We start from the raw sequence: 56,367 nt of genomic DNA, 5'->3' as shown, positions 1-56,367 counted from the left end.
ATGGACACCGTCGCCGCCTACCACTTCGGCTGGATCGACGCCCAGGGCCACCCGGCCGACGGCGACGGCGGCAAGGCCGTCCGCCCCGCCCTCGCCCTGCTCTCCGCCGAAGCCGCGGGCGCCGCGCCGGAGGTCGGCATCCCCGGCGCCGTCGCCGTCGAGCTCGTGCACAACTTCTCGCTGCTCCACGACGACCTGATGGACGGCGACGAGCAGCGCCGCCACCGCGACACCGTGTGGAAGGTGCACGGACCCGCCCAGGCGATCCTGGTCGGCGACGCCCTCTTCGCCCTCGCCAACGAGGTCCTGCTGGAGCTCGGCACCGTCGAGGCCGGCCGCGCCACCCGCCGGCTGACCACCGCCAGCCGCAAGCTCATCGACGGCCAGGCCCAGGACATCTCCTACGAGCACCGTGAGCGCGTCAGCGTCGAGGAGTGCCTGGAGATGGAGGGCAACAAGACCGGCGCCCTGCTCGCCTGCGCGGTCTCCATCGGCGCCGTCCTCGGCGGCGCGGACGACCGTACGGCCGACAAGCTGGAGGAGTACGGCTACCACCTCGGCCTCGCCTTCCAGGCCGTCGACGACCTGCTCGGCATCTGGGGCGACCCGGAGTCCACCGGCAAGCAGACCTGGAGCGACCTGCGCCAGCGCAAGAAGTCTTTGCCGGTGGTCGCCGCCCTCGCCGCCGGCGGGCCCGCCTCCGAGCAGCTCGCCGAACTGCTCGCCGCCGACGCCAAGAGCAGCGACTTCGAGAACTTCTCCGAGGAGGAGTTCGCGGCCCGCGCGGCACTCATCGAGGAGGCCGGCGGCCGCCAGTGGACCGCGGACGAGGCGCGCCGCCAGCACGCCGTCGCGATCCGGGCCCTGGACGACGTCGACATGCCGCAGCGGGTGCGCGAACAGCTCGTCGACCTCGCCGACTTCGTCGTCGTACGCAAGAGGTGACCGCCACCCGACAGCGGATATGAATCGCGAGTCGCCGGCCGGCGCCGCCGCCTGAGGGGGGCGCGCACCGGCCGACGGCAGACCCCAGCACAGCACAGGACACTGTTCTAAGGGGAAGCCATGACAGCGACGACCGACGGCAGCGCGGAGAGCGCCGGCGCCGGCAGCGAATCCACCCCGGGCGCCCCGCCGCCCGGCCCCGCCGGGGCGGCCGCCCCGGGGGCCGAGTACGGGCTCGCGGGCCCGCCCGACCCGGCTCCCGCAGCCGCGACGGCGGCCGGCGGCGCACCCGCCGTCCCCGTGGCGGTCACGGAGCGGATCGCCGCCCCACCCGAGCCGGTCCGGCGACCGGGCCCGCCGCACTCCTACCGGCAGCCGGGCGCGCCCGGCACCGGGCGCACCGCGGCGGACCTGCCCGAACCGCCGGCCGGCAGCCCGCGCGAGGTGTACGAGGCCGCCGCGCGCGCGACCCGGCACCTCCTGGACCGCCAGGACCCCGCCGGCTGGTGGAAGGGCGATCTGGAGACCAACGTCACCATGGACGCCGAGGACCTCCTGCTGCGGCAGTTCCTCGGCATCCGGGACGAGGCCACCACGTACGCCGCCGCCCTCTTCATCCGCGGCGAGCAGCGCACGGACGGCACCTGGGCCACCTTCCACGGCGGACCGCCCGAACTCTCCGCGACCATCGAGGCCTACGTCGCGCTGCGCCTGGCCGGGGACCCGCCGGACGCCCCGCACATGAGCCGCGCCTCGGCCTGGATCCGGGCGAACGGCGGAATCGCCGCCGCCCGCGTCTTCACCCGGATCTGGCTCGCCCTCTTCGGCTGGTGGAGCTGGGACCACCTGCCCGAACTCCCGCCCGAGCTGGTGTTCCTGCCCCCCTGGGTGCCCCTGAACATCTACGACTTCGGCTGCTGGGCCCGCCAGACGATCGTCCCGCTCACCGTGGTCTCCGCGCTGCGCCCGGTCCGCCCGGCCCCCTTCACCCTCGACGAGCTGCACACCGACGCGCGCACCCCCTGCCCCCCACCCCGCCTGGCGCCGCTGGCCAGTTGGGACGGCGTCTTCCAGCGCATGGACAAGGCCCTGCACGTCTACCGGCGGTTCGCCCCCCGGCGGCTGCGCAAGGCGGCCATGGACACCGCCGCCCGCTGGATCGTCGAACGCCAGGAGAACGACGGCTGCTGGGGCGGGATCCAGCCGCCCGCCGTGTACTCCCTCATCGCGCTGCACCTGCTCGGCTACGACCTCGGCCACCCGGTGATGCGCGCGGGGCTGGAATCGCTGGACCGGTTCGCGGTGCGGCGCGAGGACGGCGCCCGGATGATCGAGGCCTGCCAGTCCCCGGTGTGGGACACCTGCCTCGCCGCGATCGCACTCGCCGACGCAGGCCTGCGACCCGACCATCCGGCCCTGGTCAAGGCCGCGGACTGGATGCTCGGCGAGGAGATCACCCGGACCGGGGACTGGGCGGTGCGCCGGCCCGGCCTGGCCCCCGGGGGCTGGGCGTTCGAGTTCCACAACGACACCTACCCCGACATCGACGACACCGCCGAAGTCGTCCTCGCCCTGCGCCGGATCAAGCACCCGGACCCGGTCCGCGTCGACGCCGCCATCGCCCGCGGGGTGTCCTGGAACCTCGGCATGCAGTCCAAGGACGGCGCGTGGGGCGCCTTCGACGCCGACAACACCAGCCCCTTCCCGAACAGGCTGCCCTTCTGCGACTTCGGCGAAGTCATCGACCCGCCGTCGGCCGACGTCACCGCCCACGTGGTGGAGATGCTCGCCTTCGAGGGCCGGGCGGGCGACGCCCGCACCCGGCGCGGCATCGCCTGGCTGCTCGACGCACAGGAGCCGGACGGCAGCTGGTTCGGCCGCTGGGGCACCAACTACGTCTACGGCACCGGCTCGGTGGTGCCCGCCCTCACCGCGGCCGGCATCGCGCCGGCACACCCCGCGGTCCGGCGGGCCGTGCGCTGGCTGGAATCCGTACAGAACGACGACGGCGGCTGGGGGGAGGACCAGCGCTCCTACCAGGACCGTTCGTGGGCCGGGAAGGGCGCCTCCACCCCCTCGCAGACCGCGTGGGCGCTCATGGCGCTGCTGTCGGCCGGGGAACGCGACGGCGAGGCCGTCGCACGGGGCGTCGCCCACCTGGTACGGACCCAGCGCGAGGACGGCTCCTGGGACGAGCCGTACTTCACCGGCACCGGCTTCCCCTGGGACTTCTCCATCAACTACCACCTGTACCGGCAGGTGTTCCCGCTGACGGCGCTCGGCCGCTACCTGTACGGGGAACCGTCCGCCCCGGCAGGCTCACCCGCCGGGGGCCACTGATGTCCGCCGCCGAGGGCGACCGGGCGGACGGGGGCGGGCCGCTGCTGGTCGCGTGCGCCCTGCGCATCGAGCAGGTGGCGCTGCGCAGCGCGGGGCGCGGCCCGGTACGCGGTACGCCCCACGCGCAGGCCGGGGCGTACACCCTCCTGCGCACCGGGATGGGCCCGCGCGCGGCCGAACGGGCCGTCCGCCGGGCCCTGGAGGCGCCCGGGACGGAGCGGGCCGCCGTCCTCGCCACCGGCTTCTGCGCCGGTCTCGTCCCCGGCATGAACCCGGGCGATCTCGTCGTCGCGCAGGAGGCCCGCGACCCGCGGGGGACCGTCCCCTGCACCGGGACCGCGCTGCTCGCCGAGGCGCTGGCCCGGGCCGCCCCCGGCCGGACCGTGCACACCGGCCCGCTGACCGGGTCCGACCACGTCGTCCGCGGCCAGGAGCGCGCGCACCTGCGCGCCACGGGCGCCGTCGCCGTCGACATGGAGTCCGCCGCGACCCTCTGGGCCGCGGTCCGGGGCGGGGGCCGCCCCGTTGCGGCCGTCCGGGTGATCGTGGACGCCCCGGAGCACGAGCTCGTCCGAATCGGCACGGTGCGCGGGGGAATATCGGCCTTCCGTGTCCTGCGTGCCGTACTGCCCGCGTTTTACGAATGGCACCGTTCTTCGCTGCTCCCCAGGAGGTGAGCCAGATGGCCATGCCGCTGCGCCAGACCATCAGGGTCGGGACCTATCTGCTCGAACAGAAGCTCCGCAAGCGCGAGAAGTTCCCGCTGATCGTCGAGCTGGAGCCGCTCTACGCGTGCAACCTGGCCTGCGAGGGGTGCGGGAAGATCCAGCACCCGGCAGGAGTGCTCAAGCAGCGCATGCCGGTGGCCCAGGCGGTCGGGGCCGTACTGGAGTCCGGCGCGCCCATGGTGTCCATCGCGGGCGGGGAGCCCTTGATGCACCCGCAGATCCACGAGATCGTGCGGCAATTGGTGGCACGGCGGAAGTACGTCTTCCTCTGCACCAACGCGCTGCTCCTGCGCAAGAAGATCGAGAAGTTCACGCCCTCGCCGTACTTCGCCTTCGCCGTGCACATCGACGGCCTGCGCGAGCGCCACGACGAGTCGGTGGCGAAGGAAGGCGTCTTCGACGAGGCGGTCGAGGCCATCAAGGAAGCCAAGCGGCGTGGATTCCGGGTGACCACGAACTCCACCTTCTTCAACACCGACACACCGCAGACGATCATCGAGGTCCTCAACTTCCTCAATGACGACCTCCAGGTGGACGAAATGATGATCTCGCCCGCCTACGCCTACGAAAAGGCACCGGACCAGGAGCACTTCCTGGGCGTCGACCAGACCCGCGAACTCTTCAGGAAGGCGTTCGCGGGCGGCAACCGGCGGCGCTGGCGGCTCAACCACTCCCCGCTCTTCCTGGACTTCCTGGAAGGGAAGGCCGATTTCCCCTGCACGGCCTGGGCCATTCCGAATTACTCCCTCTTCGGCTGGCAGCGCCCCTGCTATCTGATGAGCGACGGCTACGTCCCGACGTACCGGGAACTCGTGGAAGAGACCGACTGGAGCAAGTACGGCCGCGGAAAGGACCCGCGCTGCGCGAACTGCATGGCGCACTGCGGTTACGAGCCCACCGCCGTCCTCGCCACCATGGGGTCCCTCAAGGAATCCCTGCGGGCCGCCCGGGAGACGGTCGGAGGCAACCGGGACAGGTCGGCATGAGCCCGGCGGAAGGGGAGCGGGGCGGCGGTTTCGACCTCGGCGCGCTCCTGGCCGCACGCGGCGCGGAGCGGTACGAGCTGCACTCCCGCCACCTCAACCACCAACTGCCCCGGATGCTGCGCACCATCGGCTTCGACAAGGTCTACGAGCGGGCCGAGGGAGCGCACTTCTGGGACGCCGAGGGCAACGACTACCTCGACATGCTCGCCGGCTTCGGGGTGATGGGCCTGGGCCGCCACCACCCCGTCGTCCGGCAGGCCCTGCACGACGTGCTGGACGCCCAGCTCGCCGACCTCACCCGCTTCGACTGCCAGCCGCTGCCCGGGCTGCTGGCCGAGCGGCTCCTGTCGTACAGCCCCCATCTGGACCGCGTCTTCTTCGGCAACAGCGGAACCGAGGCGGTGGAGACGGCCCTGAAGTTCGCCCGGTACGCCACCGGGCGGCCCAGGATCCTCTACTGCGACCACGCTTTCCACGGGCTGACCGCCGGCTCGCTCTCGGTGAACGGCGAGGGCGGCTTCCGGGACGGCTTCGCCCCGCTCCTGCCCGACACCCAGGTCGCGCTGGGCGACCTGGCCGCCCTGGAGCGGGAGCTGAAGCGCGGCGACGTCGCCGCCTTCGTCGTCGAGCCGATCCAGGGCAAGGGGGTCCTCGCGGCGCCGCCCGGATTCCTGCTCGCCGCGCAGGAGCTGCTGCACCGGCGGGGGGCGCTGCTGATCGCGGACGAGGTGCAGACCGGGCTGGGGCGTACCGGCGACTTCTACGCGTACCAGCACGAGCCGGGCGTGGAGCCGGACCTGGTGTGCGTGGCCAAGGCGCTGTCGGGCGGCTACGTGCCGGTCGGGGCGACCCTGGGCAAGGACTGGATCTTCAAGAAGGTCTACTCGTCCATGGACCGGGTCCTCGTGCACTCCGCGAGCTTCGGGTCCAACGCGCAGGCGATGGCGGCCGGGCTGGCGGTGCTGTCCGTCATGGAGGACGAGCACCTCGTGGCCCGCGCCCGGGCGACCGGCGACCTGCTGCGCGGGCGCCTCGCGGCGCTGGTGGACGAGTACGAGCTGCTGCACGAGGTGCGCGGACGCGGCCTGATGATCGGCATCGAGTTCGGGCGGCCCTCGTCGCTGGGGCTGCGCAGCCGCTGGGCCATGCTGCAGGCGGCCCGCAAGGGCCTCTTCGCGCAGATGGTCGTGGTGCCGCTGCTGCAGAAGCACCGGATCCTCACCCAGGTCTCCGGGGACCACCTGGAGGTGATCAAACTGATTCCGCCGCTGGTCCTGGACGAGCAGGACGTCGACCGGTTCGTCGGCGCCTTCCGCGAGGTCATGGACGAGGCGCACGGCGGGTCCGGTCTGATGTGGGACTTCGGCCGGACGCTGGTGAAGCAGGCGGTCGCCGCGCGCTGACGCCCTGCGTGCCCGGTCCGGGTCCCAGGTCCCGGCCCGGGCCCCGGGTCCCCGCAGGCCCCGGGTCCCAGGGCCCCGGTCCGGGTCCCCGGTCCGGTCCCGGGATCAGACCAACAGTCGGTCCCGGAGCCGGTCGAGGGTCTCGTGCTGCAGCCCGAGACCCTCCGCCAGGTAGTGGTCGACCCCGCCCCAGACCTCGTCGATGGTGTCGAAGGCGGCGGTCAGGTACTCGGCGCGGGCGTCGAAGAGCGGCGCGAGCAGCTCCATCACCTCGGGTGAGCGGGCCTCGGCCGACGCGGAGCTGCGGTGCACCCGGTAGCGGCGGTGGGGGGCGTTGGACTCCAGGTAGTCCGTGACGATCGCCTCGCGCTCGACGCCGAGCGCGAGCAGGGTGACGGCGACGGAGAGGCCGGCCCGGTCCTTGCCGGCCGCGCAGTGCAGGAGGGCGGGGACGCTGTCCTCGGCGAGGGCGTGGACGACCCGGCTGTGCTCGGCGGTACGGGTCCGGATGATCCCGCGGTAGGAGTTCGCCATCCGGGCCGCGGCCTTGCCGTCGCCCAGGATGGAGCGGAGCTGGTCGAGGTCGCCGTCGCGGACCAGCCGCCAGAACTCCCGGCCGTCCGCCGGGTCCGAGAGCGGGATGTTGACGTTCCGCACGCCGGGCAGTTCGACGTCCGGTCCCTCCAGGGCGTGGTCGGCGCCGTTGCGGAAGTCGAAGATGGTGTGGAGGCCGAGCGAAGTGAGGAACTCTGCATCGGTTTCGGTGGCATGCGCGAGATGTCCGCTTCGGAACAGTCGTCCCGTTGTGACCCTTCGCCCATCAGAAGTCGGCAATCCGCCCACATCGCGGAAATTGCGCACTCCGGTCAGCTCCGGCTCCTGTATCTGCTGGGTCACGGGAACTCCTCGCCTTCTCTTGGGGCGTCTGTCCGAATTGAGCTGTTTGGCGCCAACTTGCCATATCCGGAGGCGAGATCGGGCACCGCCCCGTGAGCCAGATCATACGGTGACCGTGAGTGCCTGATCGCCGGAGCCGAATGGCCCGGTGGGCGCGGCTGTTGGCGGAGCGGAATGGACGGAGGGTGACCGAAATTCCGGCGGTCCCTCATACCTGTGAATGCGTCAGGGAATTCACGGCTTGTTCGGCCCGCCCGCAAGGGATTACCTTCGCGATCGATCCGGGTGGATCGCCGAATCCTGCCGCCGCCCGGAAACCGCAACCGAACCATTTCGCGCGGCAGGAGCGGGGGAACCAGGTAAGCCGCTGTGCCGGAGATCCTTTCTCCGAAACGGCTCGGGGTGAAGTCGTTCATGTCCCGTACATGCGCGGCCGGACATCTCCAGTCCGAACCCGACAGCTCACCTCGCAGGCGCCGGAGAGGAATGCGTCATGCCTGCAAAGGGTAAGCACCGCCGTCCCAAGTCCCTTTCCATTTCCCGCGGATTCGCGGTCGCAGGCACCGGTGGCGCGGCCCTCGCCCTGCCGCTGATCGGCGCGGCCGGCGCCCACGCGGCCGGCGCCCCGGCGGCGGCCCCCGCCGTCACACCCGCGGTGGCCCCGCAGGTCCCCACCGCCCCCCAGGCCGCCCCCGCGGCAGCCGTGGAGGCCGCGCCGAGCCTCTACACGGTCGTCCCGGGCGACTGCCTCTCCGAGATCGCCGCCGCGCACGACCTGCCCGGCGGCTGGCAGCGGCTGTACGAGCGCAACCGCGAGGCGGTCGGCAGCAACCCGTCGCTGATCCACCCCGGCCTGAAGCTGGCCCTCGGCGGCCGCGGCCAGGCCGCCCCGGTCACCGTCCCCGCCCCGCGCACCGCTCCCGAGGGCGCTTCGAAGGCTGCCCCGAAGGCCGAGTCGAAGCGGGCCGGGCAGCCCGCCGCCCCGCAGGCGCAGCGGGACTCCGCCCCCGAGACCCAGGCCGCCCCCGCCGAGGCGCCCGCCGCACAGCCGGCGGCCTCCGGATTCGTGGCCCCGGTCAGCGGCAGCGTCTCCACCCAGTACAAGGTCGCGGGCGCCATGTGGTCCTCCGGCTACCACACCGGCGTCGACTTCATCGCCCCCATGGGCACCACCGTCAAGGCCGTCGGCGCGGGCACCGTGGTCTCCGCCGGCTGGAGCGGCTCGTACGGCAACGAGATCGTCATCCGGCACGCGGACGGCAAGTACTCGCAGTACGCCCACCTGTCCCAGCTCTCCGTCTCCTCCGGCCAGAGCGTCACCGCCGGCCAGGGCATCGGCCTCTCCGGCTCCACCGGCAATTCGACCGGCCCGCACCTGCACTTCGAGATCCGCACGAGCCCGTCCTACGGCTCGGACATGGACCCGATCGCCTACCTCCGCTCGAAGGGCGCCAGCCTCTGACGGCAGCCGCCGAGGACCGCGGACACGCGTGGGGCCGGGACCCGAGGGGGGTCCCGGCCCCACGTGTACTTATTCCTTACCTCTCGCGTGGTATAGATCACGGCCCGTCAACCCCTCATTACGTTGGCGTAGGTTGGTTACGGGAGTGAAGGATGGGTTCTCGTGGCAGCGACGACGACGAAACTCAAGACCATCGGCTCGTACGCGGCGATCGGGGACAGCTTCACAGAGGGCGTGGGGGACCCGGGGCCCGGGGACACGTTTCTCGGCTGGGCGGACCGGCTCGCCGTGCTCCTGGCCGATCAGCGCGAAGAGCACGACTTCCGGTATGCGAATCTCGCGGTGCGCGGGAAGCTCCTCGACCAGATCGTGGCGGACCAGGTGCCGAGAGCCAAGGCCCTCGCCCCGGACCTGGTCACCTTCTGCGCGGGCGGCAACGACATCATCCGGCCCGGCAGCGACCCGGACGACGTGGCGGAACGGTTCGAGGCGGCCGTCGCCGACCTCACCGGAGCCGTCGGCCATGTCATGATCACCACCGGCTTCGACACCCGCGGGGTGCCCGTCCTCAAGCACATCCGGGGCAAGGTCGCGACGTACAGCGCGCACGTGCGGGCCATCGCCGACCGCTACGACTGCCCCGTGCTCGACCTCTGGTCGCTGAAGTCCGTACAGGACCGGCGCGCCTGGGACGCCGACCGGCTGCACCTCTCGCCCGAGGGCCACACCCGCGTCGCACTGCGCGCCGCACAGGTGCTCGGCATGGAGGTGCCCGCCGACCCCGACCAGCCGTGGCCGCAGCTGCGCCCGCGCGGCTCGGTGGACGTGACCCGCGACAACATCCAGTGGGCCCGCGAATACCTGGTGCCCTGGATCGGCCGCCGACTGCGCGGCGAGTCCTCCGGCGACCACGTCGAGGCGAAGCGCCCGGACCTGCTCCCGCTGTAGCCGCGGGGCGACGGGGCGAAGGCGCGAGAGCAGGCGGGAGGGGCAGGCGGGAGGGGCGGGCGGAAGGGGCGGGCGGAATCCTTCGGGGCCGGTGTGCGTTGGGATGGTCGTAGCGCTACGACCGCACCGACCCCATCCTCCCTGGAGGCGCTTTGACCGGCTCCCGTCCCCTCCGTCCGCGGCTGCGCGCCATGCGGCCCGAAGCCTTCGGCGCGGACCCGTCCGGCGCCAGGCTGGAGCGGATCCGCCGCTCGCCGAACTTCGCCGACGGCGTCTTCCAGAACCCGGTCGGGGCCCGGAACAGGCCCTCGGGGTCGATGACGGAGTTCGCGAAGGTCTACTTCCACCGCGAGCAGCGGCTCCGCCGCAGCCCGGGGGCGGCCATCCCGGTGCACCCGACCACCCTCGCTGACCTGGCGAAGCCGCCCACGAGCGGCCTGCGCCTGACCTGGATGGGTCACTCCAGCGTGCTCGCCGAGATCGACGGGCACCGGGTGCTGTTCGACCCGGTGTGGGGCGAGCGCTGCTCCCCCTTCCCCTTCGCCGGCCCCAAGCGGCTGCACCCGGTGCCGGTCCCGCTGGCCGCGCTCGGCGAGGTGGACGTCGTGGTCATCTCGCACGACCACTACGACCACCTCGACCTGCCGACGATCAAGGCACTGGCCGGTACGGACACCCTTTTCGCCGTCCCGCTCGGAGTCGGCGCGCACCTGGAGCGGTGGGGCGTGTCGGCCGACCGGCTGCGCGAACTCGACTGGAACGAGACCACCCGGATCGCCGGGCTGTCCCTCACGGCGACCCCCGCCCGGCACTTCTGCGGCCGCGGCCTGCGCAACCAGCAGCACACCCTGTGGGCCTCCTGGGTGGTCGCGGGCGACGAGCACCGGATCTACCACAGCGGCGACACCGGCTACTTCCCCGGCTTCGCGGAGATCGGCGCCGCGCACGGCCCCTTCGACGCCACGATGATCCAGATCGGGGCCTATTCGGAGTACTGGCCGGACATCCACATGACCCCCGAGGAGGGCATGCGCGCCCACCTCGACCTCCAGGGCGGCACCCCGCACGGCACGATGCTGCCCATCCACTGGGGCACCTTCAACCTGGCCCTGCACCCGTGGGACGAGCCGGGCGAGGGCACCCTGGCCGCCGCGGAGGGGGCCGGAGCGGCCGTCGCGCTGCCGATCCCGGGCCAGCCGTTCGAGCCCGGCGCCGAGGGCGCACCCGCCGAGCCGTGGTGGCGGCCGTTCGTCGCCGGGGCTGCGACGGCCGGCGGACCGGTGGACGGGCCTGCGGCCGTGCCGCCGCACGAGGCCGGCGCAGCGGCGGCGACAGCGGCCCGCGTGGCGTCGTCGGCGGTGAGCGGGCAGGAGAAGCCGGAGTCCGTCGGCTCGTAGCCGGCGCGCGCACGACCGGCGGGGGCGGTCGCCCGCCGCACGCCGTTCGCCCCCGCCGCCCGTCCCGTCCCCTCCCGGGCGCGCGGAGGGGCGCCGCCGGGCGGTGACAGCGGCCTGACCGGCGCATTTCGGGCTGCTGTGCGAGCGCTCCACCGGGAGCGGGAAGCACCCCCGCGAAGTTCTCCAACTGGCAGTCCGCGGCGGGATGGTGGGGTCTAGCGTGGGTATCCGGTGATCAACACCGGGCCCCGGGAACGCTGGGGGCCGGGCCCCACGTACCGAGGACGCCGATGTCCGGACTCCGCGCCGCCCGCCACGCCCCGTCGAGACACGCCGTCACGGGGCCCGCCCGGCAGATACGACCCCAGCTGGTACGCGCCGCGCTCCTGCCCACGCTCGCCGCCGCGCTCAGCGGCGCCGCCGCAGTGATCTTCACCCTCCAGCTCGGCGGCGGAGCCGGCGACCGCGACGCCCGCCTCTGGCCGGTCCTCACCGGCTGCGCCCTGCTCACGGTCGGCGCCCTCGCCGCCGCCCTGCTCGGGGCCCAGCGTGCCGCGAAGGCCGTACGCGACCGGTGCGAGGCGCTGCGCCGCTCCAGCGTGCGCGGCCGCCAGGAGCTGCGGACGGCCGCCGACCGCCTGGAGCGGGGCGAAGCTCCGCCCCGGCCGGTCCGGGGCGGGCCGAACGCCGCCCCCACCGGGGGCGACCCGGCCGGCGTGGACGAGTTCTGGCTGCTCTCCCAGGAGCTGCGCGGCGCCCGCGAACAGGCCCACACGACCCTGCTGCGGCTGGCCGGGCCGGCCGCCCCGACCGACAGCGAGCGCAAGGTCGAGGTCTTCGTCAACCTCGCCCGCCGGCTCCAGTCCCTCGTCCACCGCGAGATCGCGCTGCTCGACGAGCTGGAGGACACGGTCGAGGACCCGGACCTGCTGAGGGAGCTCTTCCACGTCGACCACCTCGCCACCCGGATCCGCCGCCACGCCGAGAACCTCGCGGTGCTGGGCGGCGCGGCCTCGCGCCGCCAGTGGACCCGGCCGATCGACCTGAGCGAGGTGCTCCGCTCCTCGGTCGCGGAGGTCGAGCAGTACACCCGGGTCAAGGTCGTGCCGCCGGCGGGCGGCAGCGTACGCGGACACGCCGTCGCCGACGTGGTGCACCTGCTGGCCGAACTCGTCGAGAACGCCACGGTGTTCTCCGCCCCCGACACCGATGTGGTGCTGCGCGCCGAGCGGGTCACCGCCGGGATCGCGGTCGAGGTGGAGGACCGGGGGCTGGGCATGCCGCCGGAGGAACAGCACCGGATGAACGCCCTGCTCGGGGACCCCGACCAGGTCAGCGTCCGGAGCCTGCTCGCGGACGGGCGGATCGGCCTGTACGTCGTCTCGACGCTGGCCCGGCGGCACGGGATCGCCGTCGAGCTCAAGTCGAACATCTACGGAGGCGTCCTCGCGGTGCTGGTGCTGCCGCTGGAGCTGCTGGGCGCGGCCGAGGCGGGCGACGCTGCCGGGGGCTCGCGGGTGACGCCGCCCCTGGAGCCGGTACGCATGCCGCTGCCCCGCCGCGCGGACCCGGCCGCCCCCGCCTCCCGCCGCGAACCCGCGCCGACCGCATGGCCCCCGCCCGGCGAGTCCTGGGGCGCCACCACGACGGGCACCGGCGGAGCACCGCCGCCCCGGCCGGGGACCCCGACCTCCCCGCCGTACGGCCGGGAGCCCGCCCGGGCGGAGGACGCCTGGGCATCTGAAGCGGACCCGTCGGGGCCGGTGGCCCGGCCGGGGTCCGTGGCCGGTCGGCGGGCGGAGCCCGGGGCGGCTGTGCCGGTGGGGCGGGAGGCCGCCCGGGAGCCCGGCTCGGCGCAGGGCGGGCCCGGGACCGGGCCGGAGGCGGCGCCCGAGCCGGCAGGCGCCCCGCCGTACGGCCGGGAGCCCGCCCGGGCGGAGGACACGTCCGAGCCGCTGTCCGGGTTCTGGGGGACCACCAGCGCCGCGGCCGACTGCGGGCCGCTGGACGGCAGGCAGGAAGCCGAGCCGGCCCCTCGGCCGTCGGCGGACCCATGGGTCGTGGCCGGCGGTGAGCCGTCGGGCCGGCCCGGTTCCGAGGTCGGGCGGTCGGGCGAGCCCGAGCCCTGGTCAGAGCCGGAGGCCGGGCCGCAGGCCGCGTCGGTGGCCGGCTCGGCGGAGGACAGCAGGCCCTCGGCCGAACCCGGCTGGTGGGCGGCGTGGGACGCGACCGCGAGCCCGTCCGAGCTGCGGGGCGCGGTCCCGGCGGAGTCGGCGCCGACGGGCCCCTGGGCCGTGGCCGACGGCGGGCCAGGGGCTGCGGCCGGGCCGAGGGCGGTGCCGGTCCGTCCCACGGCGGACGGCCGGTCTGCGCCGTCCGGCGACCCAGGCTCCGCGGCGGACGCCTGGTCCGGATCCGGCGGTGGGCCGTCGGACGGGGCCAGGCCCGGGGAGCCCGCCGGGCACGACGCGGGCGAGCGGCCCATGCTGCCCCGGCGCCGCGCCCAACAGCACCTCGCGCCCCAACTGCGCGACGCACCCGCCCCGCGGCGCCCCGCGGACGGCGAGCAGCCCGTGCACGACCCGGGCCTCATGGCCGCCTTCCAGCGGGGCTTCGGCCGCGCGCAGTCGGAGAACCAGGCATGACCCCCAGCACCCCCAGTCCCCTCGGCACCCCAGCCCCCTCGGCACCCCCCAGCACCCTCGGCAAGGAGCACACCACCATGGGCGGCGAAATGGCGATGAAGACCGGCAGCCGGCTCTCGGACCTCGACTGGCTGCTCAGCGGCCTGGTCCAACGCGTGCCGTACACCCGCAGTGCCGTCCTGCTCACCGCCGACGGGCTCGTGACCTGCGTACACGGCATGGACCCCGACAGCGCCGACCACATGGCGGCCCTCGCCTCCGGCCTCTACTCACTCGGCCGGAGCGCCGGCGCCCGCTTCGGCGAGGGGGCGGAGGTACGGCAGGTCGTGGTCGAGCTCGACACGGCGCTCGTCTTCGTGTCCGCGGCCGGATCCGGGACCTGCCTGGCCGTCCTCGCCGACCGGGAGGCCGACGCCGGTGTCCTCGGCTACGAGATGGCGATGCTGGTCAAGAGCGTCCGCCCCTACCTCGCGGCCGCGCCCCGGCGGCCCGCCGCGAACGTGGAGCGATGAGGGCCCGCGGCAGGGGGGCGTACGGAAAAGGGCACGACACACCGTGGGTCGACGGTTCGGCGGGCCGCGTGATGCGCCCGTACACCGCCAGCGGCGGCCGGACCAGACCGGGCATCGCGCTCGACCTGCTGTCGCTGATGACCGCGACCGGCGTGCGCCCGCGCGTCCCGCTCGGGGCCGAGCACACCCACGCGCTGCGGCTGTGCGCGAGTTCGGCGGCGGTCACCGTCGCCGAACTGGCGGGCCAGCTGCGGCTCCCCGCCGCGGTGGTCAAGGTGCTGCTGTCCGATCTCATGGACTACGGGGCCGTGATGGCGCAGTCGCCGCGGTTCCCCGGCGGAGGCTCGTACGCCGCCGATGACCAGTCACTCCTCCTGGCGGTGCTCGATGGCCTACGCAGACGGCTGTGACGCCCCCGTGACGCTGAAGGTGCTGGTCGCCGGGGGCTTCGGGGCGGGGAAGACCACCTTCGTGGGCGCGGTGAGCGAGATCGAGCCGCTGAGCACGGAGGAACTGCTCAGCGACCTCGGCGCCGACGCCGACCCGCTGCACGGGGTGGAGGCCAAGACCACGACGACCGTCGCGCTCGACTTCGGCCGGATCACCCTGGACGACCGCCACGTGCTCTACCTCTTCGGGACGCCCGGCCAGCACCGCTTCTGGTTCCTGTGGGAGGAACTGTGCGCGGGCGCGCTCGGCGCCGTGGTGCTCGCGGACACGCGCCGCCTGGCGGACTGCTTCCCGGCCGTGGACTTCTTCGAGCGGCGCGGAATCGGCTTCGTCGTCGCCGTCAACGAGTTCGACGGCTGCCACCGCTACACGCCCGACGAGGTCAGGAACGCGGTGGGACTGGGCCCCGACGTACCCGTCGTACGCTGCGACGCGCGTCTGACGAGCTCCGGGACGGTGACGCTCGCAACCCTGGTCCGTCACCTGCTGTGCACGTCCGCGACCCGAGCGACAACGACGACACCAACGCCACTGTTACCGGAGCCGGGGGAAACATGACGCTCTCCTACGAATCGACCGGACACCTGCTGCTCACGCCCGTGGACCGGGAGGCGCCCGCGCGAGCCGTCCGGCTGCGCGAAATGGGGCTGGGCGAACGGGTGGACACCGAGCTGGACGCCTTCGCGCGGCACGTGGCGGACGTCCTCGACGCCCCCTACACGGGCGTGAACTTCGTCGGCGAGGAACGGCAGTTCTTCGCGGGCCTGCACCACGCGCCCGACGCCCCCGACAGCGGCTACCCGGCGCGGGTCCTGCCCCGCGACCACGGCTACTGCCCGCACGTCGTGGTGCGCAGGCGCGCGCTGGTGCTGGAGGACGTGCGGGACTTCGCCCGGTTCGCCGGCAACGCGGTGGTCGACGGGAGCGGGGTCCGCTCCTATCTGGGGGCGGCGCTGACCGACCGGCGCGGGATCGTCCTCGGCACGGTGTGCGCGGTGGACGCGGTGCCGCGGCGGTGGGGGACGGCGGGGCTCGCCACCGCGAAGGAGCTGGCGGCCGAGCTGGTGGCGCTGCTGCACGAGCGTGAGGACCGGCGCGCATGAGTTCGGTTGTCGGTGGCGGGCGCTACGGTCGTCGAACGGGGATCCACCCGAGCCGCAGACCGGACAGGAGTCCCGGGAATGGCCACCACCGTGCAGCACGTCCGCCTGATCGCCCTGTCCCTCCCGGACAGCACCGAGAAAACGGCATGGGGCATGCCGACCTTCCGCGTGGGCGGCAAGATCTTCGCCGCGCTCGCCGACGACGACGCCTCGATCGGGGTGAAATGCCCCAAGGAGGAACGGGCCGAGCTGATCGCGGCGGAGCCGGAGAAGTTCTTCCTGCGCGCCGGCCACGACGACCACTACGCGTGGATCCGGGTCCGCCTGGCCGCGGTGCGGGACGAGGCGGAGCTGCGCTCGATCCTGACCGACTCCTGGCTCCAGGCCGCCCCGAAGCGCCTGGTCGCGGCCCATCCGGAGCTGGCAGCCGGCACCACCTGACCTGATCGCGACCCGGTGCCGGAAAGGCGCGCGCGACCACCCACAGAAATGCGGTATCGTTCTCATGCGCGTTCGGCCAGGGGAAACCCCAGGTCAGCGGGCATCGGGACGTGGCGCAGCTTGGTAGCGCACTTGACTGGGGGTCAAGGGGTCGCAGGTTCAAATCCTGTCGTCCCGACTCGAGAGAGTCGTAGGTCAGGGGCCGTTTCGGAGCAATCCGAAACGGCCCCTTGATCGTTTTTGCGGACCGGGTGGGGACCAATCCCTTGTGCGAGGGTTCCCCACGCGTCTTGACCCGGTCGAGGAGCGGTCCGGATCCACCGACCTCGTCAGCGACCCTTGCGGGCCGCCGCGCTGCCATGACCGCTGTCATGTCGATTTCCCCGCGGGGCCGTGACGGCGGTCACCGGCCTGCGGGGAACCGCCCGCGCCGGGGCACCGAGTCCAGGAGAAGCCGGGTGTACGGGTGGTCCGGGGCCTCCAGGACCCGCGAGACCGGACCCGTCTCCACGACGTGACCGGACTTGAGCACGAGGACCTCGTCGGCGATGTGCCGGACCACCGCCAGGTCGTGCGTGACGAACAGGTAGCCGATCCCCGAGGCGCTGCGGATCCGACCGAGGAGTTCGAGTATCTGCGCCTGGATCGACACGTCGAGCGCGGCGACGGCTTCGTCGAGAACGAGGACCCGGGGCTCCACGGCAAGGGCGCGGGCGATCGCCACGCGCTGCCGCTGGCCGCCCGAGAGGTCGCGGGGCAGGGCGGTGGCCTCGCGTGTGCCGAGGCCGACCTGGTCCAGGAGCCCGGTGACCCGGGTGCCGCGGCCGGCCGCATCGAGATCGGTGTGGAGGCGCAGTACCTCGTCCAGGCATCCGGAGACGGTCACCCGGGGATCGAGCGAGAGGTAGGGATCCTGGAAGACCATCTGGATCTCCCGGGCCCTGGCCAGCCGTTCCGCCCGCCGCCGGGGCCGTGTGGAGCGGTCCCGGCCGTCCAGGCGGACGGTCCCGCCGTCCGGGCGCTCCAGGCCCACGAGCATCCGGACCGTGGTGGTCTTGCCGCTGCCGGACTCGCCGACGATCGCGAGGGAGGCCCCGGGTGCCAGGGAGAAGGACACGCCGTCGACCGCCGTGTGGTCCCCGTACCGCTTCCTCAGACCTTCGACGACCAGACCTTCGACGACCGGTCCCTCGACGACCGGTCCCTCGACGGCCGGTCCCTCCTTCGCTGAGGCGGTCACAGCGTGATCCCTTCGTCGGCGCGGTGGCAGGCGGCGAGTCCGTCGCCGTGCCGGGTGAGTGCGGGCTTCTCCTCGGAGCAGCGCGGCAGCGCGTGGGCGCAGCGCGCGGCGAAGGCGCAGCCCGGCGGCGCGTCGGCCAGGGAGACGGGACGCCCGGGGATGGGGCGGGGCGCGGGCGCACCCGCTTCGATGCTCGGCGTGCAGGCGAGCAGCCCTGCGGTGTACGGGTGCCGCGGCCGGTCGAACAGCTCGTCGGTACCGCGGGTCTCCACGATCCGGCCCGCGTACATCACGTACACCCGGTCACAGACGGTGGCGGCCAGTTCGAGGTCGTGGGTGACGAAGAGCAGGCCCGTGCCGCGCTCGGCCCGCAGCCGGGCGAGGAGGTCGACGATCTCCGCCTGGGTCGTGACGTCCAGGGCGGTGGTCGGCTCGTCGGCGACGATCAACGCGGGTTCGGCCGCGAGCGCCGCGGCGATGACCACCCGCTGGAGCATGCCGCCGGAGAACTCGTGGGGACGGCGGCGCAGGGCGCCGCGCGGGTCTCGGATGCCGACTGCGTCGAGGAGTTCAAGGGCCCGCGCGTCCGCCGTGGCGGCCGGGGTCCCGGCCGCACGCAGCCCTTCGGTGAGGAAGTCGCCGACTCGGCGCAGCGGGTTCACGGAGGCACGCGGATCCTGGTAGACCATCGCGACCTGCCGGGCCCGCAGTTCGGCCAGCTCGGAACGGCCCATGGTGAGCACGTCCCGGCCGGCGACCCGGACCTCGCCGCTGGTGCGTGCGCCCGCGGGCAGCAGCCCGAGGACGCTGCGGCACGCCACCGACTTCCCGGAGCCCGACTCGCCGACGAGGCCGACGCTCTCCCCGGGCCGTACCCGCAAGTCCACCCCGTCCAGGATCGGCCGCCCGGCCCGGTCGTCGGGCAGCCGGACCCCGAGCCCGTCGATCTCCAGGACCGGACGCCTGCCGTCGGCCGGGACCGCAGACGCGTCCTTCTGTTCCGGCTGTTCGTTCATGCGGTTCACCGCTTCCGCCTCGCGATCCGGTCGGCGAGGCCCTCGCCGACGATGCCGAACGCCACCACGGCGAGCACGATGCACACGGAAGGCGCGAGGGCGGGCAGCATCGCCCCCTGCTGGACGGCCGACTGGCCTTCGTTGATCATGGCGCCCCAGTCGGCGGTCGGCGGCTGCACGCCGAAGCCGAGGTAGGAGAGGGCCGCCAGGTCCATCAGCGCGTACCCGAAGTTCATCGCGGACTGGGCGAAGACGGTGGCGGCGATGTTGGGCAGCAGATGGCGCAGGCACACGTTCCAGCCGGACCAGCCCTGTACCCGGTAGGACTCGATGTACGGGCGGGCCTTCTCCTGGCGCGCGATGCCGCGCACCAGGCGGCCCACGTACGGGGTGTAGGCGACTGCCATCGCGATCACGGGCGCGGTCATCCCCGAGCCGACGACGGAGACGAGCAGGATCGCGAGCAGGAGTCCGGGTATCGCGAAGACCATGTCCATCGAGCGGGACAGGACGGTGTCCGCCAGGCCGCCGCGCCAGGCCGCCACCACGCCGAGCAGGGTGCCGAGCAGGGTTGAGACGCCGACGACGAGCAGCGGGCCGAGCAGCCCGGTGCGGGCCCCGTACATCAGCCGCGACAGGACGTCCCGACCGGACTGGTCGGTGCCGAGGAGGTGCTCGCCGGTGGTCCCGGCCAGGCTCGCCGAGAGATCGAGGGCCTCGGGGTCGTACGGAGCGAGGACGGGGGCGAGCACGGCGATCAGGACGAGAACGGCGAGCACCGCGATCGAGGCGGTGAACAACGGCCCCTGGGCGAGGAGGCGCAGGGGGCGCAGCCCGGGCCTGCGGCGCAGGACGGCGGGCTCCGCAGGTGCGGTGGTGGTCATGAGGAGCCTTCCCCGTGGAGCGACAGCCGGGGGTCTATGAGGGGTGCGAGCAGGTCGACGGCGAGGTTGACGAGGACGAAGGCGCCCACACTGAGCAGGGTGATCGCCTGCACGACGGCGAAGTCCTTGGCGGTGACCGACTGCACGAGCAGGGAGCCGAGGCCGGGCACGTCGAAGGCGGTCTCGACGATCGAGGTGCTGATGAGGAGTCCGGCCAGCATCGTGCCGCCGACGGTGACGACCGGGCCGAGCGCGTTGCGCAGGACGTGGCGACGGACCACGGTCCGCCCCTGGACGCCGCGGGCGTGTGCCACCTCGACGTGTTCCCGGCCGAGTTCGTCGAGCATCGCCGAGCGGGTCACCCGGGCGAGCAGGCCCGCGAAGGTCAGCGCCAGGGCGAAGGCCGGCAAGGTCAGGTGGTACAGCCTCTCGGAGAGTCCGACGGGCGTGCCGCCGGGGCCGGGGAACCAGCCCAGACGGACGGAGAACAGGGACACGAGCGCGATCGCGGTCACGAAGGACGGGGTGGCCGTGGCGACGCCGCTGCCGAGGAGCACCGCCCGGTCCAGCGGCCCGGGCCGCAGCGCGGCGAGGACCCCGGCCGCCACGCCGATGAGGGCGACGAGCAGCGCCGCGTACCCGATGAGCAGGGCCGTGCCGGGGAGCCGGGACCCGATGAGCGCGGAGACGTCCTGGTGGAACTGGGCGGAGTTGCCGAAGTCGCCTTGCAGGACGCCGCCGAGCCACTTCGCGTACTGCACGGGCAGCGGGTCGTCCAGGTGGTACTGGGAACGCAGGGCCGCCACGGCCTCGGGGGTCGCGGGGCGGCCGTGGAGCAGGAACGACACCGGGTCGCCGGGCGCCAGGTGGACGCTGCCGAAGACCACGAGGGAGGTCGCGAACAGCACCGCCACCAGGCCGATGACGCGTCCGATGAGGTAGCGCGTCATTTCGCCGCGGCCCCGATCGTCGCGGCCCACGGGTAGTACAGCTGGGCGATCCCGGTCGGGGCGCCGGTCACGCGCTTGCCGAGGAAGACCGTGTAGGGCGCCTCGTAGAGGGGGATGATCGGCAGCTCGCGCAAGGCGATGTCCTGGAGTTCGGCGGTCAGCTCCGCGCGCTTGCCGGCGTCGGGTTCGGCGTTGGCCCGGTCGAAGGCGGCGTCGTACTCGGCGTTCGACCAGTTGCCGTAGTTCCCGAAGTCGCCGGTGCGCAGGTACTGGTAGAACTCCAGGGGGTCGGGCGTGTTGTCGTACCCGTTGGTGATGACCAGGTCCATGCCGGCGCGTGCGCCGGGGTCGACGAAGATGCTGCTGTACGCCTCGGGGGGTACCGACTTCAGCTCGACGTTCAGGCCGATCTCCCGACCGGCGGCCTGCACGGCGTTGGCGACGACGCTGATCTCGGGAGCGAGCGTGCTGGTGACCAGGGTGATCTTGCGGCCGGCGGCGCCGGCCTCCTGGACGAGCTTCTTCGCGGCGCCGATGTCGTAACCGGGCTCGGGCAGGGTGTCGTAGAGCGCGGCGGTCTTCTCCGGGGCCAGCGCCCACGCGCCGCGCGCGGCGGGGGCCTTGGCGGGGACGCCGATGCCGCCGGCCGCGGCGTTGATGATGTTCTTCCGGTCGAGCGCCAGGGAGAGGGCCTTGCGGACCTTCACGTCGCCGAGCGGGCCGCCGAAGTCGAGCACGGCGAGGTTCGACGCGGCGGTGTTGGGGCCGAAGAGGACGCTGCCCTTGGCGCCGGAACGCAGCTGCCCGATCGTGGCGGGGGCCACCATGTAGCCGCCGTCGGCGGCGCCCGACAGGAAGGCGTTGGTGCGGGCCGCCACGTCCTCGACGAAGGTGAACTTCACCGTGTCGGACTTGGGGGCGAGCCGGGGGTCCCAGTACGCGTCGTGCTTCTTCAGGGTGATCTCGGTGCCCTGGGACCAGGTGTCGAGGGAGTACGGACCGGTGCAGTTGACCTTGCCCGCGGGGGTGCCGTAGTCCTTGCCGGCCTTGGCGAGGGTGGCGGCGCTCTCGATGGTGCCGGGGGACGCGGCCATCAGCTCGTGGAGCAGGACGTCGGGCTTGGTGAGCCGGAACGTCACCTCCAGCGGGCCGGTCTTCTCCACCGCCTTGACGTTCTTGAAGGCCGAACCCCAGGGGGAGCCGGTCTCAGGGGCCATCTGGCGCTGCAGGGAGGCGACCACGTCGTCGGCCGTCATGGTCGTGCCGTCGTGGAACTTCACCCCGGGTCGCAGCGTGTAGACCATCGTGAGCGGGTCGGGGCGGTCGTACTCCACCGCGAGGCCGGGCTCGATCTTCATGTCGGGAGTGACCCGCATGAGCTGCTCGCACACGTTGGCGAGCACGGTGTTCGGCGGGTAGTCGTACGCGAGGGCGTAGTCGAGCGTGTAGGGCTCGGCGTACAGGGCCCAGGTGAAGGAGTCCAGGGGGCCCTGCGCGGGCGGCGAGAGCGGAGTGACCTTGTGGTCCGCGCCGGCGGCGGTCTTGGGCGCAGTGGCGCCGGAACAGGCACTGGTCGTGGCGGCGACGGCGGCGGTACAGAGGACGAGCGCGATGGTTCGGGGCATGCGCATGCAGACCCACCCCTTTACGGGTGTAGTGACGGGCGCTGGGGGATGGAGCGAGTATTGATGCGGGAACGTTCCCGCACAAGGCTGTGCGGGAACGGTTTTGCAAAGGTCACGAGGGTGGCAGCATCAGTCGCATGACCGACGTCCCACCGCACCGCGGGCAGCCCTCGCCGCCCCTCCCACGCGTCCGCCTCGTCGACGTGGCCCGCGAGGCGGGCCTCTCCAAGACGACCATCTCGGCGGCACTGAACGGCACCGGCAGGCTCTCTCCCGAAGTCCGGGAGAAGGCCCGCGAGACCGCGCGCAGAATGGGCTACCGGCCCAACGCCGCCGCGCGCCGGCTGCGCGCGGGACGGGCCAGGTTGATCGGATACGTGGTCGGGGAGTTCGCCGACGCCCCCTGGAACTTCCTGGAGTCGCCGTACTTCGCCCGGCTGACCGCAGCCACCGCGGCGACATCGCTGCGACGCGGCTACGCCGTGGTGCTGCTGCCCGCCGGGTCCCTGCAGAGCGAGTGGGCCGACCTGTCGCTCGACGCGGTGGTCGTCGCCGACCCCGTCGCCGACGACCCGGTCGTCGAGGACCTCCTCGCCGCCCGCATCCCCGTGTTCAGCGACCGCTCCGTCGAGGGGCGGCCCGGGGCGTACTGGGTGGACGTGGACGCCGGCGGCGCCGTGCGGGGCGCCCTCGACCACGTCCGCGAGCAGGGTGCCCGCCGGCCCGTCGTCGTGGTGCCGGACAGCACCACCCGCTTCCACACCGAGGTGTTCGCCGCACACGAGGCGTGGTGCGCGGCGCACGGCGTGCCGGTGCGGGTCGTACGCGCCGGGGGACCGGGGAACGGTCCCGTCATCCGCGCCGTCGAGACGGCCCTCACGGGCGACTTGGCGGCCGACTCGGCGGCCGACCGGGCACGGCCCGACGCCCTGCTCGTCGTGGCCGAGGCGAGTCCGCCCCTGGTGCTGGACGCGACGCGCCGGCTCGGCTACGGGGTCCCCGGTGACCTGCTCCTCGTCTGCGTGAGCGAGGACGTCACCGCCGAACACACCCAGCCGCCCGTGACCACCCTGAGCCTGCGGCCCGAGGCGATCGCGGAGGCGGGCATCGAAACCCTGGTGGCGGTCCTGGAACACGGCGACCGGGAGGCGGCGGGGGTGCTCGTCCCGACCCGACTCGACGTACGGGCGTCATCGGTCCGGCCCGCTCAGGCCGAGTACACGAGTCGGCCGCCGACGTAGGTCCGCTCCACCCGGGCCTGCGCGATCTCCTGCGCGGGCGCAGTGAGGATGTCGCGGTCCAGGACGACCAGGTCGGCGAGGTTGCCGACCCGCAGGCTGCCCGCGTCGTCGTGACCGTTCACGTGGGCGGCCCCGGCGGTGTAGGCGGCCAGCGCGGTCGGCAGGTCGAGCCGCTGCTCGGCGTAGAAGGTCCGGTCGTGGCCGGCTTCGGGATCCCGGCGGTTCACGGCCACGTGAAGGCCCGCCAGCGGGTCGGGGCTGCTCACAGGCCAGTCGCTGCCCGCGACGAGGGTCGCGCCCGCGCGCACCAGGTCGCCGAAGGGGTACTGCCAGGCGGCACGCTCCGGACCCAGGAACGGAATGGTCAGCTCGTCCATCTGGGGCTCGTGGACCGCCCACAGGGGCTGGATGTTGGCCAGGGCGCCGAGCGCGGCGAAGCGGGAGAGGTCCTCGGGGTGGACGACCTGGAGGTGGGCGAGGTGGTGGCGGTTGCCGCGGTGTCCGTTGGCCGCCACCGCCGACTCGATCGCGTCGAGGGCCTCGCGCACGGCCCGGTCGCCCAGGGCGTGGAAGTGCACCTGGAAGCCGAGGGCGTCGAGCTCCGTCACGTATCCGCGCAACGCCCCGGGCTCGACGAAGCTCATACCGCTGTTGGCGGTGGCACAGCCGCAGCCGTCCAGATACGGGGAGGTCATGGCGGCGGTGAAGTTCTCCGCAACGCCGTCCTGCATGATCTTCACCGAGGTCGCGCGGAACCGTCCGGCCCGCAGCTTCTCGCGCCGGGCCACCAGTTCGGGAATCTGCTCGGCGCCGCGTGCGCGGTCCCACCACAGCGCCCCGGTCACGCGGGCCGTGAGCGTGCCGTCCGCCGCAGCGCTCAGGTACGCGTCCGAGGGGTCGGGCCGGCCGCCCAGTTCGCCGAGCATCGCGTCCTGCCAGCCCGTGATGCCCAGGGAGTGCAGCAGCTTCTGGGCCCGCAGGAGTCCGGCGAGGAGTTCCGCCGGCGTGCTCGCCGGCAGCAGCCGGCCGACCAGCGAGGTCGCGCCCTCCTGGAGCATGCCGCTGGGAGTGCCGTCCGGCTCGCGCTCGATCCGGCCGTCGGCGGGGTCGGGGGTGGCGGCGGTGATCCCGGCGAGTTCGAGCGCCCGGGTGTTCGCCCAGGCGCCGTGGTGGTCCCGGTTGACCAGCAGGACCGGGCGGTCCGGGACGACGGAGTCGAGCAGCTGCCGGGTCGGCAGTCCGCCCTCGAAGCTCTCCATCGACCAGCCGCCACCGGTGATCCACTCCCGGTCGGGGTGCGCGTGGGCGTACGCCCGGATCCGGGCCAGGTAGTCCTCCACGGTGACGGTCTCGGTCAGGTCGCACTCGGCCAGTTCGACGCCCGCGAAGACGGGGTGCATGTGGGCGTCCTGGAAGCCGGGGAGCAGCAGTTTCCCTGTCAGGTCGACCACCTCGGTGCCGGGCCCCACGAGCTCTCGCACCTCGTCGTGGCCGACGGCCGCGATCCTGTCGCCGATGACGGCGAGCGAGGTCGCCCGGGTGCGGGCCGGGTCCACCGTGAAGACGGGGCCGTGGGTGAAGACCAGATCGGCCTTGGCCATTCGAACGCTCCAGAACGTGAGGCGACGGGGTGGCGCCATGGAATCGGCAAGGCCGTTTACACGTCAATGGTGTTGACGTAAGGTCCCGGCCATGTCCGAACGTGTCATCCCCGAAGGCGGACGCAAGCGCCGCAGACCCACCAAGCAGGGGTCGGTCCTCTCGGAGCAGCTCATCGTCGAGACGGCGCTGCGGCTCGTCGCCCAGCACGGAGCCGAAGCGCTCTCCGTACGGAGGCTGGGCGCGGCACTCGGCGCCGACCCGAGCGCGCTCTACCGCTACTTCCACAACACCGACGCCCTCCTCCTCGCCCTCGCGGACGAGATGATCGGCAGGGCGCAGGAAGGCTGGAGGGCGACCGGTGACTGGCGGGAGGACCTGCGCTCGATGGGCCTGCGGATCCACGCCTGCTACCTGTCCCACCCGCAGGCGGCCGTCCTCGGCGCGTACCGCACGACGGGACGGCTTCACGAGACCCGGGCCGTCGAGCGGATCCTCGGCATCCTGCGCTCGGCGGGCTTCCCGGACGCCTTCGCCGTCCGCGCCTACCACGCGTTCGTCGACCAGGCCCTGGCCTTCGCCGCCCTGGACGCCGCGGCGCTGGCCCTGCCGAAGGCGGCCCGGGAGGCGGACGAGGCGGTCTGGAACTCGGTCTACGGCAGGCTGTCCGCCGACACCCATCCGAACATCGCGGCGGCCTTCCCGCTGCTCGCCGCCGACATGCGCGACAGCGGCTACCCTTTCGCCCTGGAACTGATGCTCGATGCGATGGCGGCGCTCCGCCCGGCGGCGGCCGAAGCCTGAGCGACGTCCGCCCCGCGGGTGCGCCGGGTCAGGACAGGGCCCGCCAGGACTCGTTCAGGGCCAGCCGGAACGCCTCGGTCTGCTCGGGGCTCAGGGTGGCGGTCATGCGTTCCTCGATGCGGCGGGCCGGCTCCGCGTACTCGGCGAGCAGGCGCCGCCCGGGGCCGGCGAGCAGGATGAGCCGTTCGCGGCGGTTGGCCGGATTGGGTTCGCGGCGGATCATGCCGCGGCTCTCCAGTGCGCGGACCATGTCGGCCATCGACTGGGCGGTGACGAAGGAGTCGCGGGCGAGCTGCGCCGCGGAGATGCCGTCGTGCCGCTCCAGCACCGTCAGGGCGGTGTACTGCAGCGCCGTGATCCCGGCGGGCTTGAGCAGCTCGTCGAGCCGGGCGCGCACCGCAAGCTCCGTTCTCTTGATCAGGTAGAGCAGTGACGTGCTCACGTCCATCCTCCCGTCGTGACGGCCCGCGTGGGGCGGTTCGTACCGCTCCCCGTGGCATGTCTGCGGGGCGCGGCGTCGGCCCACCCTAGGGCATTGACAGGAATCCTGCTGATTGCCCAGACTGCATTCATCAGGATTCCTGTCGATCCCGGCTCGGTCGGCGCTTTCGGCATTCCCCTTTCACCCCTTTCACCCCTTCCATCACTTTCGAGAGGCACCTCTCATGGATCCTCAGGGCAAGGTCGCCGTCGTCACCGGCAGCGGACGCGGCCTCGGACTGGCATACGCTCAGGCCCTCGCCGCCGCGGGCGCCGCCGTCGTGGTCAACGACGTCGACAAGGACACGGTGGACGCCGCCGTCGCCTCGATCACGTCCCGCGGAGGCACGGCGACCGGCGTGGCCGCGGCCGTCGGCGACAGCGAGGCGGCCCAGCGGCTCGTGGACGCGGCGGTGGAGGAGTTCGGGCGCCTGGACGTGCTCGTCACCAACGCCGGCATCCTGCGCGACCGCGTGCTGTGGAAGATGACCGACGAGGACTTCGACGACGTCGTACGGGTCCACCTGCGCGGCACGTTCACCTGTGCCCGCGCCGCCGCCATCCGCATGCGCGAGCAGGGCACCGGCGGCCGACTGGTCCTGATCTCCTCGCCCGCCGGCCAGCGCGGCAACTTCGGCCAGACCAACTACGCCGCCGCCAAGGCCGGCATCGTCGCCATGGCCCGCACCTGGGCGATGGAACTGGGCCGCGCCGGTATCACCGTCAACGCCGTCGTACCGGTCGCCGCCACGGAGATGACCCGGACCATCCCGGCTTTCGCCCCCCTCATCGAGGAGTCCGAGCGCACCGGCGAGCCGCTGCCCGACTGGCTGCGCAAGGACGAGGGCCTCGGCACCGTCGAGGACGTCGCCGGCCTGATCACCTTCCTGGCCTCCGACGACTCCGACGGCGTGACCGGACAGGCCATCGGCATCGGCGGAGACCGCCTCGCCCTGTGGGCCCACCCCAAGGAGAAGGCGGTCGCCTTCGCCGACGGGGGCTGGAGCGGCGACGCCATCGCCGCCGCATGGCCGGACGGCGTCGGCGCCGAGCCCGAGACCTACGGCATCCCCGCGCCGCAGGCCCCGGAGGCCTGAGATGGCCGACCGCTCCCAAGGGCTCGCGCCCGACCTCGACGCGCTGACCGCCATCGACGTGCACACCCACGCCGAGGTCTCCAAGGACGGCCACGGGGCGCTGAGCCCCGAGCTGTTCGGTGCCTCCGAGAAGTACTTCAAGGCCCACGGCCACCGGCAGCCCACCATCGAGGAGATGGCCGACCACTACCGCGAACGCCGCATGGCGGCGGTGGTGTTCACCGTCGACGCCGAACACGCCACCGGCCACCCGCGGATCGCCAACGAGGAGATCGCCGAAAGCTGCGCCGCCCACGCCGACGTGCTGATCCCCTTCGCGAGCGTCGACCCGCACAAGGGCCGCGCGGGCGTGCGCGAGGCCCGGCGCCTGGTGGAGGAGCACGGGGTGCGCGGTTTCAAGTTCCACCCCAGCATCCAGGCCTTCTCGCCCGATGACCGCCTCGCCTACCCGCTGTACGAGGCCATCGAGGAACTCGGCGTACCGGCCCTCTTCCACACCGGCCAGACCGGCATCGGCGCCGGCGTCCCGGGCGGCGGCGGCATCCGGCTGAAGTACTCCGACCCCATGCTGGTCGACGACGTCGCCGTCGACTTCCCCGAACTGCGGATCGTCCTCGCCCACCCGTCCTTCCCCTGGCAGGACGAGGCGCTCGCGGTCGCCACCCACAAGCCGCACGTCTACATCGACCTGTCCGGCTGGTCGCCGAAGTACTTCCCCCCGCAGCTCGTGCGCTATGCGAACACCCTGCTCCAGGACAAGGTCCTCTTCGGCTCCGACTATCCGGTCATCACCCCTGACCGGTGGCTGGCCGACTTCGCCGCACTCGACATCAAGCCCGAGGTCCGGCCGAAGATCCTCAAGGAGAACGCCGCCCGCCTGCTCGGCCTGTCCACCGACTGAAGGAAACGCTCGTGCTGAACCAAGGCATCGGCTCCTGGCCGACGCGCCGGGCCCGCAAAGCACCCGACCGGACCGCCGTCGTCCACGACGGCCGCACCTGGACCTACCGCGAGCTGCACGGGCGGGTCGTGCGCCTCGCCCACGGCCTGCGCGCACTGGGCGTCGAGAGCGGTGACCGGATCGCCTACCTGGGTCCCAACCACCCGGCCTTCCTGGAAACCCTGTTCGCCGCCGGAGCGCTCGGCGCGGTCTTCGTCCCGCTCAACACCCGGCTGACGGCACCGGAACTGGCGTACCACCTCTCCGACTCGGGCAGCACCGTCCTCATCCACGCCCCCGAGCGCGCAGAAGCCGCACGCACCGCCGCCGACGAGGCCGGGGTGCGCCACCGGATCGCACTCGAAGGGCCCGACGGCCCCGGCGAGGGCGCCCTCTCATACGAGGAGTTGCCGGCCGGGGCGCACGCGGGCGAGCTCCTGGACGTGTCCGTGGCGCCCGAGGACCCGTGCATGATCATGTACACCTCCGGGACCACAGGCCGCCCCAAGGGAGCCGTCCTCTCCCACGCCAACATCACCTGGAACAGCGTCAACGTCCTCGTCGACACCGACCTCACGGCCGACGAGGTCACCCTGGTCGTGGCTCCGCTGTTCCACGCCGGCGCCCTCAACATGACCTGCCTGCCCACCCTCCTCAAGGGCGGCCGGGTGGTCCTGCTCGCCGCCTTCGACGCCGACCGCGTCCTGGAACTGGTCGAGGACCTGCGCGTGACGTACCTGTTCGGCGTCCCCACGATGTACGACGCCATGGCCGTCCGGCCGCGGTGGGGAACCACCGACCTCTCCAGCCTGCGCACCCTCAACTGCGGCGGCGCGCCCGTGCCCGCCCGCACCATCGCCGCGTACATCGACCGCGGTCTCGCCTTCAGCCAGGGCTACGGCATGACCGAGGCGTCCCCAGGCGTCCTCTTCCTCGACCGGGAACAGACCGCGTCCAAGGCCGGCTCCGCAGGCGTGCCGCACTTCTTCACCGATACCCGCATCGTCCGGCCCGACGGCAGCGAGGCCGGACCGGGCGAGCGCGGCGAGGTCCTCGTCCAGGGCCCCCACGTCATGACCGGCTACTGGAACCGGCCCGGGGACACCGCGGCTGTCTTCACCGACGGCGACTGGCTGCGCACCGGCGACATCGCCCGGAGCGACGAGGACGGCTACGCCTACCTCGTCGACCGGGTCAAGGACATGTACGTCTCCGGCGGCGAGAACGTCTATCCGGCCGAGGTCGAGGACGCACTCCTCGACCATCCCGCCGTCGCCGAATGCGCGGTCATCGGCGTCCCCGACCCGGTCTGGGGCGAGGTCGGCCGCGCCGTCGTCGTCCTCAAGCCCGAGGCCCGCGCCGGCGAGGACGACGTCCTCGACCACCTCCGGGGCAGGCTCGCCAAGTACAAGATCCCGAAGTCGGTCGTCCTCACGGGCCGCCTGCCCCGCACGGCCTCCGGAAAGATCGTCAAGTCCGCCGTCCGCGACATCTTCGCCGCCGGTCCCGCCGAATGCCCCCAGCCGTGACCGGCGTTCGAGCACGACGTTCCCCCAGGGCGCGCTCGGCGTCGCCCGCACCACCGAAAGGTTTCCTCATGCCCATCGCCATCGCCGACGGCCTCGACGCACTCACCTCCCTCAGCGGAGCCGACCTCGGCCGCACCGAGTGGCTCGAAATCACCCAGGGCCGGGTGAACACCTTCGCCGACGCCACCGACGACCACCAGTGGATCCACACCGACCCGGAGAGGGCCAAGGACGGGCCCTTCGGCGGCCCCATCGCCCACGGCTACCTCACCCTCTCCCTGATCATCCCGCTCTTCGGCGAGCTGCTCAGCATCACCGGCACCAAGATGAGCGTCAACTACGGCCTGGACAAGGTCCGTTTCCCCAGCCCCGTCCGGGTCGGCGCGAAGATCCGTCTCCACGGTGCCGTCGGCACGGTGGAGGAGGTCAAGGGCAACGGCGTACAGATGCCGATCACCTTCACCGTCGAGGTCGAGGGCAGCGACAAGCCGGCGTGCGTCGCCCACGCCGTCTACCGCCACTACGCCTGACCGGCCCGGGCCGCGGTCGCGGCTTCGGCAGCTGAACACACCACGAGACGAGCTCACCGTGCCGGCCGGCACGGTGAGCTCGTCTCGTGTGACCTGTCAGACCGCGGCGGTGAGCTGCTCCTCCAGGGCCGCCAGCGTCCGGTAGCAGGGCATGACCTGGGCGATGGAGGAGTTCGGTTCGCGGCCCTCACGGATGGCGGCGACGAACTCGCGGTCCTGCAGCTCGATGCCGTCCATCGAGACGTCGACCCCGCTGACGTCGATCGGCTCGTCCTTGCCGGTGACGAGGTCGTCGTAGCGGGCGATGTAGGTGCCGGTGTCGCCGATGTAGCGGAAGAACGTGCCCAGCGGCCCGTCGTTGTTGAACGACAGCGACAGGGTGCAGATGGCGCCGTTCGCCGCGCGCAGCTGGACCGACAGGTCCATCGCGATGCCGAGCTCGGGGTGGATCGGGCCTTGGAGGGCGTTGGCCTGCACGATCGGGGAGCCGGTCTGGTAGGCGAACAGATCCACGGTGTGTGCCGCGTGGTGCCACAGGAGGTGGTCGGTCCACGAGCGCGGCGCGCCCAGCGCGTTGAGGTTCGTGCGGCGGAAGAAGTACGTCTGCACGTCCATCTGCTGGATGTTGTACTCGCCGGCCTGGATCTGCCGCCGGACCCACTGATGACTCGGGTTGAAGCGCCGGGTGTGGCCCACCATGGCGACCAGCCCGGTGCGCTGCTGCGCCTCCAGGCACGCCTCGGCGTCGGCGAGGGAGGACGCCAGGGGAATCTCGACCTGGACGTGCTTGCCGGCGTCGAGGCAGGCCAGCGTCTGCTCGGCGTGCATCGGGGTGGGGGTGGCGAGAATGACGGCGTCGACGTCGTCCATCGCCAGCACCTCGTCGAGGGACGCCGCGGCGCGGCCGACCCCCTGCTCCGCGGCGAACTTCTGCGCGCTTTCGAGGGTGCTGCTCACGACGGCGGCCACCTCGACGCCCTCGATCCGCTGGAGCGCGGCCGCGTGCTTGGCGCCGAAGGCGCCGCCGCCGGCCAGGGCGACCCGGAGGGTTCGGTCGTCGGACATGTCAGTTGACTCCTTCGGCGGGCTCCTGGGCCCGGGGGTGGTTTTCGAGTATCAGGTGGCCGACGGCGGTGTTGGACGCCGGCACGTGGTAGAAGCGGTGCTTGACCTCGACCCGTCCGAACCCGTCGACGTCGCTCATCGCCCCGCGGGCTATCAACCACATGACCAGCTCGATGCCTTCCGAGCCGGCTTCGTCGACGTACTCCAGGTGCGGCACCTGCGACAGTCCGTGCGGATCCCCGACCAGCCGGTCGAGGAAGGCCTGGTCCCATTCGCGGTTGATCAGACCGGCGCGCGGGCCCTGCAACTGGTGGCTCATGCCGCCGGTGCCCCACACCTGGACCTTCAGCGGCCTGTCGTACGACTCGATCGCCTTCCGCAGTGCCTGGCCGAGCTTGAAGCACCGGGCGCCCGAGGGCACCGGATACTGCACCACGTTGACGTGGAACGGGATCACCTTGCACGGCCACTTCTCGACGTTTCCGAACATCAGCGACAGCGGGACGGTCAGGCCGTGGTCGACGGTCATCTCGTTGGCGAGCGTGAGGTCGAAGTCGTCCCTGATCAGCGAGTGCGCGATGTGAGCGGCCAGGTCGGGGTCGCCCTCGATGCCGGGGACCGGGCGGGGGCCGTACCCCTCGTCGGCGGTGGCGTAGGCCGCGCCGGTGCCGAGCACGAACGTCGGGATCAAGGACAGGTCGAAGGCCGACGCGTGGTCGTTGTAGACCAGGAAGATCACGTCCGGGAGGTTCTCCTGCTCCCACCTCCTGGAGAACTCGTACCCCTCGAAGAGCGGCTGCCAGTAGGGCTCACGGGTCTTGTCGTGGTCCATCGCCGCGCCGATCGCCGGCACGTGCGAGGTGAAGACCGCACCGGTGATCACGGCGTGCTCCGCCGGGGGCGCCGGATCGGCGTGCGCCGCCTCCAGGACGGCGTGATCGATGCGGTTGCCCTCGACGGAGCGGCCGCCGCCGACCATCATTGCGCGGTACTCCTCCTCGGTCATACCGGTCATCGAACCGGCCATCTGCTGGAACGAGAGCCCCAGCGTCGCGCCCCACTTGGCGAGGAAGTAGATGTTGCCGCCCTCGTCCATCGCGGCGTTGAGGTCGCGGTCGAGCAGCGCCTGCTTCTGCTCCTCCCGCAGCGGCCACGCGTCCAGGTAGGCGCGCTCGTCGGCGAGGTAGCTCTCGCGGTTCTCCGCCGTCATCAGCGACATGCAGAACTGGTTGAGGTGGTAGCCCCTGGCGGACTGCTCGGCGTCGAAGACGGTGGTCCCCGGCACCAGTTTGTAGGTCTTGTCCAGTGACAAGGTCGGGCTCCGATCGTGAGACGGGTCAGCCGGCTTCCGGCCAGTACAGGCGCATCGGGTTGTCGACGAGGAGCCGCTGCCGCAGCTCCGGCGTCGGCGCGATGCCCGGGATGAAGTCGACGAGCAGACCGTCGTCGGGCATGTGGGTGGCGAGGTTCGGGTGCGGCCAGTCCGTGCCCCACAGCACCCGGTCGGGGAACTCCTCGACCACGCGGCGGGCGAACGGGACGACGTCGCGGTACGCCGACTGCTCGCCGTCGAGGGCCGGCGGGCCGCTCACGGACAGCCGCTCCGGGCAGGTCACCTTGCACCAGATGTCCGGCCTGGCCCGCACGAAGTCCAGGAACGCCCCGAATTCCGGGCCGTACGGGTCCTTGGTGACATCGGGCCGACCCATGTGGTCGATGACGAGCGGAACCGGTATCGACAGCAGGAAGTCGCGCAGGCCGACGAGGTCGGCCGCCTCGAAGTAGACGACGACGTGCCACCCGTAGGGGGCGATCCGCTCGGCGATGTCCCGCAGGTCCTGCCGCGGCGCCGCGTCGACGAGCCGCTTGACGAAGTTGAACCGCACACCGCGCACCCCGGCCTCGTGCAGCTCCCGCAGCTCGGCGTCGGAGACGTCCGGCCGCAGTGTCGCCACGCCCCGGGCCAGTCCCCCCGAGGACCGCAGCGCATCAGCCATGGCGCTGTTGTCGGCGCCGTGACAGGTCGCCTGCACCACGACGTTGCGGGTGAAGCCCAGGTGGTCGCGCAGCTCGAAGAGCTGGTCCTTGGACGCGTCGCACGGGGTGTACTTCCGTTCGGGCGCGAAGGGAAACGCGTCTTTCGGGCCGAACACGTGGCAGTGCGCGTCGACGGCCCCCTCGGGCATCTGGAACCGCGGCCGGCTGGGGCCTGCGTACCAGTCCAGCCAGCCGGGGGTCTTCTCGAAGCTCGTCGTCATCGTCAGTCCTCGTAGCACAGGCCGAGCTCGGCCAGCGGGCCGCGCATGGCGTACATGTCCAGGCCGAGCTCGCCCGCGCGGAACCGCACCCGCTTGCTCTCCTCGCCGGCCTCACGCCGGGCGGCCGCCTCGGCGACCTCGGCGGCCCGCTCGCGCGGCACCACCACGACGCCGTCGCGGTCCGCCACGACGACATCGCCCGGCCTGACCAGGGCGTTGGCACAGACCACCGGCACGTTGACCGAACCGAGGGTGGCCTTGACGGTGCCCTTGGCGCTGACCGCACGGGCGAAGACCGGGAAGTCCATCTCCTCCAGTTCGGACACGTCGCGCACGCCTCCGTCGATGACCAGGCCCTGGCCGCCGCGGGCGCGGAACGAGGTGGCGAGCAGTTCGCCGAAGAATCCGTCCTCGCTCTGCGTCGTGCAGGCCGCGACCACCACGTCGCCCTCCTCGATCTGCTCGGCGGCGACGTGGAGCATCCAGTTGTCGCCGGGCTGCAGCAGCACGGTCACCGCCGTGCCGCAGAGCCGGGCCCGGGTGTAGACGGGGCGCAGGTACGGGCGCATCAGACCCACCCGGCCCATCGCCTCGTGGATGGTCGCCACCCCGAACGCCGACAGTGCGGCGACGTCCTTCGGGTCGGCGCGGGTGATCGCGGTGTGGACGACACCGAGCCGGGTGTGTTCCATGTGTCCTTCTCCTGGGTCAGTGGCCGGCGGCGGTGAGCCGGGCGGCGAGGCGGGGGTGGACGCGCAGGGCGTTGCCGGAGTAGACGGCGGCCCGTTCCCCGTGGGTGAGGTTCGCGGTGGCCTCGACGTACCGCTTCGTGTCGTCGAAGTGGTGGCCGGTGTGCGGGTCGACGCCGCGGACGGCGCCGATCATCTCGCTGGCGAACAGCACGGACCGGCTGGGGACGACCTGCGTGAGCAGGTCGATGCCGGGCTGGTGGTACACGCAGGTGTCGAAGAAGACGTTGTCCAGCAGCGACTCGGGGTCCGGCCGACCCAGCGCCATCGCCAGCCCGCGGAACCGGCCCCAGTGGTAGGGCACCGCGCCGCCGCCGTGGGGGATCACGAACCGCAGCGACGGGAAGTCGGCGAACAGATCCCCCTGGACCAGCTGCATGAACGCCGTGGTGTCCGCGTTCAGGTAGTGGGCACCCGTCGTGTGGAAGGCCGGGTTGCACGAGGTGCTGACGTGGATCATCGCGGGGACGTCGTACTCGGCCATCGCCTCGTAGAGCGGGTACCAGCTGCGGTCGGTCAGCGGCGGCGCGGTCCACTTGCCGCCCGACGGATCGGGATTGAGGTTGACCGATACCGCGCCGAGTTCCTCGACCGCGCGGCGCAGCTCGGGCAGGCAGGTGGCCGGGTCGACGCCCGGCGACTGCGGCAGCATGGCACCCATCGCGAAGCGGTCGGGGTGGAGCGTGCTGACGCGGTGGACCAGATCGTTGCAGATCCGCGCCCACGTCGCGGAGACCTCGAAGTCGCCGATGTGGTGGGCCATGAAACTGGCCCGCGGGGAGAAGAGCGTCAGGTCGATGCCCCGCTCGTCCATGAGGCGCAGCTGGTTGCTCTCGATGGCCTCGCGCAGTTCGTCGTCGGTGATGACGAGGTCGTCGGGATCGGGCGCGTGCGCGGGGGAGCCGATCGCCGCGATCTGCCGGTCACGCCACCGGGCCAACTGCGCGGGCGCGGTGGTGAAATGACCGTGACAGTCGATGATCATGCGTTGTCTCCTGGGGTCTTCGGGGTCAGGCCTGGGAGCCGACGGGCCAGCCCGTGTACTGCACTGCGAGATAGGTGCGGCCGGCGGGCGTGCCCACCACGTTGTCGAGTTCACCGAGTTGGCGCCGCAGGTCGAACGGGGTGCCGCCGGGCGGGGTGTGCAGCAGCCGGGTCATCCAATGGGAGAAGTTCTGCGCCCGCCAGATGCGTTGCAGCGCGCGCGGCTGGTAGTCCTCCAGCGCGGCCTCGCCCTCGGTGCCGAGCGCCCGCAGGAGGATGTCGGCCAGGACCTTCACGTCGTGCAGTGCGAGATTGAGTCCGCGGGCGCCGGTCGGCGGCACGGTGTGTGCGGCGTCTCCGGCGAGCACCATCGAGCCCCAGCGCATCGGCTCCTGCACGAACGAGCGGAAACGCAGCACCGACTTGTCCAGGATGGGGCCCTCCTTGAGACGGAAGCCGTCCTCGCCGGCCACCCGGGCCTGGAGCGTCTCCCAGATGCGGTCGTCCGGCCAGGCGTCGACGGACTCGCCGGGTGAGCACTGGAAGTACATCCGCTGTACGGTCTCGGTCCGCTGGCTGATCAGCGCGAAGCCGTGCCCGGAGTGGGCGTAGACCAGCTCGGGCGCGCTCGGCGGTGCCTCGGCCATGATGCCGAACCACGCGAAGGGGTACTCCTTGCCGTACCGCACCCGCCGGTCCTCGGGGACCAGGTTGCGGCACATGCTGCGGGACCCGTCCGCACCGACCACGTACTGCGCGCGCACCTCGTGCCGGGATCCGTCGGCCGCGGTGTACCGGACCCGCGGAGTGCCGGTGGTGATGTCGAGGACCTCGGTGCCCTTCACCCCGAAGTGGACCGTGCCGCCGTCGCGGTCCCGTGCGTCGGCCAGGTCGGTGAACACGTCGGTCTGCGGGTAGAGCCACACCGACTCGCCGACCAGCGCCTTGAAGTGGATCCGGTGAGCCCGGCCGCCGAACCGCAGCTCGGTGCCCTCGTGTTCGTGGCCCTCGCGCAGGATCCGGTCACTGACGCCGGTCTCGACCAGGTCTCGGGCCGCGTCGGCCTCCAGGATGCCGGCCCGGTGTGTCGTCTCGATCTCACGCCGGGTGCGGGTGTCGACCACGATCGTGTCGACTCCGGCCCGCGACAGCCGGTGAGCGAGCATCAGGCCGGCCGGGCCGGCGCCGATGACTGCGACGGGAACCGAGGCAACGGTGTCGACGACGGCGTCGGCCATGGCATCTCCTGAGCAACGGTGAACGTTCCGGGCACGTCGAACGTTGACACCCAGGGCCGTACCCGGTCTCCGGCGTTTCCGTCAGGCGGAAGCCCGCTCGGATCTCAGGGAGTGGGGCGGGTACGCCGGCCGAGCCCATCGGAGATCCCGTGCGCAGCCCTCAGGAGCGGCTCGCGCAGTCCGCGCGCGCGGCTCGCCCCCCGTGCCGTGATCACGATCCCCAGAGCGGCACTGACAGGCCCGTTCCGGCCGATCCGCACGGGCGCGGACACCGCGACGGTGCTCTGCGAGAGCTGCCGATCGCTGACGAAGACCTGTTCCCGACGGATACGGTCCAGCTGCGCGCGCAGAGTCCTCGGATCGGTGACGGTGTGCGGGGTCCAGGCCCGCAGCGGCGATCCGAGGACCTCCTCCTGGATGTCCGGCGGCGCGTGGGCCAGCAGTACCCGCCCCATCCCGGTGGAGCCGATCGGGAAACGGGCTCCCACCATCGTCACCAGCTCCACCGAGCGGTGCCCGGCGATCCGCTCGACGAACACCAGCTCCGTGCCCTCGCGCACCGCGAGTTGGATGTTCTCGTGGGTCGCCTCGTAGAGGTCCTGCATGAAAGGCAGCGCCACATCACGCAGGATCTGGGTGCGCGGGCATCCCGAGGCGATTTCCCAGAGCCTCAACCCGACGTGCCACGACCCGTCCTCCCCGCGCTCCAGCGCTCCCCACGCCGCCAGCTCGGCGACCACCCTGTGCGTGGTGCTCAGGGCCAGGCCGGTGCGCTGGGCGATCTGCGACAGCGTCTGCGACGGGTGCTCGCGGTCGAAGGCCGCGAGGACGTCGAGGACTTTTCCAGCCGCTGTGCTCCGGGTTGTGCTCACGCGGTCAGTTTCGCAGACCCGCGTTGAGCGGCTCCGACGAGCGCCGTACCATCTGCCGGACACCGAGGAGGCGACGTGAAAAGAGTGATCTCCGGGCTGTCTTCGATGGCGACACGGCCCCTGCTCGCCGAGCTGTCCCAGCAGGTCCGGCTCGTGCACGGGTTTCCCGTGCTTTTCGAGGCCGCCGGCGGGGTCGACATCGCACGGCGGGTGCGCGAGGGCGCCGAGGCCGACCTGCTCGTGCTCGCTGACGGAGCGTTGACCGCGCTGGAGGAGGAGGGCTACCTCCTGGCAGGCACGGCGCGGCCGCTGTGGACCTCCCAGGTCGTGGCCGCCGTGCCGGCGGGATCACCGGTTCCGGTGCTCGACTCGGACTGCGACCTGCGGGCCGTTCTGCGGTCCGCGAAGAAGATCGCCTACTCCACCGGTCCGAGCGGGACGGCCCTGCTCGACCTGATCGGCCGACTGGGTCTCGCCGACGCGCTCGCCGGCCGGCTTGTCCAGGCCCCGCCGGGCGTGCCGGTCGGCAGCCTGCTGTCCTCCGGCCAGGCCGACTTGGCATTTCAGCAGCACAGCGAGCTGATGGACCTGCCGGGCGTCGTCATCGCCGGACCGCTGCCGGGTGACACCGCCATCAGCTCGACATTCGGCGGAGGCGTACTGGCCTCAGCCTCCCAGCCGGGCCTCGCTCTCGAGGTCCTCGACTTCTTCGGCTCCGACACGGGGTCCGAGGCCGCCCGTGCCAGGGGCATGCGGGCCTCGGGGGAGAGGGACAGCGCATGACGTGCTGCCAGGGGCCGTTCCACGTGATCCGGAACGGCCCCTGAGCGTGGCGGGCGGGGGTCAGGACGCGTGGGGCGGGGTGTCGGGGATCCAGGAGCCGTGGAGGCCGGCGGTGACCCGGTGGGGGAGGTGGACGGTGGCGATCCGGTCGAGGCCGGTCGCGTCCAGGACGAGGAGCTGCGAGGCGTCCTGCTTGAGGTCGGAGACGACGGTGAGGAGGTAGCCGTCGTCCTCGTTGGCGGCGCCGGCGGCGGGGACGTAGACGGCTTCGCCGGGGAGGCGGGCGTCGCCGACCTGGTGGATGCGGCGGGCGCCGGTGGTGCGGTCGTACTTGACCAGGCCGTAGCCGCCCAGGCCGTTCTCGTCGGGGAAGGCGACGGCGTACTGGTAGCGGTTCTCCGTGCCGAGGTAGTCCTCGTTGAGGGTGGGGAACTCGACGGGAAGGTCGTCGATGATGCGTTCGTCGACGGTGCCGGCGCTCACGTCGATGGTCCAGCGGCGGGTGTAGGACCGGGATACGGGTTCGCTGCCGCGGCCGGGGGCGCCGGTCCACCAGTTCCAGGAGAGGCGGAAGCCTTCGCGGTCGACGGTGGGGCCTTCCAGGACGATGCGGCCCTGGCCGTCCTCATAGGCGTTGGAGACGTGGAGCATGTTGCCGGGCTCGATGGAGTACCAGCGGACGTGGTGGTGCCCGTCGGTGCCGCGGGGCATGACGCCGATGCGGGACGGCTGCTCGTCGCTCCAGCCGTAGGGGATGCCGGAGTGCTCGGCGGGGTCGAAGGTGACGTTGCCCTCGATGAAGACGACGTGGCGGCGGGTGAGGGCGAAGTCGTGCTTGAGGGAGGCGGTGGCCCCGGGCACCTCGGCGGTGTGGACGAGGGTGCCCGTGGCGTCGGCGACGTGGTAGGTCAGGTACGGGGGGAAGGGGGAGGACGCGAAGAAGTGGAGTTCGCCGGTGACCGGGTCCTCCTTGGGGTGGGCGGTCATGGCCGTGCGGAGCTTGCCGTCGAAGTCGTAGGCGCCGACGGTGCCGAGCTCCGAGTCGAGTTCGAAGGGGAGATTGGCTTCGCACAGGGCCAGGAGCCGGCCGGCGTGCTCGATGATGTGCGTGCCGGCGGCGCTGGCGGTGAGGTCGGGGCCGTTCTCGGTCATGTAGGGGGCGCNNCAGTGGGTGGGGGTGATGCCGGGCTTGGGGTTGTGGCTGTTGCGCAGCAGCCGTCCGGTGAGTTCGGGCGGGAGGGTGCCCTCGACGGTGAGGCCGGTGGCGGTGACCTCCTCCGCGATGGGGGTGAAATGGCCGGTCAGGTAGGGCGGCTTGGCGGTGTTCATGACGCGGTCTCCTTCATGGGGCGGGTGAGCGGGGAGGTCCCGGCCCTGGCTCGGGGCGGGCGGGTGGGGAGCGGTGCCGGCGGGACCGTCGCGGGCAGGCCGGCGGACATCGGCCGGGTGGTGTTCACCAGGCCGTCCGCCCGGCCGGCCGCCTGGCGCGGACGCCGTCCACGGCGCGTTCGGTGAGTCCGCCGCAGGCGGTCACCCGGACCCGGGCCGAGCGCGTGGGCCGGGTGGCTGCCGTCGGTGTCGGCGCCGGTGTCGGCGGCGTCGTCGCGTCGGGAGGCGCAGTCCGGGCAAGCGGCGCCGAGCCTGCGGCGAGGGCGGCCGCCGAGGGGCCCGGCAGGTCGAACCGCCCGGTCCCGTGGCCGGCCGTGGCCCGGCCCGGACGGGAACCGGCCGGGTGCCGGGCGCGTACGGCCGGGGCTGCGGGGACGGCGCCGATGCCGATGCCCTGCACCGTGCGGGCGGGGCTCGGTGAGCCGGAGGACGCGGCCGGTCCGGCCGCGCGCCGGGCGCCCGTGCACGGGACGAGGACGGACCCGGCACGGCTCTGCGGCAGGGGCGCGTACACCGGCGAGGTCGCGGGCCCGAGCGGCGACCGGGCCGCCGCGGGTGGCGCGGGTGCCGGCCCCGGCGGCCTGGTCCGGGCCGGCGCCCGGTCCGGCTGTCTGCGTGCTGCGTTCATGGCGCACAGACTCGCGTCGGCCGCTGTCCACTTTCCAGGCCCGGCGGGGACGGGGCGTGTCCACTGCTGTCCGCAGCTGTCCACCTGCGCCGCCGGGCTGCGGACCCTACGGGCGCGGGCCCCGTAGCTCCCGCTGCCACAGGTCTTCGCACAGCAGGTCCAGGCCCTGGCGCAGATGGCGGCGGTAGGTGCCGTACGGCAGGCCCAGGCGGCGGGCCGCGCCCTCCTGGGTCGGCGCACCCGAGAAGTACCCCGTCGTCAGGGCCTCGCGGGCGCGCACCCCGCGCGGGTCACGGGCGAGGTCGTCGACGGTCCGGCGCAGCAGCGTGCGCAGCTCCTCGACGGGGTCGGCGAGGTCGGCGGCGAGCCCCGTGCGCAGCAGGGCGCACGCCGCGAAGGCGCCCGGGTCGCGCCAGTGCGCCAGCGCTTCGCGCACGGCCTGGTCGAAGGCGGTGCGCGAGACGGCCGCCGGCCCGGCCGGGACCGGCACGTCGGGGGCCGAGATGAAGTGGAAGAGCCACCTCTCCACGGGGACCTCGCGCCAGTCGACGCCGAACACCCCGTAGGTGTGCTCGCCGACCCGGGGGCGCTCCCCGGTGTCGCGCAGGGTGCCCTCGACCCGCTCGGCCCAGGCCTCGGCGTCCTGGAAGACGGCGAAGCCGAAGGCGCGGCCGCGGGCCCGGGCCGCCTCCGCCTGGGCCCGGGAGCTGCTCAGGTCGATGACCCGGGAGGGGACCTGGTAGCGCTCGGGATAGACCGAGAACCGGCTGATCCCGATGTGCTCGCCGGGGCTCACCGGGGCGGTGGCATCGGTGTACCGCCACGCTGCCGCGACCACGGGATCGGCGGCGAGGTCCTCGGGGTCGGGCGGGGCCGGCAGGGCGAGCCGGGCCGTGAACGCGACGATCCGGCCCGTGCTCACCAGACGGTAGACGCTGAAGGCCTGCGGCTGGCGCCGCGCCCAGTAGCGGACCAGCTCCGCCGAGGCGGGCCCCTCGGTCTCCTCGGCCATCCGCAGGACGACGTCCATGTCCTCGGGGTGCAGCGGACGGTCGTGCATCTCCTCGTCGCGGGACCAGGTGCGCAGCCGGGACAGGGTCCTGCCCTCCCGGAAGAGGTAGAAGAGCTCGTCGGTGACGGTCCACACCCGCTCCTCGGGCGCCTCGCGCAGGAGGCGCAGGTATTCGTCCGCCAAGCGCCCCCGGACCGCCTCGAACGCGTTGGGGGCGCGCCAGCGCAGGTCGGCGGCGAGGGTCTCGCGGGCGGCGTCGTGCGGGTGGAGTCCGCGGTGCGTGGACTCCATGAAGGGCAGGTCCCGCAGCCAGGAGAACAGCAGGTGGGCGTCCTCTCCGGGCAGTACGCAGGACAGCAGTTCCTCGGACGTCGAGTGGGCCTGCGCCGCGACCTCCAGGGCGCGGCGGTGTGCGGCCGTGGGGACCTCGCCGACCAGGCCCGCCAGCAGGGTGCGCAGGACGTCCGCCGACGGCGCCCAGATCTCCTCCCGGGCGCAGCCCGCCGATCCCGCCGCGGCGGCGAGGGACAGGGCCAGGGGGTTGCCGCCGGCGAAGCGCAGCACCCGGTCGCGCAGTTCGGGCCGGATCCGCGCCGCGGCCAGCAGGCTCCGGGCCTGTTCCTCGGAGAACGGCCGCAGTTCGCTCACGTGCAGGAGCCGGGACCAGGCCGGGTCGGCGGTCCACTGCGGCTGCGGAGCGCTCCGTCCGGCCAGCACGACCAGCGTGTCGTCCGCGGCGCGGGGCAGGAAGTGCTGCCACAGCCAGCTCTCCAGCCACTGGCAGTGGTCGAAGGAGTCCACGAACAGGACCGTGCCCGGTACGTCGAGGAACGGTCCGGCGGCCTGCTCGAAGTCGGCCGGGTCCCGGCTGACGAACCGGCCGTCCAGTTCGACGAGCAGCCGGCCCGCCGCGCGGGCATGGTCGGCCAGCCGCCTCAGCAGCGTGGACTTCCCGATGCCGCCCGGCCCGCACACGTAGAGCGCGAACGGGGCCTGCGCGCCCCCGGCCAACGCCTCCCCGAAGAGCTCCAGTTCCTCGTCGCGGCCGATGAAGGCCTGCACTCGGGCCCGGCTGAGTCTTTCCCCTACGGACACCATGGTCGTTTCCATCCTCCTGGCTACGGCACCGGGCGCTCTGCGTGCACACAGCTGCGGAGAGCGCTCTCCTTCGCTTCGGTTCCCCCGTGGGAGCTCCTGGGCGGAGCCCCCGTCCGCGTCACTCGACGCTGCCGAGGTTCCCGTCGTCGGGGTGGCCGGTGACCAGCAGGGTGGTCTCCTCCACGCACTGGAACCGGCCGTCGGGGGCCAGGTGGGCGAAGAGGTAGATCTCGGTGCGGGAGGTGCGTCCGTTGTGCTGGGTGAGGGTGACGGTGTGGCGGTCGGCGTAGCGCGGCCCGTCGCGCAGTTCGTCGTGGACCTCGATGCCGCCGCTGCGGACCAGGGTGCGCAGACGTGTCATGTGCCGGATGAAGGAGGCCCGGTCGCTCCACACGCCGTCGGTGCGCTGGCGGTAGTCGGGGGTGAAGTGCCGGTCGACGGCTTCGTCGAGGTCGAGGCCGGGCGTGAACAGCAGGTCGTTGATGGCTCTGGTGATGTCGGTCGGTGTCATCGTCGTCTTCGCCTCGCGGAGTGGGGGGTTCGCGGTAACAGGCCTGCGGGGACCGGGAGTACGCAGCTGTCGGCCCCCCGGCCGAGGCCGCCCTGCAAGACGGCCGTCAGTCGCGGCGGGTTCCACTTCCGGCCACGGGAGTGAAGTCCAGCGACAGGGAGACCGGGCCCCGGGTGTACAGGCCGGTCTCCCGGTAGCGGAACCCGGGGCTGTAGCGGACCTCGTCCAGCAGCGGCAGGAGCATCGCGGCGACGGTCTCGACCTCGGCCCGCGCGAAGGCCGCGCCGACGCACTGGTGGAGTCCGGTCCCGAACGCCAGGTGCTGGGCGGCCGCGGTGAACGAGCGGGCCGTGCCCAGGTCCGCGCGGTGGATGTCGAAGGTGTCCGGGTCGGCGAACGCCTCCGGATCGCGGTTGGCCGCGCCGATCATGCAGAAGACGGTGGCGCCCGCCGGGACGGTGGTGCCCGCGAACACGGCGCTCTCCTGCGTCTGGCGGGGGATGAGCTGGACGGGCGGGGTGAAGCGCAGGGTCTCGGCGATCGCGGCGGCCGTCAGATCCGGTTCCCGGCGGACCTGCGCCAGCTGCTCGGGGTGGTCGATCAGGTGCTTGAAGAGCAGGGCGATGGTCTTGTCCGCGGGCTCGGCGGCCGCGACCAGCACGTTGATGATCAGCGCGGTGACGTCGCGGTCGCTCATGGTGACACCGTCGAACTCGGCGGTGCACAGCCTCGATATCAGGTCCTCGCCGGGCCGGCGGCGGCGCCGCCGGATGACGGGGGAGAGGTAGGCCTCCAACTGCTGCGCGCAGTCCAGGCAGTGCCGGCGGCGCTCGGGGGTGAGGGCCAGGCTGGTGACGAACTCCGCGACCCCGCCGTGCCAGTCGGCCACCTGTTGCCAGTCGGCCCGGTCCAGGCCGAGGACGTCGAGGGCGACATGGACGGCGAACGGCTTGCCGAAGTCGTTGACCAGGTCCACCCGGCCCCGCGGGAGGAACGGCGCCATGAGCTCTTCGGCGTTGGCGTGGACGGCGCGTATCTGCTCCCGGAGGGCGGAGCCGGTGAACCCCCGTACGACGATCTTCCGCTTCGCGGTGTGCTCCGCGCCGGTCATCTGGGCGAGGACCCGCCCGCGCATCACGGGCTCGGCACGCACCTGGAGCATCTCGGTGGTGAACGCCTCGTGGTCGGTCAGCACCCGCTTGACGTCCTGGTGGCGGGAGAGGAAGTAGCTGTCGATCGCCGGCTCGTAGTGCACCGGGGCCTGCTCCCTGAGGCGGGCGTAGAAGCGGTGGGGCGCTGCGGCGAACTCGTCGGACAGCACGCTGAAGGGGGGAGTGGCCACGGGCATGGTCGGATGCCTCTCGACAAGGGCGCATCGTGCGCAGTGGGGGCGGGGTGCGCTCGGTGACCCGGCGGGGCGGTGCCGCCCGTCGGCCGGTCCGCGGCCAGAGCGATGTCCGTCCGACCACGGCCCCTGCCTCGCGCGGGAGTTCGACGGATGGTACCGATCCCGGACGCATGAGCGTCGCGCCCCCGCCGACCGGTGGTCCGCCGCCACCCGCGGCATCTCGGGCACGCCGCCGACACCGCCTCCGTACTGGCCGGCGTGGGCGGGGGCGGCGGGTGCGGGCGAGGGGGCCGAGGAAGGCACCGCCCCCACCCCCGCCCGCACCGCCGCAGCACTAGTGCTGTGACCGGCCACAGCACTAGTGACGCCGCGCCATCACCGCGTGCGGGGCGGCCCGGCCGGCCGCGCCCTGCGCGGGCACCCCTTCGCGGCGCGGCCGCGCCGCGTGCGCCGGCAGCCTGGACAGGTTGGCGCTGACCATCGCCGCCGTACGGACCGCGGCCTCACCCAGCAGGGCGATCTGCCTGCCGTCCAGCGAGGTCGCCGCCACGGCGGCCACCACCTGCCCCGCATCGGAGAACACCGGCGCGGCCACGCACGACAGCGCGCTCACGCACTGCCCGTACTGGAAGGCCATGCCCTGCTCCCTGGCCCGCGCCGCCTCACGCGACCACGCGGCCCGCGACCACCCCTGCGCGGGACCGGCCTCGGGAGCCGACGCCGCCAGGACCAGCCCGGCCGCGCTCCCGGGCGGCAGCACGACACCGGGATGCAGGGCGAACACGTCGTCCACCTCGCTGCGCGTGCTCCCGACCACGAGGGCGTGGCCCGCCTCGGGCACCGTCAGACTGACACTCGTCCTGCCGCCGCTGGCAGCGGCGAGTTCGCGCAGGGGCCGCGCCGACGCGGCCCGCAGCGCCCGCGCGGGATGCCACGCCTGCCCCAGCCGGAACGTCCTCGGGCCCAGCCGGTAGCGGCCCGAAACGCTCTGCACCGCGCCGAGCGCGACCAGTTGCCCGAGCAGCCGGTGCGCCGTGGCCTTCGGCAGGTCGGCGTCCGCGGCCAGCCTGGTCAGGCCGACCTCGTCGCCGTGCGCGAGCACCTCCATCAGTGCGAACGCGCCCTCCAGTACGCCCCGCCCCTCAGTGCCGGATCTGGCCATGAGCGGATCCCCCTTCCGTACGGACGCCATCGGTCGGATGGTGCCCGTAACTCCCCGTTCGTCCCGGCTCATCAGCAAGAACGGTGGTGCCGTCCCCAGCTTCCGCCGGTCCGTTGAACGGACCCGATCATTGCCCGCAACACCTCGATCGCGCCAGGGTGTTGTCATCCAAGGCCGGGCGGACCGGCCCCTCGCGGGGCACGGACCACCCGTCCGTCAGGAGCGACAAAAGGAGGATCCGATGAGCGCGATCAAGACCAGCGCCAAGCAGTTCAAGTACGTCATGGGCGCCATGACGGCCGTCTTCTTCGGTTCTTGTTCTGCCAGCTGACGCAGATTCGGGGGGTGGGGGCGGCACGCCGCCCCCACCCCTTTTTTCTCTACGCCTTAGGGAGGCACGAGTGCTGGAGACCGGTGTCCGGCAGGTCCGGGTGGCGATGGCCATGGTGTTCGGCCGGAAGCTGAACGTACGGGCCGTCGAGCGGCTGGTCGCCGACGCCCTCGCCACGCTCGAGGAGTTCGGCTCGCTCGGCGACGACGTCGACGAACTGGCCGACGGACCGTTCGCCGACCCGGACGAGCGGCGCGACCTGCAAAACCGCGCCCTCCAGCGGACCGTGCGCAGACTCGCCAGGCGCTCGCCCTTCTACCGGGAGCGGCTCGCCGGCCTCGACCTCGACGCAACGACCACCGAGACCCTCACCCGGATCCCGGTGACCCGCAAGGCCGACCTGATCGCGCGCCCCGCCGACTTCCTGTGCAGCACCCCCTACCTCGCGACCCAGACGACCGGCACCACCGGCCGACCCGTGCAGATGTGGCTGTCCCGCTACGAGATGGAACTGTGGCCCGCGCTGATCGCCCTGTCCGTGGTGCTGCGCGGCGACATCCGCCCCGGCGACCGGATGCAGATCAACCTCAGCTCCCGGGCCACGGCCGCCGTACAGGAGGACGTCGAGGTCTGCCGGCTCGTGGGCGCCTCCTGCCACGTGGTCGGCCAGGTCCCGCCCGAGGAGTCCGTCGAGCACCTGCTCGGCGGCAACGGCACCCGCCCGACCCTGCTCACCGGGAACCCCAGCTACCTGGCCCGGATGCTCACCGCGGCCCGCCGGCGCGGATACGGGCCGGACGACTTCGGCCTCCGGTCGATCTACGCCGGCGGCGAGATCGTCTCGCCGGCCCTCGTCCGGGCCCTGCGCGAGACCTTCGGCGCCGAGACCGTCGGCGACAACTTCGGCATGACCGAACTGCTGCCGGTCGGCGGCCGCACCTGCAGCCGCCGCCACCTCCACATCGACCCCAACATGGGGTACACAGAGGTCCTCGGCCTCGACACGGGCGAGCCCGTCGCCCCCGGACAGCTCGGCGAACTGACCGTCACGCCGTATTACCCCTACCGGGAGTGCATGCCGGTGCTGCGGTACAACACCGGCGACGTGGTGCGCACCCTGGAGGGCGAACCGGACTGCGAACTGGCCGCCGTACCCGCCGTCTCGCAGATCCTCGGCAAGGCGGGCACCCTGCTGCGCACCGCCGGTGCGGTCGTCACGCCCCGCGACGTCGTGGAGGCCCTGGACGGCACCCCGGGCATGCCGTGGCCGCTGCGCCACCGGGCCCGGGTCGGGGCCGACGGCCGCCTCCACGTGGAGGTCGCCTCGCGGACCGCGACCACGGCCGAGGTGACCGAGCGGCTGCTGGCCCGCGGCATCGACGCCCGCGTCACCGTCCTGCCGCTGGACGACGAGGACGCCGCACGCCGCTTCCCCCTCCGCTGCGACCTGTTGGAGCACACCTTCACCCGGAGCCACGCATGACGGTCTTCTTCCAGCTCACGGTCACCGCGGCCCTCGCGCTCGCGGTCGTCTTCGGCACCATCGCCTACTTCCGTGCGGTGCGCACCGCGAGGCCGCCCGTCGGCGTCTTCAACGGCCGAGACATCTTCATGATGATGGGCTTCGTCCTCGCGCTTCCGTACGTCTACCTCGCGCTGCCCGGCATCGTCCTCCCGTGCGTGCTCGCCCTGGTCTTCGCGGGCGGGCTGTCCGTCGGCTACCAGCCGCTCATCGGCAACGGCCGGGTGCGCTGGGCGCTGATCACCACGCTGATCGCGAGCGTGCTCGCCGCGCACCTGGCCTTCGGCGAGACCGCGCCCCCGTACTGGGTGGCGAACAGCTGCGTCGTCGCCCTGGTCGTCGTCTCCGCCACGAACCTCAACGTCCAGGGCGGCATGCGGCTGAAGAACGTGGCGTGGTTCCTGCTGGCCCTCGCCGCCTACGACGCCTTCTTCGCGTGGGTCGTGCCGCTGACCCAGGAGCTGGCCGACGCCGTCCAGGGCTATCCGTACGCACCGGCCGCGGGCCTGCGCATCGGCGAGGACCTCGGCGCGGTCGTAGGCATGGGCGACCTGCTGGCCTACTCCCTGTTCACCACCACCGCCTACAAGGCGTACGGGAAGCCGGGGCTGCGGACCGGCATCACCCTGGTGGTGCTCTTCGGTGCCGTGCTGCCCGTGGCAGCCCTGCACCTGATCGCCGCGGTCACCGGCGACGCACCCGGCATCATCCCCGCCCAGGTGTTCTTCGGGCCGGCGGCCTTCACCGCCTACCAGGTCCTGCGCCGTCGGGGGCCGGAGCGCCGGATGGCCGACATCGTCTTCCGCCGCGACCGTGCGGACGTGCCCGCCCCGGCCCCGGTACGCGCCGAGGCCCGCCCGGTGGCCTGAGCGGGCACGCGCCGGCGGGGCTACCCGCGCCAGATCCGCTCGTACGCCTGCTGGTAGCCCCGGGGGTCCCAGGACGTCGCCCCGCCGCTGTTGTCGGCCGTGACCACGTGGACGGGGGCGACGTAGCCGCTGGCGGGCCGGCCGGCGAACGCGCGGTTGAACTCGTCGACGATCTGCCAGCCCTGCTGCGCGAGCGGCTCCGGAACGGTGGCGGCCTGGTACTGCCTGCTGTTGATGCGCTGGAAGGCGGACGGATCGCCGTCACCGGCACCGATGTTGGAGGGCGGTCCGCCACCGGGCTTGCCGGCCGCCCGCAGGGCCGGGGCGGCGTCGGCGAAGTAGAGGTCGTTGATGGCGACCGAGTGGGTCCACTTCTTCCCGAAGCGGGACAGGAGGGAGGAGACCTCCTGCGGGGTGCGCCGGCTGGCGTCCGGGATCGGGATGTTCTCGTACGCCAGGAGCTCCACGCCGGGGCAGTCGGCGAGCCGCTGCTTGATCAGGTCGGCCTTCGTCCGGGCGAAGGGGATCGAGTCGTCGGTGAAGAGGACGACGCCTGCTGTGCCGTCGGACCGGGCGATGACCCAGTCCGCGCTGATCCTCGCCACGTCCTGCACCTTCGTGGTGATGTTGGTGAAGAGCGGCGGGGTCCTGCTCGGGCCGGGTGAGTCGACCGCGTGCCAGCCGATGAGCGGGATGCCCGCGGCCTCGGCGCGCGCCACCTGCCGGGAGGTCAGGCGGGGGTCGAACCCGCCGATGACGATGCCCGACGGCCCCAGGGTGACGGCCTGGCTCAGTGCCGCCTGGATCCCGGCCGGGCTGCCCTCCCCGTCGATCACCCGGACCTGCCAGCCGATGGCCCGGGCGGCCTGCCGGAGCCCCTGCGCGACTCCCGCGACACCCGGGTTGGTCATGGTCTGCGCGACGTAGACGATGCTCTTGCCGGGGACCGCGGCGGGCCCGGTCGTGGGGCCGGTCCACGCGCTGTCGGTGCTCTCGGCCTTCCGCACGTCGGCCCGGGCCTGATCGAGAACGGCCGGGCAGCCGGCCGCCGACGGCCCGGTGGTGCCCGCCGGGCCGCCGCCGCATCCGGCGGCGGCCGCCGTGAGCAGGGCTGCGGCCGCGAGGAGGGTCATGCGGTGGGGGTACACGGTGCTCCTGACGCTGTGTGCTGCGAGGTGGTCTCAGGGGGCGTCCTGCCGGCCGTGCCGGGCCCGTGCGGCCCCGCCGGTCACGGCGGCGCCGGCGCGCAGCCGGCGGCGGGCGGAGTAGCCCGCCAGGCCGACCGCGATGAGCAGGGTGGCGCCGTTGAACAGGGGCGTCGCCCAGAACTGCGCGCCGAGCTGGCCGATCCCGGCGAGTCCCACGGCCAGGACGGCGACGGCGACGAGGGTCCCCAGGGGGTTGGCGCGGCCCGGTTTGATCGCGGTGGACCCGAGGAGGGCGCCGACGAAGGCGGGCAGCAGGTAGTCCAGGCCGACGCTCGGATTGCCGATCTGCTGCTGGGCCGCGAGGAGGGCCCCGGCGAAACCGACGATCATGCCCGACGTGGCGAACGCGACGACGGAGTAGAGGTGGGTGGGGATGCCGAGGATCGCGGCGGCCCGGGGGTTGGAGCCGATGACGTACAGGTAACGGCCGAGCGGCAGCCGCTCCAGCAGCACCCAGAGGGCGGCGACGAGGGCGAGCACGTAGTAGGCGGGCAGCGGCAGTCCGAGGAACGTGGAGTCGTACAGGCCGGTGAAGGCGGCCGGGAGGCCTTCGGGGCCCGGGACGATGCGGCTGCCGTCGGTGATCCAGCCGGTCGCCGCGTACATGATGCTCCCGGTGCCGAGCGTCGCGATGAGCGAGTCGATGCGCGCGAACTCGACGACGATCCCGTTCACGACGCCGGCCAGCGCCCCGCCGACGACGACCGTGAGGCAGGCGAGCTGCCAGGGCCAGTGTTCGTCGACGATCAGGTGCATGACCATGACGTGCGCCAGCCCCAGGCCGTAGCCGATGGACAGGTCGAACCGGCCGGCCGCGACGGGGACCGTCACACCGAGCGCGAGGATGGCGGGGATCGACTGGTTGGACAGGATCGAGGAGACGTTGTCCCTCGTCGGGAAGGTGTCCGGCAGGACGAGGGAGAAGACCAGGAAGAGCAGGACGGTGAGGGTCAGCAGTCCGTAGGTGCCGATGAAGTGGGCGCGCCGGCGGCTCACCTGCCCATACCGTTTCCGGTGATCGCGGGCAGGGCCGAGGCGGTCCGCGTCAGCTCGGCGGCGTTCAGGGTCCCGCCCGCCAGCTCGGCCACCACCGTCCCGCGGCCGAAGACGAGCGCACGGTGGCAGAGGTCGGCGACCTCCTCGACATCGGTGGAGACGAGGAGGACCGCGAGGCCGGCGTCGACCGCTTCGTCGAGGATCCGGTGGATCGCCGCCTTGGCTCCGACGTCCACGCTGGCGGTGGGCTCCTCCAGGACCAGCAGGCGCAGGGTGCCCCGAAGCCACCGGCCGACGACCACCTTCTGCTGGTTGCCGCCCGACAGGGTGGCGATGGGCACCTCGCTGTCGCGGGGGTGCACCGAGAACCGTTCGATCAGGGCGCGGGCCTCGGCCCGTTCGCGCCGCGGGCCGGTCCAGCGCCATGCGGGCACACCGGCGGCCCGCGGGTTGGCCAGGAAGTTCTCCCGGACGGTCAGATCGGGGGCGCAGCCCTCCTCCTGGCGGTTGCCGGCCACGAAGCCGACGCCGCGGCCGAGGGCCGCGGCCACCGTGTGCGGCCGGTACGGGCGGCCGTCCAGCAGCGCCCGGCCGCCGTGCAGCGGCAGCGCGCCGGCGAGGGCGCGGCCCAGGTGCATGTGGCCGGCGCCGGTCAGGCCCACCATGCCGAGGACCTCGCCCTCGCGCAGGTCCAGGGTGACGGGCCCGGTGCGGGCCGTCGAGACGCCGTCGAGGCTCAGGACGACCGGGCGGCGGGCAGCGGCAGGCATCGCCGACGGCGGTCCGGACGCGGGCGCGGTGCTGGTCGCGGAGGTGGTCGCGGAGGTGGCGGCGTCCGCGGTCGCCGGCCTGCGGCGGGCCGGCGCGTGCCCGACGATGTCGCGCACCAGGCGGTCGGGGGAGTACGGGGCGAGGGGGCCGTGGCTGACGAGGCGGCCGTCGCGCAGGACGGCGAAGCGGTCGGCGACCTCGTACACCTCGTCGAGCCGGTGGCTGACGTAGAGGATCCCGTGCCCGCGGTCGCGCAGGGCGTGCAGGACACCGAAGAGCCGGGCGCAGTCGGCGGCGGGGAGGGTGGCGGTCGGCTCGTCGAGGACGAACACCCGGGCCCGTCTCGCCAGCGCGCGGGCGATGGCCACGAGGGACCGCTCGGCGGGGGCGAGGTCGGCGATCCGGGCGTCGGCGTCCAGGTGCCCGGCGACGATCCGCAGGGCCTCGTCGCAGCGCTCCCGGGTCCGCCGCCACGAGATCAGGCCGCGGCGCAGGGGGTAGCCGGTGCCCAGGGCGATGTTCTCCGCGACCGTCATCCACTCGACGAGGCCGAGGTCCTGGTGGATGAAGGACATGTGGCGCAGGGCGGCCTCGGAGGGGAGCGGGTGTCCGGCCACCGTCACCTCGCCCGCGTCGGCGTGGTGGACCCCGGCGAGCACCTTGATGAGGGTGGACTTGCCGGCGCCGTTGGGCCCGAGGAGGGCCAGGACGCTGCCGCCGTGGAGGTCGAGGCCGACCGAGTCCAGGGCGAGGGTGCCCCCGAACCGCTTGCTGAGACCGCGTATCCGGACGAGGGGTTCTGCGTCGGGGCGCGGGGGCGGGCTCATCGAGGTGGGAGTGTCATGCACGGACTTCTCCGGGGCCGCCGGGGGGAGGTCTTGCTGCGATGCGGAACAGTCAGGATGCTACTTGCCGATATCGCCGCATGTCCGACATTGCGGGTCATGCCGCGTCGAGGGCGCACTCGGCCCAGATGACCTTGCCGCGGGCCGTGTACCGGGCACCCCAGGCCTGGGACAGCTGCGCGACGAGGAACAGGCCCCGTCCGCCCTCGTCCGTGGAGGCGGCCCGCCGCAGGTGCGGGGCGGTGCTGCTGCCGTCGGAGACCTCGCAGATCAGGGAACGGTCGCGGATCAGCCGTACCCGGATGGGCTCGCTGCCGTACCGGACCGCGTTCGTGACCAGCTCGCTGAGCATCAGCTCGGCGGGGAAGGCGAGGTCGTCCAACCCCCATGCGGCGAGCTGCCGGGTGGCGGCGCCCCGGATGTCGGAGACGAGGGACGGGTCCGGGGGCAGGTCCCACGTGGCGATCCGGTCGGCGGGCACGGTACGGGTGCGGGCGACGAGCAGCGCGATGTCGTCATCGGGGTGTTCGGGCGCCACGGCCTCGATGACGGCCCGGCAGGTGTCCTGCGGCTTTCGGTCCGGGTGGGCGAGTGCGTGGCGCAACCGCCCGAGCGAGATGTCGACGTCGCGGTGGCGGCCCTCTACGAGGCCGTCGGTGTAGAGGACCAGCGTGCTGTGTTCGGGGAGCCGGACCTCGGCGGTCTCGAAGGGCAGGCCGCCCAGGCCCAGGGGCGGTCCCGCGGGCAGGTCGGCGAAGACCACGCTGCCGTCGGGGTGGACCAGTGCGGGCGGGGGGTGGCCGGCGCGGGCCATCGTGCACACCTGCGACGTGGGGTCGTAGACGGCGTACAGGCAGGTGGCGCCGACGATGCCGGTGCTGCCGGTGGCGTCGGCGTCCTCCTCCTCCCGGTCCAGGCGCACCAGGAGGTTGTCCAGGTGGGTGAGCAGCTCGTCCGGGGCCAGTTCCAGCTCGGCGAAGTTGCGTGCGGCGATGCGCAGCCGGCCCATCGTGGCGGCGGCGTGCAGCCCGTGCCCGACGACGTCCCCCACCAGCAGGGCGACACGGGTGCCGGAGAGGGGGATGACGTCGAACCAGTCGCCGCCCACCCCGGACTCGGCGGGCTGGTAGTGGTGGGCGACCTCGACGGCCCCCTGCTCGGGGAGGCCGCGCGGGAGCAGGCTGCGCTGCAGGGCCAGGGCGAGGGTGTGCTCCCGGGTGTAGCGGCGGGCGTTGTCGATGCAGAGCGCGGCGCGGGCCGCGAGTTCCCGGGCCAGCCGGCTGTCGTCGTCACCGAAGGGGGCGGGGTCCTGCGAGCGGTAGAACGCGGCGATGCCGAGCAGTACGCCGCGGGCGAGCAGGGGGACGCAGATCATGGAGTGCACGCGGTGGGCCAGGATTCCCCGGGCGTGTTCGAGGCCAGGGAGCATCCAGGCCGGAGTGGTGGCCTGGAGGTCGGTCTCCAGCACGGCGGGCTCGCCCTCGAGGCAGCGCATGTGGGGGGTGCCGGGGTCCAGCCGCACCTGGTGGCCGACCGGATAGAACGGGCAGTCGTCGCGGATGCCGTGCACCACCGTGCGGTGCAGGTCGGCCTGCGGGTCGGCGGACTCCTCGCCGCGCAGCACGGCCCCGGGCAGGTCGACCGTGACGTAGTCGGCCAGGCGCGGCACGGCCGTCTCGGCGAGTTCCCAGGCGGTGCGGCTCACGTCCAGGGTGGTGCCGATCCGGGTGCTGGCCTCGGCCAGCAGCTCCAGGCGGCGGCGTGCGGCCACCGCGTACCTGCCCACCTCGGGCTCGCCCACCAGCACCAGGCCCCGGGCCGGGCCGGGGGCCCCGTCCGGGACGTCGCGCGGGACGTCGCCGCCCGGCCGGGACGGTGCGGCCGGGCCGGCGGTCGCGCGGCGCCCGGCGGAGGCGTCGGCGAGGTGCCAGGGCAGCGATTCGGCGCGCTCCGTCGCGGCGAGGGCCAGGGCGCCGAGGGCGGCGGCGGTGGGCTTCGAGGCGGCGAGGTGGTGCGCCGGCGGGGAGTCGCCGGTGAGCACGGCCTCCACGACGACGCCCTCCACGCCCGAGAGGCTTCTGACCGGGCTGCTCAGGAGGGTGACCCCCCGGCCGTGGGACAGCGGCACCTCGACCGCGGCCCGCTGCGGGTTGGAGATGAGCTCGGTGGCCTGCGCCTTGAGGACCATCTGGTCCTGGAGGTCGAGGCCGCCGTCGGTGAGCTCCTCCAGCGCGATCAGCCGGCCGTCGTCGTCGGCCTCCCCGGCGCCGGCGCGGAGCCGGGCGTCGAGGTAGGTCCGCAGCAGGGCGCGCTCACGCGCCGAACTCTGCTCCATCAGCCGCCGCTCGATGGACTCCGCCGCCCGGCAGACCAGGACGGGCAGGGCCGGATCCTCGTAGCTGCGCGGATAGCCGAAGCAGAGGACGCCGACGACGTGGCCGCTGAACTGGTCGCGGATCGGGGTCGCGGAGCAGGCGTTCGACTGGGACCGCTCGGCGAAGTGCTCGGCGCCGTAGACCTGGCACAGCCGCCGCTCGGCGAGGGCGAGCCCGATGCCGTTGGTGCCCGCGTAGCGCTCGGCGAAGACGAACCCGGGGACGCTCTGGATGGGCGCCAGCCGGCCGGCCAGGGCGGGCTCCCCGAACCGGCGCTGCAGCACCGTGCCGTTGCCGTCGGCGAGGGAGATGTTCATCTGGCTGCCCGAGAACCTGCTCTGGAGCTGGTCGAGCACGGGGGCGGCCGCCCGGACGAGCCGGCTGTCGGGGTCGAAGTCGTCGGTGTAGGGGAGGTCCGTCTGCTCCGGCGAGAGGCCCAGCATGCGGCTGCGGATCCAGGAGTTCAGGATGGGGCCTCGGACGGCGCCCTGGACCGACTCGCCCAGAAGGAACCGCTCACGGGAGCGTACGAGGCTGGTCGGGCCTCCCGTGACCCCCATCTGCACCACTTCCCCTTGCCGAGCCACCTGCCGCACCGGGACGTCCGCGCCGGGACGTCCGCACCGCGCGAGTGCCTTCCGAGTATATTCCTCCACTTTTAAAGCAATATGACCGGATGGATCCGTTCTTGCAGTCTTGACCCTTCCTCGGGGGACCGCGACCTCACAGGACGGCGACCGGGTTGACCGGCGAGCCCGTCCCGCCGGGCACCCTGAGGGGCGATACGACGATCATGAACTCGTACCGCCGCGCCTCGGCGCAGGCGCCGGCCAGGGCCTCCAGGTCCAAGTTGTCCAGCAGCGGCACCCCCATGGCGGCGACGGCCAGAGCATGGACCGGGGAGTGCACGCCCTCGACCGGCGAGGGGCGGACGTCGCTGTCCCCGTCACCGCCGAGCAGTGCGATCGCCCGCTCGGCCAGCAGCGGCACGGCGTCCACGTGCAGGCCCGCGCACGCCGCGCCGGCGTCCCAGGGGCCCAGCTCCCGGCGCCTGCGGAAGCGGCCGGTGCGCAGCAGCACCGCGCAGCCCTCGTCGACCGTCACCCCGAGCGCCCGCTCCGCGGCGAGGACGTCCCGCGCGCGGACCGCCCGGCCGGGCTCCAGCCAGTGCGTCCCGAGGACGGCCGGCAGGTCGAGGAGCACGCCCTTGGCGACGAGCGGGCCGAGGGCCTCCACCGAACCGAAGCGGGCGCCCCCCGCGTCGACGGACTCCCGCGCCGGACGGCCGTCGAAGAGCCGGCCCCGGTAGGCGACGTGGGACAGCGCGTCCAGGTGGCTCACGGCCTTGCCGTGGTAGTCGGCGGCGATGAAGTCCTTGTGCGTGGCGGGCTCCGGGGCCTCCACGTCACCGAGGTCGGACATGTAGTGCAGGGCCGGTCTGGTGTTGTCCGGTCCGGCGCGCGTGTTCCACGGCAGGCCCAGCTGCACCGTCGTGCCGGACCGCACCAGCGCGGCGGCCCGCCGCACGTGCTCCCCGGTGACCCGGTTCCAGGCGCCCCGGTCGGCCTCGGACCACCGGCCCCACGCGCGGACCGAGGCGAAGAGCGAGTCGAACTCCGCACGCGTCACCCCCGGCCCGCCGCGGGCCGCGTCCGGCGGCCGGGCCGGGTCGTCGTCCGCGGGCCCGCCGCTCACCTGCCGCTCACCCCTGGCTCCTCCTGTGCCCGTGCTGCTGCTCCCCGTGTGCGCACGCAGGCACATGCCCGCCGGGCCGCCGGGCCATGCCGGGGAGGCCGCAAGAGCGGCCGTACGGAGGCGCGAGCGGCGGCGAGTGGCGGCGAGCAGGCCCGACGGCGCAGGCTGTAGGCATGCGGGTGCCCATCCGCCCACCTCGTGGACCGGGAGGCGGCGGCCACCACCAGGTCCTCTTCGTCCTCGCGAAATGTGTGCCCTTCGCGATCGCGCTCCTGGTGCTGGCCATCGAGTTCACGCCCGCACACGTCCTGTACACCGGGCCGTTGCTGGTGGCCACGCCGGCGCTGGCCGCGGTGACGATGGGCCCCAGGGGCACCCTCGCCGCGGCGGGCCTGGCCGTGGCCGTGAGCGTGGCCACGGCCACGTACAACCAGGCGTGGGGCAGCCAGCAGGTCTACAGCAACTT

49 protein-coding genes, 1 tRNA gene and 1 riboswitch (2 of these 51 only partly in view) are annotated in these 56,367 nt (G+C 73.1%); of the genes, 25 read left to right on the top strand and 25 right to left on the bottom strand.

Going from position 1 to position 56,367, the window contains the following annotated elements; genetic code table 11:
• The 5 genes from AVW11_RS01660 to AVW11_RS01640 all read left to right on the top strand — a co-directional run.
• On the top strand, positions 1-945 hold the 3' portion of the coding sequence (locus tag AVW11_RS01660) for a polyprenyl synthetase family protein (protein WP_199818541.1). 216 nt of this gene lie to the left of the window's left edge; 945 of the gene's 1,161 nt are visible here — the last part of the coding sequence; its start codon lies beyond the left edge, outside the window; its stop codon occupies positions 943-945.
• 120 nt (positions 946-1,065) lie between these two features.
• The gene (gene shc, locus AVW11_RS01655) at positions 1,066-3,285 is read left to right on the top strand and encodes a squalene--hopene cyclase (protein ID WP_240528102.1); all 2,220 of its coding nucleotides are present in this window, start codon (positions 1,066-1,068) and stop codon (positions 3,283-3,285) included.
• Positions 3,285-3,962, top strand: a complete 678-nt coding sequence (locus AVW11_RS01650) for a phosphorylase family protein (protein ID WP_076042987.1) — start codon at positions 3,285-3,287, stop codon at positions 3,960-3,962. The genes shc and AVW11_RS01650 overlap by 1 nt, the downstream gene beginning before the upstream one ends.
• 5 nt (positions 3,963-3,967) lie before the next feature.
• Positions 3,968-4,999 carry an adenosyl-hopene transferase HpnH gene (gene hpnH / locus AVW11_RS01645; protein ID WP_030847349.1) on the top strand — a complete coding sequence of 344 codons (1,032 nt, stop codon included), beginning with the start codon at positions 3,968-3,970 and terminating at the stop codon, positions 4,997-4,999.
• Positions 4,996-6,402: an aspartate aminotransferase family protein gene (locus AVW11_RS01640; protein WP_076042986.1), complete on the top strand. Its 1,407-nt coding sequence runs from the start codon at positions 4,996-4,998 to the stop codon at positions 6,400-6,402. The genes hpnH and AVW11_RS01640 overlap by 4 nt, the downstream gene beginning before the upstream one ends.
• Positions 6,403-6,507: 105 nt before the next feature.
• Here AVW11_RS01640 and AVW11_RS01635 read toward each other — a convergent pair whose 3' ends face one another.
• Positions 6,508-7,299, bottom strand: coding sequence for a tyrosine-protein phosphatase (locus AVW11_RS01635; protein WP_076042985.1), 792 nt, complete (start codon positions 7,297-7,299; stop codon positions 6,508-6,510).
• Between the two features lie 311 nt (positions 7,300-7,610).
• Positions 7,611-7,790: riboswitch (cyclic di-AMP (ydaO/yuaA leader) on the top strand.
• A gap of 2 nt (positions 7,791-7,792) precedes the next feature.
• Between AVW11_RS01635 and AVW11_RS01630 the strand changes: the two genes are divergently transcribed.
• The 10 genes from AVW11_RS01630 to AVW11_RS01585 all read left to right on the top strand — a co-directional run bounded on the left by AVW11_RS01630 (position 7,793) and on the right by AVW11_RS01585 (position 16,435).
• Positions 7,793-8,761, top strand: a complete 969-nt coding sequence (locus tag AVW11_RS01630) for a LysM peptidoglycan-binding domain-containing M23 family metallopeptidase (protein ID WP_076042984.1) — start codon at positions 7,793-7,795, stop codon at positions 8,759-8,761.
• 162 nt (positions 8,762-8,923) lie between these two features.
• Complete coding sequence (locus AVW11_RS01625) at positions 8,924-9,709, top strand: SGNH/GDSL hydrolase family protein (protein WP_030847359.1); 786 nt, start codon at positions 8,924-8,926, stop codon at positions 9,707-9,709.
• A gap of 191 nt (positions 9,710-9,900) precedes the next feature.
• Positions 9,901-11,106 carry an MBL fold metallo-hydrolase gene (locus AVW11_RS01620; protein ID WP_078096392.1) on the top strand — a complete coding sequence of 402 codons (1,206 nt, stop codon included), beginning with the start codon at positions 9,901-9,903 and terminating at the stop codon, positions 11,104-11,106.
• Between the two features lie 290 nt (positions 11,107-11,396).
• The gene (locus AVW11_RS35580) at positions 11,397-13,751 is read left to right on the top strand and encodes a sensor histidine kinase (RefSeq protein WP_076042983.1); all 2,355 of its coding nucleotides are present in this window, start codon (positions 11,397-11,399) and stop codon (positions 13,749-13,751) included.
• A gap of 77 nt (positions 13,752-13,828) precedes the next feature.
• Positions 13,829-14,263, top strand: a complete 435-nt coding sequence (locus AVW11_RS01610; RefSeq protein ID WP_381786732.1) for a roadblock/LC7 domain-containing protein — start codon at positions 13,829-13,831, stop codon at positions 14,261-14,263.
• 71 nt (positions 14,264-14,334) lie between these two features.
• Positions 14,335-14,673: a DUF742 domain-containing protein gene (locus tag AVW11_RS01605; protein ID WP_030854423.1), complete on the top strand. Its 339-nt coding sequence runs from the start codon at positions 14,335-14,337 to the stop codon at positions 14,671-14,673.
• Positions 14,651-15,271: a GTP-binding protein gene (locus AVW11_RS01600; RefSeq protein ID WP_051700738.1), complete on the top strand. Its 621-nt coding sequence runs from the start codon at positions 14,651-14,653 to the stop codon at positions 15,269-15,271. Before AVW11_RS01605 ends, AVW11_RS01600 begins: the two co-directional genes overlap by 23 nt.
• A complete protein-coding gene (locus AVW11_RS01595; RefSeq protein ID WP_060179187.1) occupies positions 15,268-15,816 on the top strand; it encodes a GAF domain-containing protein in 549 nt (182 codons plus the stop codon). Before AVW11_RS01600 ends, AVW11_RS01595 begins: the two co-directional genes overlap by 4 nt.
• Positions 15,817-15,894: 78 nt before the next feature.
• Positions 15,895-16,257: an MmcQ/YjbR family DNA-binding protein gene (locus AVW11_RS01590; protein ID WP_076042982.1), complete on the top strand. Its 363-nt coding sequence runs from the start codon at positions 15,895-15,897 to the stop codon at positions 16,255-16,257.
• Between the two features lie 104 nt (positions 16,258-16,361).
• Positions 16,362-16,435, top strand: a tRNA-Pro gene (locus AVW11_RS01585).
• A gap of 225 nt (positions 16,436-16,660) precedes the next feature.
• Here AVW11_RS01585 and AVW11_RS01580 read toward each other — a convergent pair.
• From AVW11_RS01580 to AVW11_RS01560, 5 genes are all read right to left on the bottom strand, one after another.
• A complete protein-coding gene (locus AVW11_RS01580; RefSeq protein WP_240528109.1) occupies positions 16,661-17,428 on the bottom strand; it encodes an ABC transporter ATP-binding protein in 768 nt (255 codons plus the stop codon).
• A gap of 65 nt (positions 17,429-17,493) precedes the next feature.
• Positions 17,494-18,513 (bottom strand): ABC transporter ATP-binding protein, encoded by a 1,020-nt coding sequence (locus AVW11_RS01575; protein ID WP_076043021.1) that lies wholly within the window; start codon positions 18,511-18,513, stop codon positions 17,494-17,496.
• 5 nt (positions 18,514-18,518) lie between these two features.
• Positions 18,519-19,397 (bottom strand): ABC transporter permease, encoded by an 879-nt coding sequence (locus AVW11_RS01570; protein ID WP_060179192.1) that lies wholly within the window; start codon positions 19,395-19,397, stop codon positions 18,519-18,521.
• The gene (locus AVW11_RS01565; RefSeq protein WP_030854439.1) at positions 19,394-20,347 is read right to left on the bottom strand and encodes an ABC transporter permease; all 954 of its coding nucleotides are present in this window, start codon (positions 20,345-20,347) and stop codon (positions 19,394-19,396) included. Before AVW11_RS01565 ends, AVW11_RS01570 begins: the two co-directional genes overlap by 4 nt.
• Complete coding sequence (locus AVW11_RS01560) at positions 20,344-21,978, bottom strand: ABC transporter substrate-binding protein (protein ID WP_060179193.1); 1,635 nt, start codon at positions 21,976-21,978, stop codon at positions 20,344-20,346. The genes AVW11_RS01565 and AVW11_RS01560 overlap by 4 nt, the downstream gene beginning before the upstream one ends.
• A gap of 131 nt (positions 21,979-22,109) precedes the next feature.
• Here AVW11_RS01560 and AVW11_RS01555 point away from each other — a divergent pair, with 131 nt between their 5' ends.
• The gene (locus AVW11_RS01555; protein ID WP_076042980.1) at positions 22,110-23,213 is read left to right on the top strand and encodes a LacI family DNA-binding transcriptional regulator; all 1,104 of its coding nucleotides are present in this window, start codon (positions 22,110-22,112) and stop codon (positions 23,211-23,213) included.
• Here the strand turns inward: AVW11_RS01555 and AVW11_RS01550 are convergent.
• On the bottom strand, positions 23,180-24,814 hold the full coding sequence (locus AVW11_RS01550) for an amidohydrolase (RefSeq protein WP_076042979.1): 1,635 nt from the start codon (positions 24,812-24,814) through the stop codon (positions 23,180-23,182). The two genes, AVW11_RS01555 and AVW11_RS01550, sit on opposite strands and share 34 nt — an antisense overlap.
• Positions 24,815-24,905: 91 nt before the next feature.
• On the opposite strand from AVW11_RS01550, the gene AVW11_RS01545 reads away from it, so the two are divergent.
• Positions 24,906-25,616, top strand: a complete 711-nt coding sequence (locus AVW11_RS01545; protein WP_030854454.1) for a TetR/AcrR family transcriptional regulator — start codon at positions 24,906-24,908, stop codon at positions 25,614-25,616.
• Positions 25,617-25,644: 28 nt separating this feature from the next.
• Here AVW11_RS01545 and AVW11_RS01540 read toward each other — a convergent pair whose 3' ends face one another.
• Positions 25,645-26,064, bottom strand: a complete 420-nt coding sequence (locus AVW11_RS01540; protein ID WP_076042978.1) for a MarR family winged helix-turn-helix transcriptional regulator — start codon at positions 26,062-26,064, stop codon at positions 25,645-25,647.
• A gap of 217 nt (positions 26,065-26,281) precedes the next feature.
• Between AVW11_RS01540 and AVW11_RS01535 the strand changes: the two genes are divergently transcribed.
• From AVW11_RS01535 to AVW11_RS01520, 4 genes are all read left to right on the top strand, one after another.
• Entirely contained in the window at positions 26,282-27,193 is a 912-nt protein-coding gene (locus AVW11_RS01535; RefSeq protein ID WP_076042977.1) for an SDR family oxidoreductase, read from the top strand.
• Between the two features lies 1 nt (position 27,194).
• Complete coding sequence (locus AVW11_RS01530) at positions 27,195-28,094, top strand: amidohydrolase family protein (protein ID WP_076042976.1); 900 nt, start codon at positions 27,195-27,197, stop codon at positions 28,092-28,094.
• A gap of 11 nt (positions 28,095-28,105) precedes the next feature.
• A complete protein-coding gene (locus AVW11_RS01525) occupies positions 28,106-29,662 on the top strand; it encodes an acyl-CoA synthetase (RefSeq protein ID WP_076042975.1) in 1,557 nt (518 codons plus the stop codon).
• Positions 29,663-29,730: 68 nt separating this feature from the next.
• On the top strand, positions 29,731-30,192 hold the full coding sequence (locus AVW11_RS01520; protein ID WP_076042974.1) for a MaoC family dehydratase: 462 nt from the start codon (positions 29,731-29,733) through the stop codon (positions 30,190-30,192).
• 96 nt (positions 30,193-30,288) lie between these two features.
• Here AVW11_RS01520 and AVW11_RS01515 read toward each other — a convergent pair whose 3' ends face one another.
• The 7 genes from AVW11_RS01515 to AVW11_RS01485 form a co-directional block, all read right to left on the bottom strand.
• Positions 30,289-31,257 (bottom strand): Gfo/Idh/MocA family oxidoreductase, encoded by a 969-nt coding sequence (locus tag AVW11_RS01515; RefSeq protein WP_076042973.1) that lies wholly within the window; start codon positions 31,255-31,257, stop codon positions 30,289-30,291.
• A gap of 1 nt (position 31,258) precedes the next feature.
• Positions 31,259-32,569 carry a protocatechuate 4,5-dioxygenase subunit alpha gene (ligA, locus tag AVW11_RS01510; RefSeq protein WP_076042972.1) on the bottom strand — a complete coding sequence of 437 codons (1,311 nt, stop codon included), beginning with the start codon at positions 32,567-32,569 and terminating at the stop codon, positions 31,259-31,261.
• 25 nt (positions 32,570-32,594) lie between these two features.
• A complete protein-coding gene (locus tag AVW11_RS01505) occupies positions 32,595-33,515 on the bottom strand; it encodes an amidohydrolase family protein (protein WP_030854470.1) in 921 nt (306 codons plus the stop codon).
• A 2-nt stretch (positions 33,516-33,517) separates the two neighbouring features.
• A complete protein-coding gene (ligK, locus tag AVW11_RS01500) occupies positions 33,518-34,207 on the bottom strand; it encodes a 4-carboxy-4-hydroxy-2-oxoadipate aldolase/oxaloacetate decarboxylase (protein WP_076042971.1) in 690 nt (229 codons plus the stop codon).
• A 16-nt stretch (positions 34,208-34,223) separates the two neighbouring features.
• Entirely contained in the window at positions 34,224-35,249 is a 1,026-nt protein-coding gene (locus tag AVW11_RS01495) for an amidohydrolase family protein (protein ID WP_076042970.1), read from the bottom strand.
• A 25-nt stretch (positions 35,250-35,274) separates the two neighbouring features.
• Positions 35,275-36,486, bottom strand: a complete 1,212-nt coding sequence (locus AVW11_RS01490; RefSeq protein WP_076042969.1) for a 4-hydroxybenzoate 3-monooxygenase — start codon at positions 36,484-36,486, stop codon at positions 35,275-35,277.
• A 104-nt stretch (positions 36,487-36,590) separates the two neighbouring features.
• Positions 36,591-37,358 carry an IclR family transcriptional regulator gene (locus tag AVW11_RS01485; RefSeq protein WP_076042968.1) on the bottom strand — a complete coding sequence of 256 codons (768 nt, stop codon included), beginning with the start codon at positions 37,356-37,358 and terminating at the stop codon, positions 36,591-36,593.
• A 105-nt stretch (positions 37,359-37,463) separates the two neighbouring features.
• Here AVW11_RS01485 and AVW11_RS01480 point away from each other — a divergent pair, with 105 nt between their 5' ends.
• Entirely contained in the window at positions 37,464-38,141 is a 678-nt protein-coding gene (locus tag AVW11_RS01480; protein ID WP_076043020.1) for a substrate-binding domain-containing protein, read from the top strand.
• 60 nt (positions 38,142-38,201) lie between these two features.
• Here the strand turns inward: AVW11_RS01480 and AVW11_RS01475 are convergent, their stop codons facing one another.
• From AVW11_RS01475 to AVW11_RS01450, 5 genes are all read right to left on the bottom strand, one after another.
• Entirely contained in the window at positions 38,202-39,293 is a 1,092-nt protein-coding gene (locus AVW11_RS01475; RefSeq protein WP_476755983.1) for a carotenoid oxygenase family protein, read from the bottom strand.
• 971 nt (positions 39,294-40,264) lie between these two features.
• On the bottom strand, positions 40,265-42,268 hold the full coding sequence (locus AVW11_RS01465) for an AAA family ATPase (RefSeq protein WP_206281865.1): 2,004 nt from the start codon (positions 42,266-42,268) through the stop codon (positions 40,265-40,267).
• 118 nt (positions 42,269-42,386) lie between these two features.
• Positions 42,387-42,779 carry a nuclear transport factor 2 family protein gene (locus AVW11_RS01460; protein WP_076042964.1) on the bottom strand — a complete coding sequence of 131 codons (393 nt, stop codon included), beginning with the start codon at positions 42,777-42,779 and terminating at the stop codon, positions 42,387-42,389.
• Positions 42,780-42,885: 106 nt separating this feature from the next.
• Complete coding sequence (locus AVW11_RS01455) at positions 42,886-44,127, bottom strand: cytochrome P450, cyclodipeptide synthase-associated (protein ID WP_076042963.1); 1,242 nt, start codon at positions 44,125-44,127, stop codon at positions 42,886-42,888.
• A gap of 358 nt (positions 44,128-44,485) precedes the next feature.
• A complete protein-coding gene (locus AVW11_RS01450; protein ID WP_076042962.1) occupies positions 44,486-45,289 on the bottom strand; it encodes an IclR family transcriptional regulator in 804 nt (267 codons plus the stop codon).
• 401 nt (positions 45,290-45,690) lie between these two features.
• On the opposite strand from AVW11_RS01450, the gene AVW11_RS01445 reads away from it, so the two are divergent.
• Both AVW11_RS01445 and AVW11_RS01440 read left to right on the top strand, forming a co-directional pair.
• Positions 45,691-47,103, top strand: a complete 1,413-nt coding sequence (locus AVW11_RS01445; RefSeq protein ID WP_030854503.1) for a phenylacetate--CoA ligase family protein — start codon at positions 45,691-45,693, stop codon at positions 47,101-47,103.
• Positions 47,100-48,011 (top strand): hypothetical protein, encoded by a 912-nt coding sequence (locus AVW11_RS01440; RefSeq protein ID WP_076042961.1) that lies wholly within the window; start codon positions 47,100-47,102, stop codon positions 48,009-48,011. Before AVW11_RS01445 ends, AVW11_RS01440 begins: the two co-directional genes overlap by 4 nt.
• 20 nt (positions 48,012-48,031) lie before the next feature.
• On the opposite strand, the gene AVW11_RS01435 is transcribed toward AVW11_RS01440, so the two are convergent.
• The 5 genes from AVW11_RS01435 to AVW11_RS01415 all read right to left on the bottom strand — a co-directional run bounded on the left by AVW11_RS01435 (position 48,032) and on the right by AVW11_RS01415 (position 55,901).
• Complete coding sequence (locus AVW11_RS01435; RefSeq protein WP_076042960.1) at positions 48,032-49,144, bottom strand: substrate-binding domain-containing protein; 1,113 nt, start codon at positions 49,142-49,144, stop codon at positions 48,032-48,034.
• 48 nt (positions 49,145-49,192) lie between these two features.
• Positions 49,193-50,215, bottom strand: a complete 1,023-nt coding sequence (locus AVW11_RS01430; protein WP_076042959.1) for an ABC transporter permease — start codon at positions 50,213-50,215, stop codon at positions 49,193-49,195.
• Positions 50,212-51,834, bottom strand: a complete 1,623-nt coding sequence (locus tag AVW11_RS01425; RefSeq protein WP_420856358.1) for a sugar ABC transporter ATP-binding protein — start codon at positions 51,832-51,834, stop codon at positions 50,212-50,214. The genes AVW11_RS01430 and AVW11_RS01425 overlap by 4 nt, the downstream gene beginning before the upstream one ends.
• A 94-nt stretch (positions 51,835-51,928) precedes the next feature.
• Positions 51,929-54,766 carry a SpoIIE family protein phosphatase gene (locus AVW11_RS01420; protein ID WP_076042957.1) on the bottom strand — a complete coding sequence of 946 codons (2,838 nt, stop codon included), beginning with the start codon at positions 54,764-54,766 and terminating at the stop codon, positions 51,929-51,931.
• Positions 54,767-54,929: 163 nt separating this feature from the next.
• Entirely contained in the window at positions 54,930-55,901 is a 972-nt protein-coding gene (locus AVW11_RS01415; RefSeq protein ID WP_076042956.1) for a cyclase family protein, read from the bottom strand.
• Between the two features lie 173 nt (positions 55,902-56,074).
• On the opposite strand from AVW11_RS01415, the gene AVW11_RS01410 reads away from it, so the two are divergent.
• Positions 56,075-56,367, top strand: partial view of a PP2C family protein-serine/threonine phosphatase gene (locus tag AVW11_RS01410; RefSeq protein ID WP_076042955.1) — the start only. 862 nt of this gene lie beyond the right edge of the window; only the first 293 of its 1,155 coding nucleotides appear in the window; the start codon lies at positions 56,075-56,077; its stop codon lies off the right edge, out of view.

Origin of the sequence: Streptomyces amritsarensis (assembly GCF_001953875.1) — a bacterium.
Taxonomy (GTDB): domain Bacteria; phylum Actinomycetota; class Actinomycetes; order Streptomycetales; family Streptomycetaceae; genus Streptomyces; species Streptomyces amritsarensis.
Note: the sequence above shows the minus strand (reverse complement) of the source record. Positions and strands in the feature narration are given on the sequence as shown.

Excerpts from the sequence above, each read along its gene's own strand:
- AVW11_RS01420 (WP_076042957.1), bottom strand. The coding sequence starts at position 54,766 with ATGGGGGTCACGGGAGGCCCGACCAGCCTCGTACGCTCCCGTGAGCGG.
- AVW11_RS01550 (WP_076042979.1), bottom strand. The coding sequence starts at position 24,814 with ATGGCCAAGGCCGATCTGGTCTTCACCCACGGCCCCGTCTTCACGGTG.
- AVW11_RS01465 (WP_206281865.1), bottom strand. The coding sequence starts at position 42,268 with ATGGTGTCCGTAGGGGAAAGACTCAGCCGGGCCCGAGTGCAGGCCTTC.
- AVW11_RS01435 (WP_076042960.1), bottom strand. The coding sequence starts at position 49,144 with ATGACCCTCCTCGCGGCCGCAGCCCTGCTCACGGCGGCCGCCGCCGGA.
- AVW11_RS01555 (WP_076042980.1), top strand. The coding sequence starts at position 22,110 with ATGACCGACGTCCCACCGCACCGCGGGCAGCCCTCGCCGCCCCTCCCA.
- AVW11_RS01570 (WP_060179192.1), bottom strand. The coding sequence starts at position 19,397 with ATGACCACCACCGCACCTGCGGAGCCCGCCGTCCTGCGCCGCAGGCCC.
- AVW11_RS01595 (WP_060179187.1), top strand. The coding sequence starts at position 15,268 with ATGACGCTCTCCTACGAATCGACCGGACACCTGCTGCTCACGCCCGTG.
- AVW11_RS01495 (WP_076042970.1), bottom strand. The coding sequence starts at position 35,249 with ATGATCATCGACTGTCACGGTCATTTCACCACCGCGCCCGCGCAGTTG.
- AVW11_RS01560 (WP_060179193.1), bottom strand. The coding sequence starts at position 21,978 with ATGCGCATGCCCCGAACCATCGCGCTCGTCCTCTGTACCGCCGCCGTC.
- AVW11_RS35580 (WP_076042983.1), top strand. The coding sequence starts at position 11,397 with ATGTCCGGACTCCGCGCCGCCCGCCACGCCCCGTCGAGACACGCCGTC.
- AVW11_RS01440 (WP_076042961.1), top strand. The coding sequence starts at position 47,100 with ATGACGGTCTTCTTCCAGCTCACGGTCACCGCGGCCCTCGCGCTCGCG.
- AVW11_RS01490 (WP_076042969.1), bottom strand. The coding sequence starts at position 36,486 with ATGGCCGACGCCGTCGTCGACACCGTTGCCTCGGTTCCCGTCGCAGTC.
- AVW11_RS01640 (WP_076042986.1), top strand. The coding sequence starts at position 4,996 with ATGAGCCCGGCGGAAGGGGAGCGGGGCGGCGGTTTCGACCTCGGCGCG.
- AVW11_RS01650 (WP_076042987.1), top strand. The coding sequence starts at position 3,285 with ATGTCCGCCGCCGAGGGCGACCGGGCGGACGGGGGCGGGCCGCTGCTG.
- AVW11_RS01540 (WP_076042978.1), bottom strand. The coding sequence starts at position 26,064 with ATGGACGTGAGCACGTCACTGCTCTACCTGATCAAGAGAACGGAGCTT.
- AVW11_RS01520 (WP_076042974.1), top strand. The coding sequence starts at position 29,731 with ATGCCCATCGCCATCGCCGACGGCCTCGACGCACTCACCTCCCTCAGC.
- AVW11_RS01475 (WP_476755983.1), bottom strand. The coding sequence starts at position 39,293 with ATGACCGAGAACGGCCCCGACCTCACCGCCAGCGCCGCCGGCACGCAC.
- AVW11_RS01610 (WP_381786732.1), top strand. The coding sequence starts at position 13,829 with ATGGGCGGCGAAATGGCGATGAAGACCGGCAGCCGGCTCTCGGACCTC.
- AVW11_RS01630 (WP_076042984.1), top strand. The coding sequence starts at position 7,793 with ATGCCTGCAAAGGGTAAGCACCGCCGTCCCAAGTCCCTTTCCATTTCC.
- ligK (WP_076042971.1), bottom strand. The coding sequence starts at position 34,207 with ATGGAACACACCCGGCTCGGTGTCGTCCACACCGCGATCACCCGCGCC.
- AVW11_RS01565 (WP_030854439.1), bottom strand. The coding sequence starts at position 20,347 with ATGACGCGCTACCTCATCGGACGCGTCATCGGCCTGGTGGCGGTGCTG.
- AVW11_RS01450 (WP_076042962.1), bottom strand. The coding sequence starts at position 45,289 with ATGGCCAGATCCGGCACTGAGGGGCGGGGCGTACTGGAGGGCGCGTTC.
- AVW11_RS01620 (WP_078096392.1), top strand. The coding sequence starts at position 9,901 with ATGCGGCCCGAAGCCTTCGGCGCGGACCCGTCCGGCGCCAGGCTGGAG.
- AVW11_RS01575 (WP_076043021.1), bottom strand. The coding sequence starts at position 18,513 with ATGAACGAACAGCCGGAACAGAAGGACGCGTCTGCGGTCCCGGCCGAC.
- AVW11_RS01530 (WP_076042976.1), top strand. The coding sequence starts at position 27,195 with ATGGCCGACCGCTCCCAAGGGCTCGCGCCCGACCTCGACGCGCTGACC.
- AVW11_RS01535 (WP_076042977.1), top strand. The coding sequence starts at position 26,282 with ATGGATCCTCAGGGCAAGGTCGCCGTCGTCACCGGCAGCGGACGCGGC.
- AVW11_RS01505 (WP_030854470.1), bottom strand. The coding sequence starts at position 33,515 with ATGACGACGAGCTTCGAGAAGACCCCCGGCTGGCTGGACTGGTACGCA.
- AVW11_RS01600 (WP_051700738.1), top strand. The coding sequence starts at position 14,651 with ATGGCCTACGCAGACGGCTGTGACGCCCCCGTGACGCTGAAGGTGCTG.
- AVW11_RS01590 (WP_076042982.1), top strand. The coding sequence starts at position 15,895 with ATGGCCACCACCGTGCAGCACGTCCGCCTGATCGCCCTGTCCCTCCCG.
- shc (WP_240528102.1), top strand. The coding sequence starts at position 1,066 with ATGACAGCGACGACCGACGGCAGCGCGGAGAGCGCCGGCGCCGGCAGC.
- AVW11_RS01455 (WP_076042963.1), bottom strand. The coding sequence starts at position 44,127 with ATGCCCGTGGCCACTCCCCCCTTCAGCGTGCTGTCCGACGAGTTCGCC.
- hpnH (WP_030847349.1), top strand. The coding sequence starts at position 3,968 with ATGGCCATGCCGCTGCGCCAGACCATCAGGGTCGGGACCTATCTGCTC.
- AVW11_RS01515 (WP_076042973.1), bottom strand. The coding sequence starts at position 31,257 with ATGTCCGACGACCGAACCCTCCGGGTCGCCCTGGCCGGCGGCGGCGCC.
- AVW11_RS01460 (WP_076042964.1), bottom strand. The coding sequence starts at position 42,779 with ATGACACCGACCGACATCACCAGAGCCATCAACGACCTGCTGTTCACG.
- AVW11_RS01545 (WP_030854454.1), top strand. The coding sequence starts at position 24,906 with ATGTCCGAACGTGTCATCCCCGAAGGCGGACGCAAGCGCCGCAGACCC.
- AVW11_RS01480 (WP_076043020.1), top strand. The coding sequence starts at position 37,464 with ATGGCGACACGGCCCCTGCTCGCCGAGCTGTCCCAGCAGGTCCGGCTC.
- AVW11_RS01605 (WP_030854423.1), top strand. The coding sequence starts at position 14,335 with ATGCGCCCGTACACCGCCAGCGGCGGCCGGACCAGACCGGGCATCGCG.